Raw genomic sequence first — 57671 nt, 5'->3', positions numbered from 1 at the left:
CTTCTGCGTCGGCTTCCTCTCGAGCATCTTCGGTATCGGCGGCGGCGTCGTGCACGTGCCGCTCATGATCTACCTTTTGGGCTTCCCCGTGCATGTGGCGACGGCGACATCGCATTTCGTGCTCGCGTGCTCGTCGCTCTTCGGCGTCATCAGCCATTTCCTCCTCCACCACATCGTCTGGCTACCCGCCATCTGCATCTCGCTCGGCGCGGCCATCGGCGCGCAGCTCGGCGCGCGCATCTCGCAGAAGACGAAATCGAAAGTCATCCTCGTGCTGCTCTCCTGCGCGATGTTCGCGCTCGGCCTGCGGCTCATCGCGCTCGGCAGCACGCACTGAGAAAGGGCATCCCGGCCATCACGGCATGAAAAAAGCGCTTCCTGCATGTAGAAGCGCTTTTTTCATGTCAGCCGCAGCCGCTCGATGATGCGGCTGAGGCGCGCGGGATGTGTGACGACTTCGCGCACGAAGTCCTCGAGGTAGTCGCGGAAGATGCCCTCTCGTGTACAGAGTGCCTGCAGCCGCTCGATGTTCTCCTCTGCCCGGACGCCGTACTCGATGCGGTGCAGCACGCGCGCGAGCTCCGCGCGGGTTTCTTGCGTATAGAGGCTCTTGAGTGCTGCCACGGCGCCCGTCGAGCGGTCGGCGCGCACGAGCCAGACGCGCGTCGTGAGGTCGTGGCTCGTGTCGTCGAAGCCGCACGCGCGAAACGCCGCGCCGCGCGCTTCCTCCGTCTGCGCCCCCGGCGCGAAGGTGATCTCCTTGAAGAGCGCGTCGTTGAGCAGGCGCACGACCTCCGCCTTGGCGTAGAGGCGCTGCGCGCGGAAGGGGAACTCGCCCGCCTGCAGGCCCGCGAGGACATCGCAGCAGCGAACGTTGAGGAACGCGGTCGCGAGCCGCCCCACGTCTGTGAGCAGGCGGCTGAGCGCGAGCAGCGTGTCGTAGGGATCGAGCGCCTCCGTGAGCACATGCGGCGCGAGGATGATGTCATAGCTTCCCTTCGGCAGCGGCGGCGCCTGCACGCGCGTGTCCGCGCGGACGAGCGAGACGCGGCCCGCAAGCGACGCAGGCAAACCGAGCCCGTCGAAGCGCGTCACGGCCGTGACGCGCGCGGCGGGCAGACGTGCCAGGAGGCGCGGCAGGAGCGCGTGTGCCTCGATGGCAAGCACGCGCAGCGGCTGCGGGCCATGCGGCACGAAATAGAGGTCGTCAATCTCCTCCCGCACCGCTCCGGCCGTCTGTGTCCCATCCATCATGATTCTCTCCTCCCCGTGCTGCCGGAACGCTCGCAGCAGAAATACACAGCTTCCCCCGGCAGGCAATCTCCTGCCCTTGCCGCCATGCGCAGTGCCGCGCCTCGCTCGCTGCGCGCTCATGCGCCGCCCGCAAGCTGCCGCAGCGCCGCCGCGAAATGGCGCAGGTAGTCCGTGCGACGCGCCGCGATGGCCGCCTCCGTCTGCTGCCGCAGGAGATCCGCGCGCAGGCGCGCCCGCCGGCCGCTGTCCCGCGCGAGCTCGCAGGCCGTGCGCACATAGGCCGCGGCATCCGCCGCGATGAGCTCCGGATGGCCCGCCGCCGTGAGCAGCGAGCAGCCGACGCGCGCGCTGTGGTGGCTGCCCGCGAGCGTCAGCACGGGCACGCCGAGCGCAAGCGCCGTCGCCGTCATCGCGCCGCCCGGATAGGGGAACGTATCGAGCACGACATCCGCGCGCGCGAGCGCGGCGAGGTAGCCGTCCTCCCCCATGCGCACGGCGGCGCGCGCGAGCGGCAGGCCCTGTGCCGCAAGGCGTGCCCGCAGGGCGCGCACGCGCACCGGCGCGCGCAGCGTGTCCTGCAGCACGAGCCGCGCCGCGGGCAGTCGGCAGAGAATCTCGCGCCAGGTGGCGAGCACCGCGTCGGAAATCTTGAGGAAATTCCCGAACGCGGCAAACGTCACGCCGCCTGCCACTGCCTGACCAGCCGCTGCGCCCGCCTGAGTACCTCGCGCATCCTCCGTCCCTCTCGCCGCCTGCGCCTCTCTCGCCTGCGCGGCCAGCGCGCGCATCGCCGCCGTCGGCGTGAAGCACCAGGCGCGCGGCAGGCGGCAGAGCCGCTCCGTGAAGAGCCGCGCTGCGCCCGCGCCGTCCATCACGCCGTCCGTAAGCAACGCGTCGACAGCCGGAACGCCCGTCGTATCGAACCAGCCTACGGCTTCGAGCTGCACGGGCGCGAGCCGCCGCGCGAGGAGGGGGAGCGTGACCCCGCCCGCCGTATGACCGCCGAGGTCTACGAGCACATCGAGCCTGTCGGCGCGCACGATATCCGCCGCCGCGATGCCCTCCCCCGCGAACACGCGATAGGCGGCGGTGCGCGCGCGCACGGAGGCCGTCAGCGCGTCCTCCTCCGCCGCGAGGCTGTACGCATGCAGCGTGAACGCCCGGCGCGGCAGGTCAAAAAATACATCGTAGAACCGCGCGGCGGCGGAATCGAGGAAATCCGGCGCGAGAAATCCCACGCGCAGCGGCCGTGCAGTACCAGCCGCTCCCCCGCCACGCGAAAGAGGGCGCGGGGGCACTGCCCGCGCCCTCGCGCCCTCGTCCTCCCTTGCCTCATAGAGACGGCCGCAGGCGAAATGCTGCGCCGCGAGTGCCGCCGCCGAGATCCCCGGCAGGTAGTGCAGCGCAAAGAGGTAGGAGGAATAATGCGCGCGCTGGCTGCGCAGGAAGCGGTCAGCGCGCGCCGCCTCATAGTACGCCTGCGCGCAGCCAGCCGCGTCGCCGAGCAGCCGGAACGCCGCACCGAAAAGCTCGTGCACGCGCCAGAGCTCGCGCGCGCGAAACTCCGGCGAAGCTGTCTCCCGCAGCGCTCTGAGCGCGGCGAGCGCCGCCTCTGCCTCGCCGCGCGCGAGCTGTGCGCGGATGCCCCGCAGCGCTGCCCGTTCTCTCTCCGTCATGACGTTCCTCCCATCGCAGCGCCATAGCGCTGCCTACGCCCGCCGCAGCGTGAAGTACGCGATCTCCGGCGGGCAGCCGATGCGGCACGGGAACCAGCTGCCGTTGCCGCTGTGCACATAGCCCGTATGCCCACCTGTGTGCACGAGGCCGCGGGTGTACTTGAACAGCGGCAGCAGCGGCAAGCCGAGCACGCCGAACTGGCAGCCGTGCGTATGCCCCGTGAGCGTGAGCGCCGCACCGTGCGCCGCGCCGTCGTCGATGAACTCCGGATGATGCGCGAGCAGCACCGTCACCGCTCCCTGCGGCACAGCGGAAAACGCCTGTGCGGCGTACGCCCTGCGCTGCTCCCGGAACGCCTCGCCGTGCGCGAACGGATAGTCCACGCCCGCGAAATAGAGCGGCTGCTCCCCCGCCGTCACAGGCGCCGCCTCGTTGACGAGCAGATGGATCTCCGTCTCTTGCAGCGCCGCGCGGATGGCGGGCAGGTTGCGCCGATGCTCATGGTTGCCGTAGATATACCAGATGCCCTGCGGGAACCGCGCGGCATACTGCGCCGTGCGCGCGACGGCACGCCCGTTGAGCGCGTCGTCATCGAAAATATCGCCCGTCAGGACGAGCGCGTCCGGCGCGCCCGCCGCCGTGCGCTCGAGCAGCTGCCGATAATCCTCGAGCGAGAAGAACCAGCCGAGGTGGACATCGCTGAGCTGCGCGATGCGGAACCCCCGCAGCGCCGCAGGGAGCTCAGCGACGGGCAGGATGTGCTCCCGCACCACGGTCGCCGACTTTTCATAGAGGCCGCCGTAGAGCCCGCCCGCGAGCGCGAGCGCGGGATACGCCGCCGCGTGCCGCAGCAGCCGGCGCCGCCCCCAGTCCACGCGCACGGGACCGCGCAGCCCCGCGAGCCGCTGCCAGAGCACGCCGAGCGCCACGAGGAGGATGAGCAGCACCTCCGTGACGAAGATGACCACCGCCACCTGCAGCAGGACCCCCGGCAGCCCCGCCGGCTCCCGGAAAACGAGCGGACCGAGCACGAGGCCGAGCGCCGTGAACAGCACAGCTGCGAGAGAAAGCCGCTGCAACCGCCGCGCCCACCGCTCAGGGAACACCTGCCGCAAGGCCTGCCAGTGCAGCAGGAACACGACAGCCAGCAGGCCGCAAATCATAAGGATAAAGGGAAACGGCTTCATCTCACTCCTCCTCTTCCGCGCGCGGGCAACGGCGCCCGCGGCTCAGTCCTGCGCCGCCGCATCCCTGGCCAGAGCCATCGCCACCGTCCGCCGCACGAGCGCAGCATACGCCGCGCATCCCTCATCATTGGGATGAATGCCGTCTTTCGACAGCCACTCCGGATGATCCTTGACCTCATGGTACCAGTCGATGATCGTGACGTTCGGATGCGCGGCCGGCATCGCGGCGAGATAGTCATTGTTCGTCTGCTGCCAGGCAAGGTGCGGGGCGTAGACATTGACCCAGAAGATCCGGCGCTCGCTACCCAGATAAGCAAGCAGCGACTCCGTCTGCACCGTGTAGCGGTCTGCGCCCGCAATCGGACCGTTCGTCCCCAGCGCGAGGATCACGACATGGCCGAGCCGCCCGCCGGCAGCGAAGCGCTGCGCCGCCTCCAGACCGCCGCCGACATAGCGCGAGACCTCCGCATCGATGTAGCAATCCGGCAGCACCTGGCGCAGCGCAGGGCTCGCCCCCAGCATGACGGAATCGCCGATACAGGCGATGCCATGGAGGTCTGCCTCTCGCGGAGCGGCCTCCGCCGCTTCGTCCCCGCCCGCCCCCGCGGACGCTTTTTCATTTTCCTCCGCCTGCGCGGCGGCATTCGCCGCCAGCTGAGCCGACAACTCCGTCGCAGCCGTCTTCGTCGGCGCTGCGGAAACGAGCGCCATGCCGCCCGTACCCATGAGCAGGAAGCTGCAGAGCACCAGGCAGAGGAACAAGACATACTGCGTGAGCACCAGACGGCGCCCCAGGAACGGCACGCGCCGCTGCAGCAGCGCCGCCGCCATCGCATCCGACCAGACCGTCAGCAGCAGAATCAGCGCCAGCTCCCCGAGGGCGGCATACGGCAGCTCCGCCCAGCCGCGCTGAGCGAAAAGATAGATGACCGGATACTGCCAGAGATAGATGCCGTAGCTCCGCCGTCCGAACCAGCGGAGCAGCGGGTGCTCGAGAAGCCCCTCAAACGGCAGGACGCCCGCGCCGAGCTCGAGTATCATGACGAGGAAGACGAGGCTGAACACGAGCATGCCGCCCTCATAGAGGAAGGGTGCCTGCCCGTCAACAGACAGATAGCCCCAGAGAGTGACGGCGAAAAGCAGCGGAAAAGAAACCGCCGCGGCCGCCTCATACGCCATGCCGTGCCCGCCCGGCAGGCGCAAGCCCTGCTGCCGTCCCGCCTGCGCGAGCCCTGCCACCGCTCCGAGCAGCAGGGAGAATAGACGCATATCCGTCCCGTAATAAAGCCGCGTGACCGACATGCCCTCCGCATAGCCATACGGCAACAGGCCGGCGCTCACAAGCGCCAGCAGGCCGAAGAGCAACAGGGCCAGGTGCGTGCCGATAACGCGCCGCAGGAGAAGATAACCGCCGAAGAGCAGCGGCCAGAACAGGTAATACTGTAACTCTATGCCGAGGAACCAGAGATGCGTGAACGGCGATGCATTCGCGATGCGCGTGAAATAATCCGCATCCTGCGCGATCTGCCACCAGTTGTTGTAGCCGAGCAGGACAGACTGCACCTCCGGGCGCACGCCGTCCAACGCCGCGGGCGCGAGAAAATGGTACACGCCTGCCGTGGCGAGCAGAACGATGCAGAGCGACGGATAGATTCTCTTCACACGCCGCAGGAAATACCGCGTCAGGAGGAACCCGCCCGCGCGCTCCTCCTGCAGTCCCGTATAGGCGAGCAGATAGCCGGTCAGGACGAAGAACAGCACCACGCCGAGGTAGCCGCCCCGCACCGTATCCGGGAACATGTGGAACAGCGTCACGCCGAGGATCGCCAGCGTGCGCAAGGCATCCAGCCCGTCGATATGATAATGCCTCATGATTTTCCTCCCGAAGATGTCTCCTGTCCCCGTACGACGCGCAGACCGATATGCGGGCGCGGCGCGTTCTCGCGCGCCTCCGCCTCCTCCCGAGCCCGTGCGCGGTCGCGCCGCGCCACCTCGCCGATCCTGCCGATGCTCACGAGAATGCCCACAGAGAGCAAGGTGAAGATGAGCGAGCTGCCGCCATAGCTGATGAAAGGCAGCGGCACGCCGACGACGGGAAATACGCCGCCGACCATGAGCATATTGCAGATCGCCTGGCCGACAACGAGCACGACGATACCGAACGCGAGGAGCTGGCCGTAGCGGTCGCTCGCCTTGTCCGCGATGCGGGCACCGTAGACGGCGAGCGCCGTGTAGAGGAGAAACACGAAGAGCGCGCCGAGGTAGCCGTTCTCCTGGCAGAAAATCGCGAAGGCGAAATCCGTATGCGCCTCAGGCAGATAGTCATACTTGCTCACGCCCACGCCGAGGCCCATGCCGAGGAACTCACCCGAGCCGATGGTCGAGAGCGACTGCACGATCTGATAGCCGGCATTCTGCGCGTCCTGCCAGGGATCCCACATGATGCGGACGCGCTCGATGCGGTAGGTCTGCGACATGATGAAAAAAGCGGCACCTGCCGCAAGCGCCGCGAGCACCGCGAGCAGCCGCCGCAGCGGCAGCTGTGCGGCCACGAGATAGAGGATGATGGGCACGCCGATGATGACGCAGGCCGTCCCCATATCCGGCTCTTTCTCTACGAGCGCCGCCATGACGAGGATGCAGGCATACTGCAGATTGAAGGGACTCACGCGCGCCTTGTGGCGCACGCGCGCAGCCATCGACGCTGACGCGAGCATGATGGCGACGAGCTTCGCGCCCTCCGCCGGCTGCACCTGCATGAACGGCAGCGGCAGCCAGCGCCGCGCGCCGTTGACCTCCGGACCGATAAAAAACACGGCCACAAGCGCAAGCACTGTGAGCGCCAGCACCCAGGGCATCAATTTCCGCCAGATATGGTAGTCCGCGCGCGCGCCGATGAAGAACAGCACGAGACCCAGCGACATGGAGATGAGATGCCGCTTCAAGAAGAAATACGCGTCATCAAACCTCAGCTCCGCCGATACGAAGCTCGAACTGAAGACATTGACCGTGCCGAGGACGAGCAGCACGAGCGTGATACCGAAGACGGCCTCCATATCGCTGCTCCAGAACTTCTTCCGCACGAGCGGCGAGCGCGGCGCTGCCGCCGCTTCTCCCTTTTCCACCAAGTGTGCCGCCTCCCTCAGGGGAACACGACTTCGCAGCGATGGATTTTCTCGCCGAAGCCGCTGAATTTCCGTTCATACTCCGTCATGATGTTGTCGGGCCGGTTCTCCGCGTGGAGGTCGTACGAGACATCGCGCACCGTGAGCCCTGCCTCCTCGAACTGGCCGAGCGAGAACAGGAAGAGCGGATGGTTGTCCGTCTTGAAATGAAGCTCTCCGCCCTGCTTGAGCAGGCGGCGGTATTTCTCGAGGAAGCCGACATACGTCAGACGGCGCTTGTAATGCCGCTTCTTCGGCCATGGATCGCAGAAATTGATATAGAACCTGTCCACCTCACCGGGCGCGAAAATCTGCTCGATGCCGTTGATGTCGAAGACGAGCAGGCGCACGTTCGCGAGATTTTTCTCCGCGACCTTCTTCGCCGCCGCGTAGAGTACATCCTGCTGCGCCTCGATGCCGATGAAATTCACATCCGGCTCGCGTTCGGCGAGCTGGCTGATGAAATCGCCCTTGCCCGTGCCGAGCTCCACATGAAGCGGCGCCTGCCGGCCGAACACCTCCGCCCAGCGCCCCTGCTCCGCCTCGCTCGCGGGCGCATCCTTCGGGAATACGAACGCATCAAAATCGTGGATGGCCTCATCCACCCAGGGTTTCCTTCTTAAACGCACAAAAACTCTCCTTTATTTCTTTTCGAGATGGTATTTCTTGAGATAGCGGTACAGCGTCACGCGGCTCACATTGAGGAGGTTCGCGAGACGGCTCACGTTGCCGCCCGCGGCCTGCCACGCCTTGACGAAGACGTCCTTGTCCTCTTTCCACTTATTGTCCGGCTTCACATCGCCCATGAGGCTGATGTCATCGGGGCCGATGACCGGTGCCTTCGTGTTGAAGAAGGCGTACTCGAGCACGCTCTGGAGCTGCTTGATATTGCCTGGCCAGTCGTATTTCTCGAGAACGCCGATCGTCTCGTCCGCGAGCGTCTTCGGCTCCATCTGGTGCTGCTCCGCGAGCTCGCTCACGATGTGGCGCGCGAGCTCCGGGATATCCTCCCGGCGGCTGCGCAAGGACGGCACGCGGATGACGCTCTTCGAGATGATGTCGTAGAGCGCCTTGGAGAAAAGGCCGCGCTCCGTGAGGCGCTTGAGGTCGCTGTCGCAGGCGGCGATGATGCGCACATCGATCGTGCGCTCTACGTTCTTCTCGCCGATGCGGTGCGTCTTGCCCGCCTCGAGCGCGCGCGCGAGCTCCTCGGCGATCTGCTTCGGCATCTTCTCGATCTCGTCGAGGAAGAGCGTGCCGCCCGAGGCGAGCTCGAGCCGCCCCTGATGGCTCACATCCTGGTTCAGCACGATGCCGAAGAGCTCCTGCTCCAAGAGCTCCGGCGTCGCGTCGCCGCAGCGCAGCGAGATGAGCGGGCCTGCCGCGCGCGGGCTCGCCTGATGGATGCCGTGCGCCATGCGCTGCTTGCCCGTGCCGGCCTCGCCCTGGATGAGCACATGATGCTTGTTGCGGGCGACGCGCGCCGCCTTTTCGCGCACGCTCTGGAACGACGCGCCGCTGCCGACCATCGACTGCAGGCTGTATTTCGCCGTGTAGCCCGCCGCATGCGCGACGAGCGTCCGCAGATCCTCGATCGGCATCGAGACGACGACGACCGACTTCACCGCCTGCTCCTCGTCGCGCTCGAGCGGTACGACCGTCGTGATGTCCTCATACGTCTTCGCGGTCGTGATCCACGTGACCTCCTTGTTATAGGACGGCACGCCGCGGAAGCCCTTGTAGATCGGCGTATGCTCGTAGTTCAGGATCACGTCGTTGAGGTTGAGGCGGCGGCCCGTCTCATGCTCCTGCTTCGCGCCGATGCGCGTGAGCCGCTCCTTGCCGAGCTGGTTCGTATAGGCGACCTCGCCGCCAGGCAGCACATGGTAGACCGCGAACGGCGTCGCGTCGAGGATGGCCTCCTCCGCCTTGATGCGCACCGACTCCGTCAGATGCGCCTCGAGCGCCGTCTTCATCGTGAGCAGCAGGGAAATCACGGCATCCTGCGGCAGCTCGATCTGCTCCATCGAGACGAGCGTGATGAGGTACTGGCATTCCCCGTTGATCTTCACGGGCGCCGTGCAGGCATCGCCGAGCTGGCACTCCTTCACCCACATCTCCGGGCCGAACATCCAGAACGGTGTCTGATGCTCATAGGCCACGCTGATGCTCGACGTGCCGACCTCCTCGACGCCGACGCGCGCGCCCTCGATCTCGCCTGGCGTCATCTGGTAGAACGGCAGGCTGTAGCTCTTGAGCACGACGCAGTCCGCGTCGATGAGCAGGAGCGAGAGATTGTACTCCTGGAAGAACTCGCGGATCCCCTCGCTGAGCTTCATGAGATAGGCGATGGCGTCCTCATGCTTCGCCTGCAGGCGATGGAACTCCTCCGGTGAAAACCGCTTCTCGGTGCTCATCTTCTCCCGCGGCACGCCGAGCGCCCGGCTCTGCTGCCAGGACGCAGCGACCCAGGGATGAACATTCGGATCGAGGATGCCTTCCTCTGTGAATTTTTCGTAGTAGCTTTCCAGCTTCTCGCGGCTGCGATGTTCTCGAATCAAAGAACTCCGCTCCTTTCGTAAAATTTTTCCCAGGAATACAGCGCGGCGCGCCATAGAGCAGCAAACAAGCCCCCTGCGTGCTCCCACGCTGCATCATGATCTCTATCACTTATTCGTTATAGAAATTGTATCTTTGTATACTTGTACCCTTCATTTTAACAAGCATCCCAGAGAACTGCAACCATTCCCCTCGAAAAACCGCAAAATTCTTCTCCGCTTGACGCGCGTCATTTCCCACGACATGGCAAACTATGCTATAATAAGCTAGATTTACACGCCTGCCGCGCGGCCCCGTGCCCCGACAGGCGATGATACAAGGAAAGAGGTACCGCCATGTCAAAACAATATCGCAAGTTGCAAGAAAAACTCTATCAAAAGCAATCGGATCACAAGCCTGCTGAGAAAAAAATCGGCAAGGACTACGTGCTCATGGCTGTGACAATTTTCACGTTGTTCGTGACCATCGCAGAATGGATGCAATTCGACAACGTGAGCCGCGGTATGTACGCCCTGCTCTCCGCCTCGCTCATCCTCACTTACGCCCGCCGCCACGCGCAGCTCAGCGAGAAGGCCGCCGTCCTCATCGAACGCGGCAGCCTCGTCACGATGGTGCTCGCCGTCCTCCTCTTCCTCGCGACACTCTTCGTGCACTTCACCTCGTGAGACGCAGCACATCCCCCACAATATAAAATCCCTTTCCCGCCGCGCAGAGATGCGCCAGGAAAGGGATTTTCTAGATCCGCTGCTTACGTCAGCGGTTTTATTTTTGCTGTTTCTCAAACGCCGCGAGCTCTTCCCTCGAGAAGCTCTTGCGGATGGATTTCCAGCGGTCGTGCAGCCAGAACCATTCCTCGGGATACTTCCGGATATGCGCTTCGGTGAGCGCCGCGAGGCGCTGCGTCGTGCGCTGGATGTCGGCGCGCTTGTCCTTCGTATGGTCCGTATAGATAGGCGGCGCGACGATGAGCGTATGGCGGCCCGTCGCGTCGTCACGATGCATGAACGCAGGGAAAATGGGCGCGCGGCGGAACCGCCCCATGGCCGCCGCGCCTGTGAAATAGTTCGTCGGCTGGCCGAAAAACTCGACGAGCACGCCGTCGCGCTTCGCGGGATCCTGATCCATGATGAGTCCGATGAACCAGCCCTGCGCGAGCATATCGAACATCTCCCGCACGCCTTTCTTGTAAGTGATGTGCATGCCGATCTGCGTGCGCCGCTCGACGATGAAGCGATCCGCACCCGCCGAGCGCTGCTGCTGCGCGACGCCGACGAGCGGGATGCCCGCGAGCGCGAACGCGCCGCCCATGAGCTCCCAGTTGCCGCTGTGCGCCGTCGCGATGATGCCGCCCGTGCCCTCCGCCAGCGCCTTCTGCAAATACGGCAGGCCCTCGATGGCGACGTAGTCGCCGATGTGCCTCTCGATGACGGGGAAGCGCAGCACCTCCATGAGCATGGGGCCGAAGCGCACGGCGGATGCCTTCGCGATGCGCGCCGCCTCCGCCTCGCTGCAGCCGAGGCCGCGGCGGGCGTTCTCCGCGGCGAGACGCCGACGCTTTTTCGGTACGAACGGCCAGGCGAGCCGGCCAAGTCCCCAGCCGACCGCATCCGCGGCGCGGCGCGGCAGCAGGCAGGCGAGGAAACCGAGGGCTTTCAGAATATAATAGGAAAGCATGCGCTGCCTCCTATTCCTTCGCCGCCTGCAGCTTCGCGAGCTCCTTCGTGAGGCGCTTGACCTCCTTGCGCAGCTCGGGCAGATGCTTCATCGCCGCTTGCATGCGCAGCCATTCCGTATGGCTCTGCACCGGGAAGCCCGCGCAGAAGACGCCCTCCGGCATATCGCCGATGATACCGGAGCGCGCGGCGTAGACGGAGTTCGCACCGATATTGATATGGCCCACCGTGCCGACCTGGCCGCCGAACGTGACGTTGTGGCCGACCTGCGTCGAGCCGGAAATGCCCGTCTGCGCAACGATGAGACAGTTCGGCCCGATCTTGCAGTTGTGCCCGATGTGCACGAGATTGTCAATCTTCGTGCCGTGGCCGATGACCGTCGACCCCATCGCCGCGCGGTCGATGCCGTCATGGGCGCCGATCTCGACATCGTCCTCGAGCACGACGTTGCCGACCTGCGGCACCTTCGTATGCACGCCGTCCTTCGTCGTGAAGCCGAAGCCGTCGGAGCCGATGACGGCCGAGCTGTGGATGATGCATCGCTTGCCGACGCGGCAATGCTCGCGCACGGTCGCGTTGGAGTAGATGACCGTATCCTCATCGACCTCGCCGTACTGACCAACATAGACGCCGGGATAGAGCGTGACGCGATCGCCGATCACGGCGTGGTCATCCACGCAGGCGAACGGCAGGATCGTGACATCCTCGCCGAGCTTTACATCCTTGCCGATATGCGCTTCGCTGCTCACGCCTTTCGAGAAGACGAGCTTCGGCGTAAAGAGCGCGAGCAGCGAGGCAAAGGCCGCCCGCGGCTCTGCGACATAGAGCGCAGGGCGCGGGAAATCCTCGACGCCCTCCGGCAGCATGACAGCCGCCGCGCGCGTGGACTTTGCCTCCTCGATGTGCGGCTCGACGGCAAAGGTGAGGTCATGCTCGCCCGCGCCCTCGATATTCTCCAGACCAGAAATCACGATATTCTCATCTCCGACGACACGGCCGCCGACATAGTCTGCGATTTCCCTCAACGTCTTTTTCATGCACTCACCCTCTCATCCCGAAAAATCACTGCAGCTTGTTGATGGCATCATCCGTGACATCGATGCCGCCTTCGATGACGACCTTCTGCTGCGCCTGGTTGTCAACGACGGCATCGAGCTTCTTCTCCTTCGCGATATCCGCGAGGGCCGCGTCGAGCTTCTGCTTGAGCTGCACGCTGTACGACTGGTTGAGGCCAGCGACCTTACGGCGGGCATCTGCCTGAGCCTTCTGGAAATCCTCGTCGCTCATCGTGCCCTTTTTCTCCGCGAGATCTTTTTCCGCATCCTCCTGCGCCTGCTGGATCTTCGCGTTGCCCTCCTCGACGAGCGACTGAATCTGCGGCGCCTCCTTCATAATGCGGTCACCATCGATATAGCCGATCTTCGCCTTGCCGCAGCCGCTCATGACAAGCATGGCTGCAACCCCAATAAGGAGGAGCGCACGGGATTTCTTTGTAAGTTTCATGGATAAATCCTCTTCTTTCTTTTCATTAAGGAAACGCTGATTAGCTGATGAAATGAGCTATCCTGCACCGACGCAGGTACACTGCCACCTCAGGGCAGCACCGGACATGCGGGGAAACGGAACTCACCGCCGCGGAGCCATAGCTCCGCACCTGAGAAACTAAGTCTCCGATGACGTGCTGGCGTCGGATCCCGGAGGAATGTCCGCCAGTTCTGCCTTTACCTCGTCCGTCACATCCTCCGCCGAGACGCTGATGGTCTTGACGTATTTCTCAGGACGATCCGGCGCTGCCGCCGGACGGAAAGCCGCGGGCAGAAGGGAGGAGAGACTGCGTGCGGGATCGCAGGCGATGAGCGTGAAGTGGTGCAGAATCGCTACCTTTGCCGCCTTGCCCGCGATGTCACTCAGTATGCGTGACTCGAGCGCTGTGATGGCCTGCTCGTTTGCCGCGAGCGCTTGCTGGTCCGCCTGCGCCTGCTGCTGGCGCTGCGCGGAGTCCACCATGCGCTTTGAAATCATCTCCGCGTCACGCGCCTGTGCCTCTGATTGGGCTCTCGCCGCCTCCGCTTCGCGTCGCGCGCGCAGATCGCCGAGGCCAGCCTCCTGTCCAGCGCGTTCCTTCGCGACGGATTTTTCCGCATTGCTCTGGATTTCCTGCTGCCAAGCGCGATAGAGCGCGATCTGGCGAGCAGCGCGCTCCCCTTCGACATCCTGCAGCTGCGCCTCGAGCTGCGCCACCGTTTCATCCGTAAGCCCCATCGCTTGGCGATTGTCTAGTTTCAGCTTGAGATTGAGAATCTCGTTGAGATACTCCGTATTGATGGCATCGCGGCGCGCCTCGTAATCAGGCTCCGTCGCCTTTCTGTAGTCGGCAGCAGCCTTTTTCTGCGCGCGCTCGAGCGCGCTGCGGCGGCCGATGACATCCTGCGCACTCTTCTGCCAGACAGAGTCATCGAAAGGCTGCCGGTCTACCTCCGGCGACTGCACTGTGAGCGGCGCCGCAAGCCGGCCATCGAGCGACGACCTGATTTCCTCGCGCCGTTTGAGGAGTGCCTGCAGCTTGTCGTAGTCGGGATGCGCCGCCACGAGCTCCTGCAGACGCACGACGCCGACCTCTGCTACGGTCTGCTGCGGCTGCCTCGCCTCGCGGTGCAGGATAGTCCGCATGAGCACCGCACCGACGACAATCAGCAGGACAGCGATCAGCGCACCGACGATCAGCCGTCTGCGCCGCTTCCCTTGTCCCTTTGCCGCCCCTTCCGGATGCTCTGCCATAAAATACCCCCATTCAGAAAGCTACCGAGCGCATTGGATGGCTCGGTAGCTTTTCATTCATGTGGCCATGTGGCACGTATGTCTTATTTGGAAATCTTCTTGATGACATCCTGTGTGATATCCGTGCCGCCGTAGACGACCGCGTTCTTGTCGATGACAACGGTGAGACCCTTCGCATCAGCCACAGACTTCACGGACTCCTCGACGGATTTCTGAATCGGCTCGATGAGTTCCTGCTGCTTCTGCTGCAGGCGCTGCTGCGTCTGCTGATAGTAGTCGGATTTCTCCTGATCGCTCATGTTCTTGGACTTCTCCTCGAACTCTTTCTGCGCATCAGAAACGGCTTGCTGAAGCTCGGAGTTCGCACTCTGAAGCTGCGGATGCTGTGCCATGACCTGACGGTAATCCACTGTACCGACGTTGCCGTTGCCAGACGCGGAGGCAATGCCGCCGAACTGCGTGAGAGCTACGGCCACAACGGAACCGACGAAGACGAGCGCGATGAGCACGCTGATGATCTTGACCGTTTTCTTCTGTAAAGTAACCATTTCTTTCTTCCTTTCCCTATCTGGGTAAACAACACGCACAAACGCCGTTCAGGGAGACCTTGTGCACATCCCTTGCTTGTAATCAGCCGCCTGCGCGGCACCCTGCGAACCCGCATGCCAAGCGCCTCGCAAGGACCTGAAACATGTCTCATTATAGCAAAGTCTTATTTGTTCTTCAAGCGTTTCTTGCACGATGACGACAAAGGGGAACCGCGATTCAGAAATTGCCGATGAGCCGCAGCCAGCCGCCCGCGTCATCGAGTGCGTATTCGACGCTGAGAAAATCGTGCAGGCGATAGCGGAGCGCTCCCTCGCCGCGGGAATCCGCCTCGTGATACTCGTAGCGCAGGAGCCAATCCCGCGTGAGCTGCCAGACGGCATCCCAGACGAGGCGCTCATCCTTGAAATCATAGCGCATGCCCGCCTGCATCCCCTGTCCGAATGAATGATGCCATCCCATCTGCCAGCGCCAGGCGACATCCTGCGGCGTGACGTCGAGGAGGCCGTAGGCCTCGTCACGCGGCGTGAGCATCCGCCCGGCATGCAGGCGGACGAGCAGGTCATCCTTCGCGCTGTGATTCTCTCCCGCACTGCGCCCGATGTCGAGCCAGCCCGTGAGGCGCAGACGGTAACGCTGGGAATCAGAGCGACACATGACGGTCGCGCGCTCTCCCGGCGTGAATGCCACCACCGTCTTCATACGTTGATGGCGAAAATCCGGCTGCGCATCGAGCGCCGCCGCGAAGAGCGCTTCAAACGCCGCCCGATGACGCTCGGTAAAGGCCACCGGCACGCCGACGAGCATATCCACACGCTCGCGCATGAGCTCGCGATGCGTGAGCAGCAACATGTTCGGCAGCGTATCGGAGCGCATGGAAAGATCGACCGTGCGCACGACGGGAACGCGTGGATAGACGGTGAGCGTCACATGCGCTGCCGCGTCCGCTGCCACATCGAAATCCGCGCGGAACTCCGGCAAGTGCGCAGCGAGGAATTCATTGACCTCTCGCTTGAGCACGCCGTTCGTCCAATCCGTCGCTGCGACGGGCAGGCCGATGAGCGAGCGGTCGAATACCTGCTCGATGCCGGCAAGGTCGCGCCGGACCATCTGCTCGACCTCCGACGGCATGCCATCCACATGCGTCTCGACTGTCACGCTATCGATCGTGTCATCCCACGGGAGGAGCTCGACACGCACGAGCGCCTGCGCTGCCGGTATGACGCGGACGCTGCGCACCGTATAGCCGACGAGCACCTTATCGAAAACCTCGCTGATGAGCGCGGCTGCCTCGTCCGCTTGAGTGTTGCCAAGCGCTGCGGGCTTGCCGACGAGCAGCTGCTCCGAAATGGCCTCGATGCTCGCCTCCATGCGGCGCTCCACCGGCGGCGGCAGAGCGCCGGGCGCGCGCACGACTGCACGCACGGTGTCGATGCGCTGCGCCGCTTGCGCGACAGATTCCGGCAGCACCGCCTGCCACGCAGGCAGCGCTGGCAGCAGGAGCAGCGCTGCAGCAGCAATCGCAGTGGCTAAGATACGCAAACGCCTCTCCCCTCCTCGTCTGTCGGACGACTCTGCACGGACGCCCGGCAAGCAGCCGCCTGCGCCCCCAGGCATGAATACTTCCCTGTGCGCTGAAGCGTGCGGCTGCTATGAAAATGATCAGAACGTGCCGCCGACGCTGAAGTGAACACGGCCGCCGTCATCACCGCGGCCATAGTCGAGGCGGATGGGGCCGAGCGGCGTCGTCAGCGACATGCCGATGCCGACGCTGCCCTTGACCTCATCCGGCCAGAGCCCGTCGTCCCAGGCACCGCCCCAGTCGGTGAAGAGCGCGCCCTGCACCTTGCTCACGATGGGGAAGCGATACTCGAGCGTCGCGAGGAACATGCGCTCGCCGCGGAACTGGTCATCGCGGTAGCCGCGCAGACTGTCCTGGCCGCCGACCTTGTATCTCGCGAATTCAGAGAGATGACCGCTGCCCCAGCCGTACTGACCGCGCAGCGCCCAGACCTGCGCGTGCCCAGCCTTGAAGTAGCGCTGATCCTCGATATCCGCCTTGCGGTAGCTGAAATCGCCGCCGAAGCCGCCGAGCTCGCCCGTGATGCTCACGCGGCCGCCCGACGTTGGGAAATAAATATTGTCGCGCGTATCCGTCACATGCGAGAGCGTCAGGCTGCGCGTAAGGCCGAAATTGTAATCACGCCAGCCCTTGTACTCCTCGGTGCTGCGATCCTTGTAGAGGCCGGACTCCGTGTGCCTCTTATACTCATCCTTGCGATTGCGCAGCGTGATGTAATTCGTCGAATACTCGCTGACTGGCCTGCCGAAAGTGAGCTCGCCACCAGAATACTTGCGCATGTACGACTCGAGATAGTCTCCATCAGAATTGTAGTCATCATACTCATAGGTACGGTTGTAGACGCGGATCGTGCCGACCGTCTGCTTCTTGTCTATCCACGGGTGACGGTAGGAGACGCTGTAGCCGTGGGCATCCGTATCGTCGCCGCTCATCTCGTACGTGATGCTTACGGCGTCGCCCGTGCCGCGGAAGTTCGTATCACCAACAGAGACCATGCCGATGACGCCGTCCTGGCTCGAGTAGCCCGCGCCGACGCTGAACGTGCCCGTGCGCTTTTCCTTGACATTCCACTCGACAACCACCGCATTCGGATTGATGCCAGGCACAATCTTCGGATTGACTTCCTCGAAAAAGCCGAGGTTGTTCACGCGCTGCCAGCTGCGCTGTGTCTTCTTCGCATTGAACGGCTCGCCGACCTTCTGCCGCATCTCACGCAGGATGACATAATCCTTCGTCTTCTTGTTGCCCTTGACCTTGAAGCCCTCGATGGTGCCCTCGTTGATCTTGATGGTCAGATTACCTTCCTTATCGATGTTGAGGTCGGTGATCTTCGCGAGGATGTAGCCGTCCGCCCGATAGCGCTCCTGGATCTTCTGCACGTCGCGCCGCAGCTCGACGCTGTTCATGAGCTCGCCTACCTTGAGCGGGACGAGCGCGAGGAGGTCCTCCGTCTTCTCCACGGTATTGCCTGTGATCTTCAGACTTTTCAGCACTGGATTCTCGAGCAGGTGATAGGTGAGCACAACGCCCTCCGGTACCTCCTCGAAGGAGGGGAAGAGGTCATAATAGTATCCCGTGTCCAGCAAAGCCTCCATATCCTCATCGAGACCTGCCGCAGTATACTTGTCTCCTACATGGAGCTTGCCTGCCTTCGCCGCCGTCGCACGCGTCGCATCCGTCACGCCATCGAACTCGATGTCCACGATGGTCCGGCCCTCGTACTTCTTCTTGTACGCCTCGATGGCTTCCTCCGTCGGACGGAGTTTCGCCCAGCCATTGATGCGCTCATTCCTGGAGTCTGCCGCCTGTCCAGCCGTCTGTTCCAGCACGGAGGATGCATCTGCAGACGCGTTCTTTTCCTGCGTGGCTGCATTTTCCTCAGCGGCAGCGACGGCCTGCGCCGCGGCCGCTGTTCCAGTCCCGTTTCCCTCCTCTGCCGACGATATGCCCGGCAAGGATGCAAAGCCCGTTGCAAGCGCAATGGCGCACGCCAGTTTCCGATAATTCTCTTTCGTCAAAGGTCAAACCTCCCATTGTTGGTGTGGCATCGTGTCCTGTTCTCGTGGCATTGCCAATGCGAGACAATGCAGATGCGTGAAGACGGAGTGCCGAATTAATCAGTAGTTCCTTAAGGAAGCGCTGATTAAATGAAGTGCCCTGAATTTGCGTAGATGCGCTGTATCTCTCTAGGAGACAAACCGGAGGCGTAGCAGAGCTACGCTGAGGATTTGTCGACGACGAGAGGACAGTGCAGATGCGCAAAGGCAGGGTGCCGAATTAATCAGTGATTCTTTAATTATATCGGTTTCTCAAGAAGCCCGCAAGGCTTTCCCCGCAGACTGCATGAGTTTCTGCGTCTCAGGCGACGGCGGGCGGGCGGCCGGTGTCTCCCGCGGCTGTGCCGACACTGCAGGTACCGCTACCGCAGACGGCATCTGCGGCGGTGATGCAGTCTCCTGCACCGCTGCCCGCGCAGGCTCTCCCGCAGCCTGCATCTTCGCTGCCTGTCCCTGCATTTTCTGCAAGGCGGCGGGGGCAGGAGAGTCTGCTTGTTCCTGTCCTTGTACCGACGCCTGCGGCACGACGGCTGCTGCTGGTGACGGCGACGAGAGCGCCTGATCCTCCGGCGGCGCAACCGCCGGGCGCAGGAACAAGCCGAGCGACAACACAGCCAAGGCCGTCGCGAGCGGCAGTACGCGCCGCCCGCAGCGCCGCCAAAGCGGTGGCCGCTGCGTTTCCTTGGCCCGCGCGAGTTCCGCCTGCGCGAGCATGACCTTGAGGTCTCCTTTGATATCTGCCCCTTGCTCCAGAGATTCTCCCGCCTCGTCGAGCCAGTCGCGCGCTGCGCGAATGCGCTGCGCCTGCTGCTTCCGATCTTCTCCCACGGCTTCCTCCTTTCTCGCTGCGCGGGAAGCTCCGCTCAGCGGCCGCCTCGCGCATCTCACGTCTGATGATATACTCCCCTCGTACCGCCTCAATTGAACAACGCATATAAACGAAAAAACCGCGAATATCGCGGTTTTCCATCGATTATCACGCAATCGCATGCAATATGTACCATTTTTCGCCGTCTCAGGCGATTGCCCTCGCTCACCAATGCTGCATAAAGCGGGAAAGCATGCCGCGCACACGGCGGATGCCGCTTTTCTGCAGACGGTAGATATGGGACTTGCTCACAGAGAGCGCGTCCGCCACGGCGTCGACCGGCTGGCTCTCGAGATAGACGCCCGTGAGCACAGCCCTCTCCTTGTCCGGCAGGCGTTCCATCGCCGCGTGCAGGCGGCCCGCGAGCTCATGCGACTCCGCCTGCTCAGGTACTGAGAGCGCCGCGGCATCCGCGAGCGCCTCCTTGAGCGATGCCCCCATACTGTCCTCAGCAGCGCCTCCGTCCATACAGGCAATGTCAGCCTCATGCTCCCGCCGCAGGAAATCGCGCATCCTGCCGCGGATGCGGTGTACGGCAAAGAGACTGAACGCCACGCCGCGTGCCGGCTCATAGCGTTCTGCCGCCTCGATGAGGCCGACCGTCCCCTCCTGGATGATGTCCATGATTCCGTCGTAGCCTCGATACGGGAGCGCCTGCTTGAATACGAGCGGTTGGTAGGACTCGATGAGCCGTCGCCGCGCCTGCATATCGCCCCGCTCCTTGAAGGCGCGCCAAAGAGCTGCCTCTTCCTCCTGCGAGAGCACGGAAATCTTATTGAGTTCCTGCATGTAATCATCGAGACGCATGGCGTACCTCCTTTCCTGCAACACGACCTGGGGAATCACTGATTCATTTCCCCCTGCTTTTCCATATCTGCACTGTCCTCCCGCCGCCCTACAATCCTCGACGCAGCTCTGCTACGCCTCCGGTTTATCTCCTAGAGAGATACAGCGCATCCATGTAAATCCGGAGCACTTCATTTCATCAGCGGTTCCTTAGAACTTATACTGCGCCTCCACACCGAAAATATAGCGACCGCTCTCGCGGTCCAGCGTGAACCCCATGAAATCATTGACATCATACTGCATGCCGTATCGCTGCGTATCGCTCCCAACACCACGTACATAATGAACCTGCATATGGCTGGAGATACGCTTGCCCATCTCGACATTGTAGACATTCTCCTCATCCTTGCCGCTCTCGCCGCGCTGCTGCTGCTCGAGTGCTGAGCCGCTGCCGCGCGAGATACGGAACGTATCGAGCCAGAGCCAGCTGCGCATCTGCTCCTCGAGATCGGCAATCACGCTCATCGAAAGGCCGATGTTGAAGACATCCGCCACACCGATTTCCATATCACCATGCTGATAGGCATTGCGCAGCGTGAGCATGCGCAAAATCTCCGTCTCGCTGAACTCCGGCGAGGAAGTCAGCATGACCTTCATGTGGTTGTCGAGCGTCCCTTCGAGGCCGAGCGTGATTTTCGTCGCGCCGAGCATCGTATCAGCGCGGAAATAGATGCTCGGCAGGAATGTATCCACCTGATCGAACGTCGCCGTGCCCTCGCGGACCTTGAAGACATTCTTGATATAGTTCACTGTGCCGCCGCGCTTCACACGGAACTGACCGCTCGGGTGCGGATGGCGCGTCGTGCCGCCGAAGTGCGCGTCGCCCGTGATGTAGAGGTCGTAGAGCGCCGCACTGTAGAAATGGACATCGTCGCCGGCATGCACATCGACATCGAGCAGGAATTCCGGCAGCTCGCCCTCCGTATCCGGCAGCATCGGCACGGACACCTCGCACTTGTCGAATACGAGCCGTCCCGAGAGCTTCGGCAGTTTCCTGCCGTAGCTCTCTCCCTCCGTCAACCGGAATGACCCCGTGAGCGGCCCCTTGTAAAAGTCAGACACCGCCTCAAGATGGTCGAGCGAGAGGCTCGCCTCATATTCCGTCGGCGTAAGACCTGCCAGCGTGACCTTGCCAGATCCTGAGTAAGAACCACTGCCCATCTTACCAGAAAAATCAGACAGTGTCATGACATTCCCATGAAAAGTAAGCTTTCCTGTCATTTGTTCTATCGGTTTTTCCAGTGGTTTCAGCTTCATCGCGCCATCTGCCAGCGAGAGCTCTCCCTCAAAGAGCGGCTGCGCCGCCGTGCCCGTCACGAGCACACTGCCTTTCGTCGCGCCCATCGCCCAATCCACCTGGGAGGAGAGCACAGGTAATAGGGAAAGGTCGGCATCGTCGAGCGAGACGTTGAGACGGATCTGCTCGTAGTCCGCAAGCGCATCCTCCGCCCCCGCCGTGAGTGCCCGCAGCGGCACGATGCCGCTCGCGCTCGCGCGGTAGGTGTGCGGTGCCTGCTTGCCGACCGTCTTCGCCACCTGCATCTCATCGACATTCAGGATGCCATGAGAGAGGCGCAGCTGTGCCGTGAGATCGTCAAATGTCGAACCCTGGATGCCGCCATTCTTCGCCTGCACCGTCATGCGCGCGGAGGGGCTCGCGAGCGTGTCGCCGAACGTCATCTCAATGTTCGCTGTACCGAGCACGTCTGCCTGCACGCCTGCCGCTTTCGTGAACATGCCGAGCGGTATGTCGCTGCCCTGCACATGCGCAGCAATCGGTCCATCCAGGGAAACCGTGCCGTCTGCCGTGAAGGTGCCGGATGTTCCCTGTGCGCCCTGGCATTCCTCGATGGAGAGCACGCGGTCCGCGAGCTTCAGCGAGAGCACGAGATCATGTACCTCATAACCCGCGATCTCGCCCTTTGCTACCGTGCCTTCGAACTCCACCCGCGGATCATCCACTGTACCGCCCAGCACAGCCGAGGCATCGAGCGCACCGCGCAGGACATCGCTTTTTTTGTTGAGCAGGGCGGCAAGATTCTCCACATCGGCGTCCTCCACGATAACATTGCCGGCAAGCGCACGGCTCTGCGTATCAAACGAGAGGTCGAGATCGTAGCTGCCGCCTCCCTGCAGGAAGCCGAACCGGTCGAGCTTTACGACATGATCCGCATAGCGCGCATGGCCGTAGGCGCGCGCGATGGGCACGCCGTTGAATACGAGACCAGAGGCATCGAGTGTCCCATCGAAGACGGGAGCCTGGATGCTGCCCGTCACCGTGCCGTTGAACGTGCCGTGTCCCGAGACCTCATAAGGCAGCTTGTGCTCGATGCGCTTCATGTCGATGTCGCGAACCTCCGCTTTGAGGTCCAGGCTGCCATCCAACCCGATCGTGCCGTTCAGCACGGCATCCACGAGCGGCGAATAGATATGGAACACCTGCAGGCGCAGCACATCATCCTTGATGAAATAGTCGCCGTCCATGCCGGAGAGCAGCACGCCGCGGTAGCTGCCGCGATAGAAATGGATGTAGCCGACGGCCTCCGGATGATCGAGCGTTCCCGTGAAGTGAATCGTGTTGTCCACGTTGCCCGTGATCGGCTGACCAGGCGCGACGAGCGCCGCGATATCCTCCATGCGCGCTCCCATCGAATCGACGCGCAGGTCGAGGCGCTTCTCGCCGACGAGGCCGATGCTGCCCGTGACAAGCCACGTCTCCTTGCCGCCGTTCTCCATGAGGAAGTCTTCGATGGTGAGACCGTCGAGACTGCCATGCGCCTTGAGCGCGAGCGTGTCGAACGGCTGCTGGAACGCCTTGCCGTGCCTGGCGGAAAAGGAGAGATCGACCTGCGGGTCGCTGATGCTCCCCTGCACCGTTCCCTTGAAGTCCCCTAGGCCAGTGATCTCCGCCTGCGGCACAAGGTCGCGCAGCAGCGAGAGATCCACATGGCCGCCGTAGAAGGCGAGCGAGAGCGCCGTGCCATCCGTGACCGTTCCCTCAAGGCCGATGCTCGAGCCATTCGGCAGGCGCGCGCTCAGATAATCGAGCGTGAGGTCGCGCCCGCGCAGGGAGAAGGACGCGCCGAGGCGGTCGATGGGCAGGCTGCCGTAGGAGCCGCGGCTGACCGATGCACTGCCGTCAAAGGCAAGCTGCGTCATATCAGCCCCCTGACCGGAAACGCCCACATCCGCCGCGAGCGTCCCCGCAATATCCGGGAGCTGCGCATCGCCTAGATACGGCCTGAGGCAGGGCGCGAGTGCTGCGAGCGAAATCCCCTCCGCCTTGGCGTGCCCCGTAAACGACGCATCAGCCAGGGTGAGCTCTGCCTCCCCGGATATCTGGCCGCCGAACGCCTGCACGCGCGCGTCCTGAAGATAGAGCACACCACCGAGAAGTCGCAGATGCGCCGCGGCATTTTGAAAGGGAATCCCCTCCGCCGTACCGCGCGCGATGCGCACCTCGCCGTCGGCTGTGGGCTGCGCGAACGTACCGCCGATATGCGCGCTAACGGCGACCGGCCCCTCATAGGCAATGGGCAGCGCCGCACCGAGCACAGCTGCGGGATCGACCGACGGCGCCTCGAGCGCGAGGCTCATCGCGGGAGATGACGTATCGAAACGCACCTCCCCGTAGACGCGCGCCTGTTCCCCATTGACCTTCGCCGTGACATCGCCGCCGAGCGAGCGGTTCGTGAAATGCGTGAAGCCCTGAATCTCCCGCAGCTGCCTGCCCTGCACATCAACGGCACCCGACGCAAGCTCACCGTCACCGATGATAGAGAGCTGCCCCGCATGGCGGTAGAACGTCGCCGATGCCTGCTTCACTTCGCCGCCAACGAGCGTGACGCCATCTGGCAGCAATCCTTCCGGGACGAGATAAAAGTATGAGGCGAGATCGACATCACGCGCCTTCACGTTCACGATCTGCCGGTCGCTGTCAAGTGTCGCCGTGACCTCGGCCTGCGCGCCGTCCCGCGCAGCTTGCAGCTCGGCGCGGATCACAGGGAAAGACGCGAAATCCGCCTTGCCCTTTACCTCGTCAAGCACGAGCGCGCGCTCGCCCTGGCGGACGGTCACGCGTGCATCCTCCACAGCAATCTCGCCGCGAAATGCATTCTCCCCCGTGCGCCCCGTCTCGATGTCCTCGACGTTCCACGAACCATCCGCGCGCTGCGCGAGCTGAGCCGCCACACCGCGCAGCGTCACCTGGTCCACGGCCGCGGCGGGATTTTCAAACACAGCAAGCAGGCGGAAATGCACCCGCGCCTCCTCGGCACTCGCAATGCATTCCGCCTGCTTGTCATAAATGGCGACATCATGAAGGGAGAGCTCATGGAGGGAAGAAATCTCGATGCTGCCCACCGCGACCTCCGTGCCGAGCGCCGAAGCGGCGAGACGTCCCGCCTGCTCTCCCGCCGTCTGCATGAACGCGCTTGTCTGAACGTAATACCAAAGCCCCGCTCCCGCGAGCACGCAAAGAAAAAGGAGGCCACATACGCCGCGCACTATGTTTCTCCGCTTCATTGTGACATCCCCCTTCGCGTACGGCCGTAAGAAACGCTGCTGCACTCAGCACGCCGTCTTCACGCGACTCTCGCCCTCTCGGCATCCCTCAACGCATGCTTGGCTGTGCCTGCGGTTTCTCCGAAGCGCACAGCACATCCACGTAACTCCGGGGCACGTCATCCGACCAGTGCGTTCCTTACAGATTCCGACGCCCCGCCTGCAAGAGGCAGTCCGCGTCGCCTGAAAGCTATCTCAGCGTGCCAGCTCTGCCTCCACACTGCTGCTCTCCGCCTGCGTGTTTTCAGCGGTCTGCTGTGATGTCTTCCCTGCTTTGTCTTTTTTCTCCGCAGCGGCCGACTTGACGTCAGCGACTGGTTTCTTCTCCGCTGGTTTTTCTGCCTTGGCTGCCTTCTTCGCCTGCTTGGCCGCAGCCTTTTCCTGCGCTGCTTTTGCCTTCGCCTCTGCCTTCTTGGCATCCGCTTCCTTCGCGGCTGCGATCTTCACCACGTCCTTGACCTCGCGCAGGGATTTCTCCTCATCCTTCGTGAGCTTCTCGTGGAGCAGCGAAGCGTCGAGTGTCTTGCGCGGCGTATCACCTGCTTGCTGCGCGGCGACATAGCGCGGCACATCGATGTCGACGGGGATGCCCATCGCCTTATCGAGCGCTGCCTTGCTCGTATTGTAGTTATAGAGCGCCGTATAGTAGTTCGTGCGCGCGCTCGTGAGCTTTTCCTGCGCGTCCATGACAGAGAGGTTCGTATCGACACCGGCACTATAACGGACCTGTGCGATCTTATAATCCTCCTCTGCCTGCTCGACGGCCTTGGATGTCGTCTGGATGTTCTTCTCCGCCGCCTGCAGCGAGAGGAACTGCTCGCGTACGTTAAGCTGGATGGTTTCCTTCGTCGCTGCCGCGGACTCCTCTGCCGCGCGCAGGCCGGCTTTCGCCTGCTCGACGGACGCGCCTACCTGCCCGTTATCGAAGATATTCCAGCTCGCCGTGAGCCCTGCCGCCCACTGGCCCGTGATGTCCTCCTTGAATTCATCGCGTCCCGTGAGGCTGCGCGTGACAGCCGCCGTGACGCTCGGCAAATGGCCTGCCTTCGCGATGGAGAGGGCCTCCTTGCTCTGCTCTACCTGATAGTCGGCCGCGATGCCGTCCGGCCGATTGTCGAGCGCATAGACCGTGCAGCTGTCGAGGTTCAGATCAGGATATGCCGTATACTGGAGCTGGTCCTTGACGGAAAGCACCGTATCCGACGGCAGACCGATGATGTTGTTGAGCGATGCCATCGCGATATCATAGTTATTCTGCGCCGTCACGAGGCTCTGCTGCGCATTCGCGAGCTGGACCTCCGAGGCGAGCACATCGGATTTTGCGACCGTGCCCACACGGTACTGCGCATTGACGTTATTCAGATGTTCCTCGAGCGTATCGACAGCCTCCTGGTTGACATCGACGAGGTTGCGGCACTCGAGCAGCTGGTAGTACGCCTGCGTCGTCTGGAGCTTCACGGCCTGCTTCGTATTTTCGAGCGTGAGATCCGCCGCGTTGAGCGCATAGCTCGCGCGCTGCCGCGTATGCTTCAGGCTGCCGCTCGCGTCGAGATTGTAGCCCGCCCGCAGCGTATTGCCGTAGGCCGTGTCATAGTCCGCGTGCTCGTAATACTTGCCGCCTACGCGGTTCACCGTACCCTCCCAGGAGAGCGTCGGCCCCGCGCTGCGGCGCGCGGACGAGAGATTCCAGCGCGCCTGGTCTACCTGCGCGATGGACTGCTTGATACTGCGGTTGTTCTCGAGCGCCATCTGGATGCTGTCGTCGAGACCAAGTTCCACCGTATTCGCTGCAAGCGCCGTGCTGGCACTCATCGCCATAAGGCCTGCGAGCACGAGCGCCGTGAGTTTTTTATGGAAACGATTCGCTTTCTTCAAAGTGATTCCTCCTGTCAAATCCAGTTTCAGAACGTCTGCCGCAGGCCAAAATAACCTGCGCGTTTCTCACTGTCTGTCACATCATCGAACTGCCCGAGAAGAGCGGTGCCACCTCCGAGATCATACGCGGCGCGCAGCCGCAGCTTCACATCGTCCGGGTCATAGGCGTCCGCGGAAAAGGTGAACTTATCACCCGCATAGGCATCTAGGCCGAGGCCGACCTTGCCGGCGACCACGCCGCCGCGCGCGCCGAGACTGCCGCGGCGCCGCCCGACCTGCGCGTTGAAGAGGCTGTCATTGCCGATGTCATCGACGCCGAGATCGAGGAAGCGTGCGCCGTTTTCCACACGCAGATTCGCGTTCGCGCTCCAGTCGTGTTCCTTGCCGCTGTAGAGCACGTCGACGCGCGGCTCCATCGAGAGGCTGCCGACCTTGCTGAGTGCCTTGCTTGCGCGCGCACTCACGTCGCGCGCGTTCTTTATGGTCTCACGCAGGCTTTCCGCTGTCTCGGGATCGCCCGCGACGCCCTCGAGGTTCTGCGCCATCTTGTCGATGCGCGCACTCGTATCCTGGATATTCGTGAGCGTCTCGCGCAGGCTCGCCGTCGTCGCCGGGTCGCCCGCGAAGGCATCGAGGTTCGCCATCATGTGCTCGACATTCCCCATCGTGCGGTTCATCGAGGCCGTGAGCGTCACGAGATTCGCCGTGATCTCGTGGACATTCCCGCGGTTCTCCGCCGCCGTCTGCTCGAGGACGGCGATGAGTCCTGAAAGATGCTCCGTCGTATCACGCAGGTTCGCCATCATCTGCAGGATGGAGGTACGGAAGCCCTCATTGCCGACGATGCTGTTCATGCTCGCGAGCAATTCCTGCACCTGGCCCACCGCCTGGTTGATACCCGCGAACATCGAATCCATGCCCGCCTCGTCCTCGCCGATGAGATACGCGCCGTCGCTGATATAGTAGCCGCGGTCCTCCGCCGGCTGGATGTTGACGAACTTCTCGCCCATGACGCCCGGCGTGCCGATCGTCACATGCGATCCCTCCGGGATGCGGACGTCCGGGCGGACCCTCATCGCCACCGTCACGCCGCCGCCATCGTTCTCGATGGACTTCACCTCGCCGACAGGCACGCCGGAGAGACAGACCTGCGCCTGCTTCTCGAGGCCGACGACCTGATGGAAGCCGGCATAGACCGTATATCCCTTGCCGGAACGGAGGGAAAAGCCGCTGAGCCCGATGACGAGCGCTGCGAGCAGCAGCAGGCCCGCCAATGTGAACGCGCCGACCTTCGCCTCTGTCTTCATGGGCAAACCTCCTTTGTCGTGCGTAGCGTATGGAAGAACGCCTGCACCCTTGGATCCTTGAGTCTCTGGAAGCGCTCCGCCGTATCGACGGCGATGAGCTCTCCCTCGTATATCATGGCGATGCGGTCCGCGATGCGGCAGGCACTCGCCATATCATGCGTAACGACGACGCTCGTCACATGGAGCGCCCTCTGTGTATGGATGATGAGCTCGTCGATCTTCTCCGTCATGATGGGATCGAGACCGGAGCTCGGCTCGTCGTAGAAAATGATGGACGGCTCGATGGCGATGGCGCGCGCGAGACTCACGCGCTTCTTCATGCCACCCGAGAGCTCGCTCGGCATCAGGTCCTCCACGCCGTCGAGCCCGACGAGATGGAGCTTCTCGCGCACGATCTCCGCAATGCGCGCCTCGCTGAGATCCGTGTGCTCGCGCAGGCCGAACGCGACGTTGTCGCCGACCGTCATCGAGTCGAAGAGCGCTGAGTACTGGAACACCATCCCCATGTGCAGGCGGATGGGCTTGAGCTCCTGCTCCGTCATATGGCCGATCTCCTGATCGCCGATATAGATCTCGCCGCTCGTCGGCTTGATGAGGCCGATGAGCAGTCGGAGCAGCGTGCTCTTGCCGGAGCCTGACCCGCCGATGATGGCGAGCGTCTCGCCATCCGCGATCGTGAGGCTCACATGTTTCAGCGCCTCATAGCCGTCGAAGCTCTTGCTTACATCTATCAATCTTATCATAAAACCCTCGCTCGCGCTGTTAATATAGGATAAGAGTGAGCAGCGCGTTCAAGATGAAAATCACGATGATGGAGGCGACGACCGTGCGCGTCGTCGCGCGTCCAACGCCCTCCGCGCCGTCCGGCGCGTGCAGGCCGTAATAACAGCCGAGCACCGCGATGACATTGCCAAAGAAGACCGCCTTGACGAGGCCGCCTAGGAGGTCATAGGCATCGACATAGACATGGATGGCGTTCGTGAAGAGGAACGAGCTGACGCCTGAGTAATAGACCGCGACCACCCAGCCGCCGAACACGCCGATGAAATCACCGAATACCGTGAGCAGCGGCACGACCAGCATGCAGGCGAGCATGCGCGGCACGATGAGGTAGTCGACGGGACTCACCGCCATCACGCGCAGCGCGTCAATCTGCTCCGTGACCTTCATCGTCGAGATCTCCGCCGTGATGGCCGCGCCGACGCGGCCCGCGCAGACAACCCCCACGAGCACAGGCCCGAGCTCGCGCCCGATGGCGATTGCGATGACCGCGCCGATCGTCCCCTGTGCGCCGAACTTGATGAACTCATGCGCTGTCTGCAGCGTGAGCACGACGCCCGTAAAGAGCAACGTGAGGCACACGATGGAGAGCGAGTCCACACCGAGATGCGACATCTGCGCCAGGATGTGCCGCACGCGCGGCCGATGCCGCAGCTGCCGCATCGTCTCCGCGTAGAGCAGCACCACCGTGCCGAACGCCTCACAGCGCGCGATCACGAATGCGCCGAGCTGTTCGAGTAAATGAAGCATCGCGTTCCTCCTCTATGCCCGCGGAATCTCTCCACGGGAAAATCATACACTCCCTAGTTTAGCAAGCAAAGCGTAATTAGTAAAGATATGTTTACTAATTTTTTTCAGCGCCATGTTGTCGGAAGCGCCAAAGGACAGCTATAATAGAAACAGAACGATTGCAGAAAGCGCTGTTTCCTCAGCGTTTCTCCAAGGAGAGAGGGATCTCATGGCAAAACCATCCATCTACGCCGTCGCGCGCGGCCGTGCCTGCGGCCTCTTCACGAGCTGGCAGGAGTGTGAGAAACAAATCAAAGGCTACCCCGACGCGAGGTACAAGGGCTTCGCCGACGTCGCGGTGGCACTCGCCTGGCTGAACGGCGAAACGAACGCCGCCAAGGCTGAGCCGCAGGGCAGCGCCCGCCGCGCGCCCGCCGCGCCCCGTCCGCACGCGCCACGCGAGAGCTGCGCAGCAGAAGCTGCGACCGCGCCCGCCGACTACACGATCTACACGGACGGCAGCTGCCTCAAGAATCCCGGCGGCCCCGGCGGCTGGGCCATCGTCGCCTGCGACGAGCGCACCGGCACGCTCACGGAAAAGAGCGGCGGCCATCCCGAGACGACCAACAACCGCATGGAGCTCACCGCCGCCATCGAGGCGCTCGCCTTCGCGCCCGCCGGCACGCGCGTCGCGCTCTACACGGACAGCCAGTACCTCAAGAACGGCCTGACGAAATGGCTCGCGGGCTGGAAGCGGCGCGGCTGGAAGAAGGCCGACGGCACCCCCGTACTCAACCGCGACCTCTGGGAGCAGCTCGACGCGCTCACGCGCACGCACGCCATCAGCTACCACTGGGTCAAGGGCCACCGCGGCAACCCGCGCAACGAACGCTGCGACACGCTCGCGCGCAGCGAGGCGATGAGGTTCTGCCGCTGACGCGCCGCCATCCACAGACCCCCATGCCAAACACAACAGGGCTGCTGCACGTAAGCATGTTCCGCGTTACCTGGCAGGCGAGCATTTCTCGCGACCAGGTATGCAAGGAAATCGCTGCGTGCAGCAGCCCTGTTTTTATCCGACGAACGCGTACCAAACGGCCAAACGAATCGACCATGACAAGGCGCGTAGTTTCATGCGCCCGCGCGCTTTGCCTACGGCATGGCTCAGCCGAGCAGCGAGAGGAACCAGCCCGCGTTCTTGTTGTTCTGCGCGAGCATCGCCATCGCCGCCTGCATGAGCACGTTCTCCCGCGTATACGCAAGCATTTCCTTAGCCATATCGGCATCGAGCAGCGTCGATTTCGCATCGGTGAGGTTCTCGCTCTGCACCGTGAGGTTGCTGATGGTGTAGTCGAGCCGCGATGACATCGCGCCGACCGTCGTCTCCTGGTCGAGCGCGCGCTTGAGCGCCTTGTCGAGCACGTCCATCGCCGCGTTCGCTCCCTTCTGCGTCGTGACATCGAGCACGCTGCCGTCTCTGCCGCGCAGGCCGAGCGCGCGCGAGCTCATATCGCCGAGCGGGATATTGAGCGTATTGTTCGCGTCCGCGCCGATCTGCATCTTGAGCGAGCCGTCCGCACGCGCGTCCTTCGCCTGAATGGTCTCCGTGAACGCGTCGAGCGCGCTATTCACCGTCTTCTTCATCTGTCCCTGGCTGTCGCTGATGCCGATGGTGAAGCCTGAGATGCTCCCGGCTGTGCCCGCGTCCTTGGCCTTGACGGAGATCGCGCTTTCCCCATCGGCCGTCTTTACCGTCTGCCCCGCCGCGCCCGTGCCGATCTCCGCCGTATCGCTCATACCCGCAATATCGAATACATCGCCCGCGATGGCGTTCATCTGCTTGAAGATATCCTCAACCGTCGTATCCTTCGCCGCGTAGCTCGCGCTGTACGTCTTGCCGTCCTTGACGTAGGAGACGTTCACCATATCGCCCGCGAGAATATTGAGGCTCGAGCCGTCGCGGCGCGTGAGGTCGGTGAGCTTCGTCGTGAGCTTCATATCCTTGCCGAGCTGCTCGTTCGTGAACGCCTGCTGCGTCTTTTGCGAGAGACCCTGCCGCGAGCCGTCTAGGAGATATTTGCCGTTGTACGTCACGAGCGCGTTATCGTCGATCTGGTCGGCGTACTGGTCGAAGAGCTTCTGGATGGTCTGCCGGTCCGTCGTCGTCGCCGTGTCGTTCGCCGCCTCGATGGCCTTTTCCTTCAGCGTGCGCAGGATGTCGACCGTCGAGCTGATGCCGCCGTCCGCGACCTTCAGCAGGCTCTTTGACTGCTGCGCGTTGCGGTTCGCCTGATCGAGCCCGCGGATACGCACATCCATACGCTGACCGATGGCCCAGCCGGCAGGATCATCCGCGACATTCGCGATGCGCAGTCCCGTCGAGATATGGCGCAAGTGGTTCGCCATACTTGCCGAGTGCTTGTTTAAGGTATTGAGGATGCCGATGGACATCACATAATTGTTGATCGTCATAACAGCCTCCTTGCTCTATGGACGAAATTCCCTTCTTTTCTATACATCGTCAGGAACGAGGTGGAACTTAATCCCCCCTAGCGCTTCCCAAAAGAAAAACCGTGCCGGGCACGCAGCCCGACACGGTGGAAACCATTATCGCATCACATGTAATCAATGGACGTCTTTTTCCGCGCCTTCGGCACGATGCCGAGCTTCGCGGCGAGCCATTCCGTCGCCACGAAGAATACGGGGATGAGGAAGATGCCCATCGCCGTCGCGAAGAACATGCCGCCGACGACGGCGACGCCCATGCCGTTGCGCGCCGCAGCACCGGCGCCCGTCGCGATTGCGAGCGGGACGCAGCCGATGATGAACGCGAAGCTCGTCATGAGGATCGGGCGCAGGCGCAGGCCCGCGGCCTCGAGCGCGGCTTTCACCGGCTCCATGCCGCGATCCACGCGGACCTTGGCGAACTCGACGATGAGGATCGCGTTCTTCGCCGCGAGGCCGATGATCGCGATGATGCCGATCTGCATGTAGACGCTGTCCTGCAGGCCAGCGTTCATGTGGCCGAACATCGCCTCGAGGATGGAAAGCCCATACTCCGAGACGAGCGCGCCGAAGATGCCCGTCGGCACCGTGAGCAGGACGGCGAACGGTACGCTCCAGCTCTCATAGAGCGCTGCGAGGCAGAGGAAGACAAAGACGAGTGAAAGCACGAGCACCTTGATCGTCGAGCTCGATGCCTTCGCCTCCTCGCGGCTCTGACCGGACCACTCGATGCTGAAGCCCGTGCCCGCGTTCTGCTGCACGACCTCCTTGATGGCGTTCATCGCCTGTCCGGAGGAATAGCCGTTGCCCGCCTGGCCCGTGATCTGGATGGAGCGCGTGCCGTTGAAACGGGAGATTGTCGACGGGCCGGAGGTGAACTTCGGCTTCAAGAGCGTATCGAGCGGCACCATCGTGCCAGAGGCGGACTTGACGAAGATGAACTTCATCTGATCCGTCGAGCTGCGGTAGTCGTTGTCCGCCTGCAGCATGACCTTGTAGCTGCGGCCGAAGCGGTTGAAGTCGTTGACCTGGTAGCCGCCGTAGTTGACCTGCATGGCCGTGAAGACATCGGAGAGCTGGATGCCGAGGTTCTTGACCTTCTCGCGGTCGACCTCATACTGGACGACCGGCGAGCCGGCAGAATACGTCGAGCGCACGCCAGCGAGCTCCGGACGCTGGTTGGCTGCCGCAACGATCTTCTTCGTGATGTCGTTGAGCTCCGTCTCCGTGTGCCCCGTCATATCCTGCAGCTGGAGCGTCCAGCCGCCCGTCATGCCGAGGCCGGGGAGCGCCGGCGGATTCATTGCGATGACCGTGGCCTCCGGCGCGACCTTCGCGCCGATGCCGAACGTCGTGCGCACCGCCGCGTCGACCGAGGCCGCCGCGTCCTCGCGCTGCGACCAGTCCTTCATGCCGACGACGATCATGCCGGCGCTCGAGGACGCGCCGTCGGAGAGCGGCGAGAAGCCCGTGATGGCCATCGTACCGTCGAGGCCCTTGATATTTTCCATCATGGCCACGTTAAGCTTGTCAACGACCTCCTGCGTGCGGTTGGCCGAAGTGCCGTCCGGCATCTCGACCGCCGCGAACATGTAGCCCTGATCCTCGTTCGGCACGAACGTCGACGGCAGGTTCTTGTAGATGAGCCCCGCGACGCCCGTCACGATGAGCAGGAAGATGAACGCGAGGCGCGTATGGCGGATGAACTTCGCCACGATGCCGACATAGCCGAGCTTTGTACGCTCGAACCAGCGGTTGAAGCCCGCGAAGAAGCGGCCGAGCACGCCCCCTTCGTCCTCTTCTGTATGCTTTTTGAGCATCATCGCGCAGAGCGCCGGCGTCAGCGTCAGCGCCACGAAGGCCGAAAGGCAGACCGACACGGCGATCGTGAGCGCGAACTGCTTGTAGAGGACGCCCGTCATGCCGCCGAGGAACGCGACCGGCACAAAGACGGCGGAGAGCACGACGGCGATGGCGACGACAGGCCCCTGGACCTCGTCCATCGCGCGCTCCGTCGCATCGACCGGCGTCAGGCCCTCCTCCATGTGCTTCTCGACGTTCTCGATGACGACGATCGCGTCATCGACGACGAGGCCGATGGCGAGCACCATCGCGAAGAGCGTCAGCGTGTTGATGGTGAAATCGAGCACAATGAACGCGCCGAGCGTACCGACGAGCGAGACTGGCACGGCGAGCAGCGGAATGACCGTTGCGCGCCAGTTCTGCAGGAAAACGAAGATGACGAAGACGACGAGCAGCAGCGCCTCCACAAAGGTCATCAAGACCTCCTCGATGGATGTGCTGATATAGTCCGTCGAGTCGAAGATCGTCGACATCTCCATACCTGGCGGCAGCGTCTCCTTCGCCTCGTCAAAGACTTTGCGCACCTCGCTGATGGTCTGCATGGCGTTCGCGTCACTCGTGAGGTTAATGCCGAAACCGACGGACGGATAGCCGTTGAATTTCGAGATAATGCTCTCCGACTGCGCGCCCGCCTCGATTTTTGCGACATCCTTGAGGCGGACGAACTTGCCGTCGCCAGCCGACTTGATGATGACGTTGCCGAACTCCTCCGGCGTCGTCAGACGTCCCTCGATCTTGCCGGACATCTGCTTTTCCTGCCCGTTGTTGACCGGCATCGCGCCGACCGTACCGGCAGGCGCCTGGACGTTCTGCTCCTTGATGGCCGCCGAGACATCGGCGACCGTGAGGCCGAGCTCCGCGAGCTTGTCCGGGTTGAGCCAGACGCGCATCGCGTAGTCCGAGCCGAACACCTGGACATCGCCGACGCCGTTGATGCGCTTGAGCTTGTCCAGGAGATAGATCGTCGCGTAGTTCTTCATGAACGCGCGGTCATACGTACCATCCGGCGAATAGAACGCCATCATGTACGCCATATCATCCGTCGATTTTCTCGTCGTCACGCCGACCTGCTGAACCTCAGAGGGGAGCTGGCTCGTCGCCGAGGCGACGTTGTTCTGCACCTTGACCGAGTCCATATCGCCGTCCGTGCCGACGTCGAACGTGACCGACAGGCTGTAACTCCCCGTATCGTCAGAGCTCGAGGACATGTAGTCCATGCCCTGCGTGCCGTTGACCTGTTCCTCGACGATCTGCGCGACCGTCTGGTTGACGACCGCGGCGCTCGCGCCCGTATAGCTCGCAGACACCTGCACCGTCGGCGGCGAGATCTGCGGATACTGCGCGATCGGCAGCTGCGTCGCCGCAATCGCGCCGGCGATGACGATGATGAGCGAGACAACGATGGCGAAAATCGGGCGATGAATAAAGAATTTAGACAAATCGCCGCCTCCTTTAGCTTTCGCTGCCGCTGCTGGCGTCTGAAGAAGTCATCGTGTCATACGGCGTCGTATCCTCGTCGAGCGAGAAGCCCATATCCTCAGGCGTCACCATCGTCACCGCGAGATCCTTGCCCTCCGTTAGGCTCGAGAGTCCCTCGACGATGACGGTATCCTCTGCGGAGAGGCCGCTCTTGACGATGTAGTAGCTGCCGACCTGCTGACCGAGCTCGATCTTGCGCGCCTCGGACTTGCCGTCAGCGCCGACGACCATGACGAACGTCTTGTCGAGGAGCTGCTGCACCGCGCGCTGCGGCACGAGAATCGCGTTCGGCACCGTCTCGCCTGTGAGCTTCACGCGCGCGAACATGCCGGGGAGCAGCAGCCCGTCGGGATTGCCGAAGAGCGCCTTCACCGTCAGCGTGCCGGAATTCTGCGTGAGCGCGCGGTCCGCCTGCACGATGCGCCCGTCGAGCGGATACGTCGTGCCGTCGGAGAGCTTGATCGCGACCGTGATGCCATTGCCGCTGCCGCTCTGCATCTGCTGGATGTTGCGGAACTTCAGATACTCTGTCTCGGAGATGCTGAACGTCACGAACACGGGATCCGTCGTGCCGATCGTCACGAGGTTCGTATTGCCCGCCGTCGCGAACGTGCCGATGGCGACGTCATCGACGGAGACCTGACCGGACATCGGCGCGTAGACGACCGTATCGGAGAGATCCTGCTGCGCCTTCTGCAGCAGCGCCTGGTTGGCCGCCGCCGCCGCGCTGTACGCGTTGACATTCGCCTGCTGCGTCGTGACCTGCTGCTCGGAGATCGCGTCGGATGCCAGGAGCTCCTGGTCGCGGCCGAGATCCGTCTGCGCGTTCGCGAGCGTCGCCTGCGACTGCGCGAGCGTCGCCTGTGCCTGCAACACCGCTGACTCATACTGGCGGCTGTCGATGCGGTAGAGCGGCTGCCCCGCCTGCACGAAATCACCGCCGTGGAAATACTTCTCCACGACGCGGCCCGAGACCTTGGACTGCACCTTGACCTCGTCCTTGCCGGCGATCTGACCCGCATACTCGCTCACGACCGGCGTGTCCTGCTGCAGGACCTTCATGGCCTTGACCTGCGCAGCGCCGCCGGCCGCCTGCTGCTTCTGCCCGCCGCAGCCGGCGAGCAGTGCGGAAGCCGCAAGCGCCAGCGCGAGCATGAGCGCAATCGGTTTCTTTCTTTTCGCGAAATGCAAAAAAATAACCTCCCTCTTTTACTTCCCTGGAAGAGACATCTCATTCCTTCTTAAAATTAGTAAATATTTGTTTACTATTTATTGTCAATATAGTATAGTATATCTAGCGAAAAGTCAAGGCGGCGCGAGCGTATCCCGCCCCGCTTTCTGCAAATTTAATTGTATGAAAAGCTCATTCCCTCGATACGATATCGCGCCCGCGCTCTGTCATAAAAACAAACGCCACCGCACAGCCCGCCGCACCTCGACGCTCTCCGTTCCGCTGTGCCCACGAAATCCGTCAAAAGGAGACGACCGCATGTCAGAAACCGCCGCTGAGTCCATCTCGATGCACTTCATCGAGACGCTCGTGCTCATCCACCGCAACTTTTACCGCCATCTCGCCGTCCCCGTCCCCTTCAACCAATTCGCCGTCCTCATGACGCTGCGCGTCGACGGAGCGGAGTCTCTCACGGCCGTCGGCGCGCTCCTCAACATTTCCAAGCAGCAGATGACGAGCATCTGCGAGAAGCTCACGGCCTCCGGCCTCATCCAGCGCGAGACCGACCGACGCGACCGCCGACGCGTGCTCATCTCCCTCACGAGCGCAGGCGAACGCCTCATCGAGGATCAGAACGAGATCGTGCGCCAGAAATTCATCCGCAGCCTCAAGAACCTCCGTCCCGAGGAGCAGGACGCGCTCGCAAACGCCATCGACCTCCTCAACCGCTCCATCGAGAAGATGGCGACAGCGGACTGAGCCTCCTAACACTGTGGGCGCACGAAAATACCGGATGTCATGAGATGACATCCGGTATTTTCATATCAAGCGCCGCACATGAACATGCCCTGCACGATTCTATGCACACGCCATGTTTACTTCTCCAGCACGATGGTCTCGAGATCGTCCGGCACGCAGACGACGCCGTCGTAGTACTGCGCCGCCTCGGCCGTATAGTCGCGCTTGCGCGTCGCGATGGTCTTGTCCTCTGTGTGATAGAGCACGAGATGCTTCGCGCCGAGCGATGCCGCGAGCTCGCTCGCCTCTTTGACGGTGCTGTGATGCTTCTCGTAGGGCTTGTAGCGCTCGCGGTCAGCGTATTTGCAGAACGCCTCGGAGAGCAGCCAGTCAGCGTGCTCGGCATAGGCGCGGTCGTGCTCGTTAAAGGGCTCGTCACCGAGGCAGGTGAGCCGCATGCCGTCCGCGTAGTCGAGCGCGTAGCCGAACTGCTTTGCCTTCGTCGAGCAGATGTCGAACGCCGTGAGGCGCGCGAACGGCAGCATGATGGCCTCGCCGTCTTTGACCTCGCGCAGCTCGATGCCGTCGCCGATGCGCGCGAAGTCTTTTTTCTTGAGCGTCATGCGCGTCATCGTGAGCAACATGTCCCTGACGACATCATGACAATAAATCGTGAACGTACCTTCGTATTTCCCCTTATTCATGAGATCCGCTATTTTGCGGATCAGCCAGATGACGCCGAGCACATGGTCGGTATGGCCGTGCGTGACGAACATGTGGTGACAGCGACCATAGTCAAAGCCCGTGAGCTCGAGCTGGCGCAGGATGGTGTTGCCGCCGCCCGCGTCCGTGAGCAAGAGGCTGCCGTCCTCGTTCTCGATGAAAAAACAGGTGTTGTAGCAATGGGTGACCATCGCACTGCCCGTGCCGAGCATCGTGAGTTTCCGCATCGTATCGTCTCCTGTCACTTTTTCTGCCTGGCAAGCGCCATTCGCGCTGCCTGCTGCTCCGCTTCCTTCTTGCTCGAGCCCTCGCCCTCGCCGCAGGTCTTGCCGTTGATGACGACGGCGTAGCGATAGTGCTTCGCGTGATCCGGCCCCGTCGCCTCGAGGAGCTCGTAGGCGATGGTGCTGCCCGGCGTCTTCTGCACGAGCTCCTGGAGGAGCGTCTTGTAATCCTGCAGATTCTCGCCATGCCGCACCTGGTCGAACTCCGGCGCGAGCTGGCGCAGCGCGTAGTCGCGCGCCGTCTCCCAGCCCTGGTCGAGATAGATGGCGCCGAGCACAGCCTCGAAAGCGTCCTCGAGGTTCGTCGTGCGCGCGCGTCCGCCGCTCATTTCCTCACCATGCCCCAGAAGCAGGTATTCGCCGAGCCCGAGCCGCGCCGCGATCTTCGCGAGCGCAGCCGAGCAGACGATGCTCGCGCGCGTCTTGGTGAGCTCTCCCTCAGGAAGGCGCGGGAAGTGCGTATAAAGATATGTGCTGGAGGCAAGCTCCAGCACAGCATCTCCCAAGAATTCGAGGCGCTCGTTGTGTGCGACGCGCCCCTGCGCTTCATTGGCATATGAGGTATGAACGAGCGCCGTATGCAGGAGCCCGATGTCATGGAATGTCACGCCGAGCCGCTGAGCGAGCGCGAGAAGCTCGCCTTTTCTTGCTGCACTGCATCCGTTCATTTGATTCACTCCGCGTATTTCTTGAGCAGAAGGCAGGCGTTGTGACCGCCGAAGCCGAACGAGTTCGACATCGCCGCGCGGACCTTCTTCGCCTTTGCCTTGTTCGGCACATAGTCGAGGTCGAGGCCCTCGTCCGGCGTCTCGTAGTTGATTGTCGGCGGCAGCATGTCCTTCTCGACCGCGAGCGCCGTCGCGATGCACTCGACACCGCCGGCCGCGCCGAGCAGATGGCCCGTCATCGACTTGATGGAGGAGACGGAGACGTCCTTGGCCGCCGCGCCCCAGACCTGCTTGATGGCCTCGGTCTCGCCCTGATCGTTGAGGTGCGTCGACGTGCCGTGCGCGTTGACGTAGTCGACCTCACTGGCCTGCATGCCGGCGTCGTCGAGCGCGAGCTGCATGCACTTCGCCTGGAACTCCCCGTGCGGCGCCGGGCTCGTGATATGGTAGGCGTCAGAGTTTGCGCCGTAGCCTGCAACCTCAGCGTAGATGTGCGCGCCGCGTGCCTTGGCGTGCTCGAGGCTCTCGAGCACGACGATGCCGCAGCCCTCGCCCATGACGAAGCCGCTGCGTCCCTTGTCGAACGGGCGGGAGGCATGCTCCGGATCGTCGTTGTGATCCATGCAGAGCGCTTTCATCGCGCCGAAGCCTGCGACTGCCGCCTGGCTGATTGCAGCCTCCGTACCGCCCGCGAGCATGACGTCCGCGCCGCCGTGCTGGATGACACGGAACGCGTCGCCGATGCAGTTCGTGCCCGTCGCGCACGCCGTCACCACGCAGGAGGACGGGCCATGCAGCTTGTACTCGATTGATACCTGACCTGCCGCCATATTCGCAATCATCATCGGCACGAAGAACGGGCTGATGCGAGAGGGCCCCTTCGCGAAATATTTCTCATACTGAGAATGCATCGTCTCGATGCCGCCGATACCCGTGCCGACATACGTGCCGATGCGCTCGAGGTTCTCTTTCTCGAGGTCGAGACCCGCGTCCTTGATGGCCATGCCAGCCGTCGCGACAGCGAACTGCGTGTAGCGGTCCATGCGCTTCGACTCCTTCTTGTCGAGGTAATCCGTCGGGTCAAAGTCCTTGACCTCACCGGCGATCTGCGCGTGGAATCCCTCAGGATCGAAGCGCGTGATGCGTCCGATGCCGTTCTTTCCCTCCATCATGGCGTTCCAGAACGCTTCCTTGCCCGTACCGATCGGCGTGATGGCACCCATGCCTGTAATGACTACGCGTTTATTCAAATCGATTCTCCTCTCATACTACATGTGCAGCACCCGCGAGCGGATACTGCGCGCCGCCTCCTTGGCCGCCTGCGCGGCGCTCCCTCACTGGGCGGCGGCTGCTTCCCGTTTCAGTTGGGAAAAGATCTCATGAACGGAAAGGATCTTCTTGATGCGCGGCATGTATTCTCCTGTGAACACAAGCCCCGTCTCCACATCGCCCTGCTGCGCGCGCGTGAGCGCGCGGATGATGCAGAAATTATGCTTGCACGCCTTGAGGCAGGCGTCGCAAACTTTCGGAGGAACCGGACCCTCCATGACGCGCGCCGAAAACGGCGTGCGGACAGCGCGGCCGGGCAGACCGACCGGACTGTGAATGACAACAATATCCTCTGGCTTCGACTTGAGATAATACTCCTTGAGTGCGGGAGCCGCATTCGACTCGGCACTCGCTGCGAAGCGGGAACCCATCTGGACGCCGTTGGCGCCCATCTTTATGAAATCAACGATGTCCTGACCGGAGAGGACGCCGCCGGCCGCGATGACCGGAATCTTCACGGCAGCGCGGATGCCCGGGATGAGCTCGCGCACAGACGTGCTCGTACCGAGATGCCCGCCGGCTTCCTTCCCCTCTACGACGATGGCCGTCGCACCAAGACGCTCCGATATCTTTGCTAATTTCACGGACGAGACGATCGGGACGATCGGCGTACCCGATTCCTTGCCGTAGCCGAACATATCACGAGAAAATCCTGCACCGGCGACGATGAGGTCAATCCCTTCCTTGATGGCGGTCTTGACGACCCCGGCAAAATCGCGGGCGGCAACCATGATGTTGATGCCGATGATCCCGGAGGTCAGCGACCTTGCGAGCCGGATTTCATAGCGAAGTTCCTCATGGGACATGCCGGATGCGGCGATGAGCCCGATCCCGCCTTCGTTGGCAACTGCTGCAGCCAGCCGCGCTGTGGAAAGCCGGATGGCCATGCCTCCCTGTACGATGGGGACTTTTGCAATCTTCGTGCCAATCTTCAGCTCTGGAAGCTTCAAGGTTACTCCTCCAATCAATCCTACCTTTAGAAAATCCCGCGAAGAATCTTCACTTCACGGGATTTCAGAAAAGGTAAGACGAACAAACTTTATTTGCTGTTCTGGTCGATATAGGTGACAACGTCCTGCACCGTCTTGATCTTCTCAGCAGCCTCGTCCGGAATCTCAATATTGAATTCCTCTTCAAAAGCCATGATCAGCTCAACAATATCCAGGGAATCTGCACCAAGGTCATCGATGAACGTGGAATCGATCGAAACCTCATCGGCCTCAACGCCCAGCTGCTCGACGACGATATCGCGTACTTTCTCGAAAGTCTTGTCTGCATCTGCCATGTCTTTCACCTCCTTATCTTGGTGTACTATATAGTTATATCACATAACCATGCCGCCGTCTACCTTGACGACCTGGCCTGTAATATAGGAAGCTTGGTCAGAGACGAGGAACGCGACGGCGTTCGCCACGTCCTCCGGCTCGCCCATGCGGCGGAGCGGGATGGCGGCGAGCGTCGCTTCCTTCGCCTTCTCCGGCATCGCGGCCGTCATATCCGTCGCGATGAAGCCCGGTGCGACGGCGTTGACCGTGATGCCGCGCGCGGCGAACTCGCGCGCCGCCGACTTCGTGAAGCCGATGACGCCGGCCTTGGCCGCCGCGTAGTTCGTCTGGCCCGCGTTGCCCATGATGCCGACGACGCTCGCCATATTGACGATGCGGCCAGCACGCTTCTTCATCATGAGCTTCGAGACGGCCTTCGTCACATGGAAGATACCTTTGAGGTTCGTGTCGAGCACGGCGTCGAAGTCCTCTTCCTTCATGCGCATGAGCAGGCCGTCGCGCGTGATGCCCGCGTTGTTCACGAGGATGTCGATCGTGCCGAACTCCTCCGTGACGGCTGCGACCATCTGCTCGACCTGCGCGCTGTCGGAGACATCCGCCTGGAAGAGCGCGGCCTTGCCGCCGGCCGCCTCGATGGCCGCCTTCGTCTCCTCTGCCTTCGCGGTGTTGCCCGCGTAGTTGATGGCGACATGCGCGCCCTCGGCTGCGAGCCGCAGCGCGATGGCGCGGCCGATGCCGCGGGACGCGCCCGTGACAAGCGCGGTCTTTCCATCTAAAAGCATATTAGCGAACCTCCCTCAAATAGTCAAGGGTTTTTTCGAGCGTCTCGATGTTTTCGACGTTCATGCTCTTGAGGCTGCGGTCGATGCGCTTGTTGAAGCCGCAGAGCGTCTTGCCCGGCCCTGCCTCGACGAACGTGTCCGCGCCGAACGCCTGCATCGCCTTGACGCAGGCAATCCATTTGACGGGATGATCCGCCTGCGCGACGAGGTTCGCCTTGATCTCGTCTGCCTTCGTCTCGAGCTCGCCCGTGTAGTTCGAGACAACGGGGATCTTTGCGTCGCGGATCTCGACCTTGTCGAGCTCCGCCGCAAGCTTCACGGCTGCCGGCTGCATGAGCGTCGAGTGGAATGGCGCGGAGACCGGGAGGATGACGGCCTTTTTCGCACCGGCTGCCTTGAGCGTCTCGACAGCGGCTGCGACACCCTCCGTCGTACCCGCGATGACCGTCTGGCCCGGGCAGTTGAAATTGACGGCCTGCACGGCGCCAGCCGCGGCGGATGCCTTCGCGCAGGCATCCTCGATGACATCGTCGCCGAGGCCGATGATGGCCGCCATGCCGCCCTTGCCGACCGGCACGGCCTCCTGCATGTACGTGCCGCGCTTGTGCACGAGCAGGACAGCATCCTGAAAATCCATGACGCCCGCCGCGACGAGCGCGGAGTACTCACCGAGACTATGGCCGCCCGTGATGTCCGGCTCGATGCCATGCTCCTTGAGGATCTCATAGGCGATGACGCTCATCGTGAGGATGGCGGGCTGGGTATTGGCCGTAAGCTTGAGGTCCTCCGCCGGCCCCTCGAAGCACATCTTCTGGATGGAGTAGCCGAGCGCCTCGTCCGCCTCGCGGAAGAGCCTCTTCGCCACGTCGTACTTCTCACAAAAATCCTTTCCCATGCCGACGGTCTGTGCGCCCTGGCCCGGGAATACGAAAGCTAACTTGTTCACAGTTGCTGACCTCTCTTTCCAGTCACTTCAGGTTCTATGTCGCGGTTCTATCTATCAGCGCAAATCCTCACGGATCGCGTCGATCGTCGCGGGAAGTCCCGCCACGATATCTTCAATGATGGTCTTGACCGGCTTGATATCGTTGAGCATGCCGGAGATCTCGCCGATCATCACGGAGCCGTTCTCGACATCGCCTTCGTGCGTCGCGCGGTGCAGCGAGCCGACGCCGAGCTTCTCGAGCTCCTCGGCGGGCGCGCCCGCGGCCTCCAGCTCCTGGTACTTGCGCGTGAGCTTGTTGTGGAGCACGCGCGCCGGATGGCCGAGCGTGCGGCCCGTGACGACGGTCGAACGGTCCTTCGCCTTGAGGATGAGGTTCTTGTAATTCGGATGCGCGATGCACTCCTCACTCATGACGAAGCGCGAGCCCATCTGCACGGCCTTCGCGCCGAGCGCGAACGCCGCCGCGACGCCGCGCGCGTCCGCAATGCCGCCCGCCGCGATGACCGGCACATCGACGGCGTCGACGACCTGCGGCACGAGCGCCATCGTCGTGATCTCGCCGATATGTCCGCCAGACTCCGTGCCCTCAGCGATGACGGCGTCCGCGCCAGAGCGCACGAGGCGCTTCGCGAGCGCGACGGAGGCGACGACGGGGATGACCTTCGAGCCGATGGCCTTGAGCTCCGGCACGTACTCGCCGGGATTGCCGGCGCCCGTCGTGACGACCGGCACCTTCTCCTCGAGCACGACCTGCATGACCTCTTTGACATAGGGGCTCATGAGCATGACATTGACGCCGAACGGCTTCTTCGTCCAGCCCTTGCATTTCTGGATCTCCGCGCGCAGGAGCTCCGGCGGCATGTGGCCGGCACCGATGATGCCGAGGCCGCCGGCGTTCGAGACAGCCGAGGCGAGCTCCGCCGTGCCGATCCAGGCCATGCCGCCCTGGAAAATCGGGTATTCGATCTGTAGCAACTTGCAGATAACATTGTTTTCAAACATCAAAAATTAGTCCTCCTTCGCCCAGCGCAGGATGCAGGATGCCCATGTGAGCCCAGCGCCGAAGCCGGCGAGTGCGATGCGGTCGCCCCTGCGGAAGCGATGTGCGTGCGCCGCCTCCGACAGGGCCACAGGTATGGACGCCGCTGACATATTGCCGTAGTTCTCGATATTGATGATGACTTGCGCGAGCGGCAGGCCGAGCCTTTTCGCCGCCGCCTCGATGATGCGGATGTTCGCCTGGTGAGGGACGAGCCAATCGAGGGCATCCTTCGTGAGCCCCGCCCGGGCGAGGGAAGTTTCCACGGTCTTTCCCATGACTGTGACCGCGAACCGGAAGACCGCCTTGCCGTCCATGCGGATGAAGTTCTCCCGCGCGCGCAGGCGCTCCTCCGTGACGGGATGCAGGCTACCGCTCGCGGGAATCGTGAGCGCCTCGCCCTGGCTGCCGTCAGCGCCGAGATCGAACGCAAGCGCGCCAAGCCCCGCGGGCACGGGGCCGAAGACCGCCGCGCCCGCGCCATCGCCGAAGAGGATGCAGGTCCCTCGATCCTGCCAGTCCACGACCTTCGAGAGCTCCTCCGCGCCGACCACGAGGACATGGCGATAGATGCCAGCCTCGATGAACTGGCACGCGACAGCCGCTGCGTAGACAAAGCCCGAGCATGCGGCCGAAAGATCAAACGCAGCGGCATGTACGGCACCGAGGCGCCGCTGCAGCTCGCAGGCCGCCGCGGGGATCACGCGGTCCGGCGTGAGCGTCGCGAAGATGATGAGATCGATTGCAGCCGCCTCGATCCCGGCATCCGCGAGCGCCATGCGCGCGGCAGGCTCCGCGAGCGCCGTGACCGGCACATCCGCTGCCGCGATGCGGCGCGCATGGATGCCCGTGCGTGATGTGATCCATTCATCGCTCGTATCGACGCGCTGCGCGAGCTCCTCGTTCGTGAGGATGCGCGGCGGCAGGTAATGCCCCGTGCCGAGGATACCCGCGTTAATTCTTCTCTCCGTCATTCGTCAGTATCTCCTCCTTTGCCAGCGAATCGCGGATATGCGCGAGCACATCGCCCTTGACATAATCAACGGCTACACCGATCGCGCTGCAGATCGACTTGGCATTGGAAGAACCATGGCTGATGATGACGCAGCCGTTGACGCCGAGGAGCGGCGCCCCGCCGTACTCCGTCACATCGAGCCGCTTGCCGAGCTTCTTGAGCGTCGGCATCAGGAGGAGCGCACCGAGCTTCGCGAGCAAGCCGCCGTTCTTCACAGCCTCCTTGATGAGCTTCAGGATGGTCTTCGCCAAGCCCTCTGCAAATTTTAGCACAACATTGCCCACAAATCCATCACAAATTACGACATCAAAGTTCCCCTTCGGGACGTCGCGTCCCTCCGCGTTGCCCATGAAGCGGATCGTGTGCATGTTCTTCAGCAGCTGGTACGTCGCCTTCGCCTGCTCGTTGCCCTTTGTCTCCTCCTCGCCGATGTTGAGGAGGCCGACGCGCGGCTCCTTGACGCCGAATACATACTGCGCGTAGAGGGAGCCCATGAGGCCGCTCTGCACGAGGTGCACGGGCTTCGAGTCCACATTCGCGCCCGAATCCAGGAGGAGCGTCACGCCTTTCGGCGTCGGCATCGGCGTCGCGATTGTCGGCCGCCCGATGCCCTTGATGCGCCGCAGGATGAGCTGCGCCGCCGTCACCGCCGCGCCTGTCGAACCGGCGGAGAGCACGGCATCGCATTTCCCGTCCTTCACGAGACGCGTCGCGACGACGACCGACGCGTCCTTCTTCGTGCGCACGGCGTCGGCGGGATGCTCATCCATGCCGATGACCTGGCTTGCGTGCACGATGGAGATGCCGAGCTTCTCCCAGTCCGGCTCGCGCTCGAGCACCTTGCGGATCGCCGGCTCATCGCCGACGAGCACGATCTCACAGTCGTATTTCTTCGCGGCACGCACGGCGCCAAAGACAATCTCGAGCGGCGCGTAGTCGCCGCCCATAGCATCTACGGCAATCTTCACGGAGCATTCCTCCTTAGCTCTCCCCCAGCGAAACCAAGATGAATTTCGCGCGGAAGACCTCCTGCGTATCATTCCTCGTCTTTACCCAGACAAAATATTTATTGCCGCGCACGCGGACGATCTCCGCCTTCGCGATGAGCTTTTCCCCCACATGCACCGGCACCTTGTATTTCACATTCGCCACGCCCGTGACGGCAAGCGGCGAGTCGATGAGCGCGAGCGCGAGGGAATTGGCCTGCGAGAACATATAGTAACCCTTCGCAATCTGCGAGCGGGCGAACACCATGTCCTCCGTCACGCGCAGGAGCGAGATGCCCGAACGGCCGAGCTCGAGGTCTATGAGCTCGCCGACGACCTCACCGCTCGCGATGGACTTCACCTTGTTCTGCGCCGTCTCCGCCATGCGGCGGATACGGCCGCGCAGCTCAGGGATCCCGAGCTCGAGACGGTCGAGCCTTATGGTCTGGACGCTCACTTCGAGCGCCTTTGCGAGTTCCTCATCCGTGAGGAACGGCTTCTCCTTCACCGTCTGCATCAGGAGCTCTTGCCGTTCCTTCTTCTTCACGCGCGCCATCATCTCACCTCTTTCCGACAAAACGAACCGGAAACGCTACATGTATCATTACTTCCTTAGTACCTGCTTTTACTACCTGTCATAACGAGGAATATTATAACGGCTTTGCAAGGAAATTGCAAGCCCTCCTCGCACGCGGCCTCGCCAGGGCAAAAAAAATAAGCAGGACATGAAGTCCTGCTCTCTATCGGTCAAGGCGCTTACTCCGCTGCCTTCACAACCTCTTTGCCGTCATAGTAACCGCACTCCGGGCAAACGTGATGCGGCATCATCGGCTCATGGCACTGCGGGCACGAAACAAAGCCGGGCGCCGTCAGTTTCCAGTTCGCGCGACGCTGATCGCGGCGAGCCTTCGACATTTTACGCTTAGGTACTGCCATCTCGGATACACCTCCTTATATGCGTTCTATTCTTTCGCTTGGAATTGCTGCAATGCTGCCAGCCTCGGGTCGGGCACGAACCTGTCGCAGCCACAGTCTCCGTGGTTGAGGTTCGCACCGCATACGGGGCAGAGCCCTTTGCAATCGGGCTTGCAGATATTGCTGAGCGGCTGGGCCGCCAGAAGCGTGTCACGGACAAGCTCCTGAAGCTCAATCTCGTCTCCGTCAAAGAAATTCGCGTCGTCGCCCTCGGCAGGTGTCCCCTGCCGGAACATCTCCGAAAAGGCATGTTCCTGCGCCTCCAGGCATTCCTCGAGGCAGCGGTCACAGATGAAGCGCTTCCGCGCGCGAATGACGCCCTCGACACGGTAGCCCGTGCCTGTGTTCGTCACATGCCCCTCGACCTCGATGGGTCCTTCGAAAGCGTAATCAGCCGCTGTGGCATCAATGTCTGCCGCAGCGGTTGTAAACGAAAACGGAAGTTCCTTCCCGAGTCCGGCATTCAATTCAGCAATATGAATATGCATTAGCATCAACTCCATCCATTATAGCGATGACCATATCGTTTGTCAAGCCAGAAGCGATTTCGTCGCGCGCCGCGATGCGGCGGTCCTTCACGCACCGCCGAGCCGAAACGCGAGCGCGCGCCTCGCCTCGTCATAGACTTCCTTGAGCGGCACGTCCTGCGCCTCCGCCAGGCGGCGGCAGTCCTCATACTCCGGCGAGGTCGTCGCGACCTTTCCCTGCCAGGACGCGACCTTCACGCGCACCGTCCCGTAACGCGTCTCGACGCTCGCCGTGCGGCGGTCACAGGCGATGCGCTCCGCAAGGGGCGTCACGCGCAGGCCGATGCTCGTCGTCTCGCGGAAGATGATCTCCGTGCAGGCCGAGCGCTGCGCGGGGCGCACGAGCACGGTGAGCTGCTGCGCCGGACGATTTTTCTTCATATATATAGGCGTCACCCAGACGTCGAGCGCCCCTGCCGCGAACAGCCGGTCGAAGAGGTAGCCGTAGACCTCGGGACTCATATCGTCGATGTTCGTCGAGAGCAGCAGCGGCGTCTCCTCCGCGGCTGCGCCCTCACGCTCGCCGACATAGAGACGCAGCACATTGGGAAGCGGCAGATCGTGGCTGCCCGCGCCATAGCCGATCGCACGGACGGCAAAGTCCTCCGGAAGCGCCGCCGCATGCTGCGCAAACGCCCGCACGACTGCCGCGCCCGTCGGCGTCGTGAGCTCTTCCTCCGCACCAAACGCGTACGTCGGCCACCCCATCAGGAGTTCAGCGACCGCAGGCGCCGGTACGGGCATGATGCCATGCGCGCAGCGCACATAACCGCTGCCGACATTGAGCCGCGACGCGAGCACCTGCTCGATGCCGAGATAGTCGAGGCAGATGGCCGTGCCGACGATATCGACGATGGAGTCCACCGCGCCGACCTCGTGGAACGCCACCTCTGCCGCAGGCTTGCCATGAACCTTCCCCTCCGCCTCAGCGAGCAGGCGGAAAACAGCGCGTGCTTTTTCCTTCACGGCTTCGGAGAGCGGCGCTTCGGAGAGCAGCGCCTCGATATCCGCCAGCGTGCGATGAACATGTGCATGGGCCTGCGCTTCCTGCGCCTCTCCATGCGCTGTCTCAGACATCAGCCTCACGTCGACGTAAGCGGCACGGATGCCCTGCTTCGTGACAGGCGTGCAGGAGAGCTCGAACTCCCCCGCGAGCGGCAGCTTCGCGAGTTCCTGCTGCAGATAGCCCTCCGGCACTCCCGCCTGAAGAAATGCGCCGAGCAACATGTTGCCGCTGATACCGGAAAACGCATCGAGATAAATCGCTTTCATAGTTCCCCCTGACCGCACGAGCCGACGCTCACGAGAGCGCATTGATCTTGCTCGCGAGCACGCCCGCGCCGAAACCGTTGTCGATATTGACGACAGAGACGCCCGCCGCGCAACTCGAGAGCATCGAGAGCAGCGCCGTGACGCCGGAAAACGACGCGCCGTAGCCGACGCTCGTCGGCACGGCGATGACGGGCGCCTGCGCCATGCCGCCGACAACGCTCGCAAGCGCGCCCTCCATGCCCGCGATGGCGATGATGACGCGCGCGCGGCGGATGATCTCCTCCTGCGCGAGCAGGCGATGGATACCGGCAACACCGCAGTCGTAGAGCGTGCGCACGCGGTTGCCATAGAGCTCCGCCGTGAGCCGCGCCTCCGCCGCCACGGGGATATCACTCGTCCCCGCCGTGATGATGAGGATCTCATGTGACTCATCCTGCGGCGGCGCTATCAGAGGTGGTTCGCGACGCAGATAGATCGCGCGCGCCGCCTCGTCATAGCGCGCCTCCGGGAGCGCAGGATGGACGAACGCGTACTGCTCGCCGCTCGCGCGCGTCGCGAGGATGCTGCCATCGCTCGCAGCCGCGAGCGACTGCAGGATGGCGAGCAGCTGCTCCTTCGTCTTGCCCGCCGCATAGACCACCTCAGGGAACCCCTGCCGGAGCTCCCTGCTGTGATCCACGCGCGCGAAACCAAGATTTTCATAGGATGCCTTGGCGAGCGCCGCGACGGTCTCCTCCTCCGAGCGCTCCCCCGCGCGGTAGGCGGTGAGCAGGCGGCGGATGTCGCGCTCCGTCATCTCAGGCCTCTGCCTTTCCCGCGGCCACATGCTCCTCGGCAGGCGCCGCCTCCTCTGGCAACGCGTCCTCCGCCGCAGCAGCCGCCTCGGCCGCGCCGCGGTTCATCTGCTCCTTGGCCTGCTGCAGCGTGCCGCGCGCCTGGTCGATGCTCGACACCGACTGCTGCAGATAGTTCACAGACTGCTGCGCGAACTTCGCCGTATCCGCGACGTGGCCGATGAGCTGGTCGAATACCTGGTTCACATACGTATCCGCCGCGTCGCGCAGCTGCTTCGACTCCTCGCGCGTGCGCGCGAGCACCTCCGCGCGCTGCTGCTGCGCCTGCTCGACGAGCACGCGCGCCTTTTCCTCGGACTGCGCCTCGATCTCCCGCGCCTTCGCCTGAGCTTCTGTCACCACAGTCTCCTTGGCAACGAGCCCCGCCGCGTAGTCCTTCGCCTTCTGGATGATCTCGTCCGCTTCACGATGCGCCTGCTCGATGATCTCCGTTTCCTTCTCCATGATCTCCCGCGCGTGATTGAGCTCGAGCGGCAGATCCTGACGGAGCTCTTCCACGAGATGGATGAGGTCGTTTTCATCGATCATACTCTTGCCCGTGAGCGGCAGATGCGAGGAATTGACCACGAGATCCTCCACCTTGTTGAGCGTCTCCTCCACGCGAGAGGTCGCGTCGCGCCCCGAGGGACTCACGCGCGCTGCGGCATTCTTCTTGGCTAGTTTTTTGGATGACATCTTTTCTACCTCTTTTATATTTACGGAACCACGGATTCATTCGGCACGCTGCCTTTGCATCAGCGCTTCCTTATCTACTCTCTGCCGACCACCTGGCCCTGACAGCTCTCTCCACACACGCCGGCACGAGGCCATGCACATCGCCGCGGAACGCGGCGAGCTCCCGGATGCCCGAGGAGCTCACGAAGGAATACGCCGGGTTCGTCAGCAGGAACACCGTCTCTACCGACGCATCGAGGTGATGCAGCATATGCGCCTCGTTCTCCTCATACTCGAGGTCTTTGACCGAGCGCACGCCCCGCACGATGATATGCGCGCCGATGGAGCGCATATAGTCCGTGAGCAGCCCGGAAAAGGCATCCACGCGCACATTAGGGAGGTGCGCCGTCGCCTGCTCGAGGAACGCACGGCGCTCGTCGATGGTGAAATACGACTGCTTCCTGATGTTGTGGAACACACAGACGACCAGCTCGTCAAACATGCGGCTCGCCCGCTCGAAGATATCGACATGGCCGATCGTGACCGGGTCGAAACTGCCGGAACAAACCGCGATTCTCTCACTCACCTGCATCCACCTCCACGAAACTCCGCCGCTGGAAAAAGGACAGCTGCGTCGTCTTGCCGTAGCGCCGCCCGTCCACGCGGACGAGCGCGGCAAGCTCCGGCAGCGCGTCCTCATCCCCGCCGTGTTCCACGACGAGGATGCCGTTTTCCGCGAGCAGATGGCCACCGTCAAAGAAAGCCAGCGCCCGCTCGAAAAGCCCCTTGTGATAAGGCGGATCGCAGAACACGAGGTCGAACGTGCGCCCCGCCCGCTCGAGTCTCGCGAGCGCTGCGAACGCGTCGAGCGAGAGCACCTCCGCCGCCTGCTCGAAATGGCAGCGGCGGACGTTCTCCCGCAAAAGCGGCGCCGTCACCGCGTCGACGAGCACCGCCGCCGCCGCCCCGCGCGAAAGCGCCTCGAGGCCGAGGCTGCCCGTACCCGCAAAGACATCGAGCACCCGCCGCCCCGCGACGAGCGAACCGAGGATGCTGAAAAGCGACTCCTTCACCCGGTCCGAGGTCGGCCGCGTGACCGCCATTCCCCGCGGCGTCTTGAGGCGCGTCCCGCGGGCCCGCCCCGTGATGATTCTCATGGGGAGATTCCCACCTTCCCGGGCCCGCCGATATGCGGCGGGCCCTTGCGGAGCAGCGCATATCATACGCGCTCCGTAAAGATTTCAAACACTACTTATTCTATCATATTTTCCTGCGTTCGTGAACCATGATATACTATGAGATATGTAACAACATCCTCGCCGTTCAGCGGCGCGAACACACTAGAAAGGAACTGATCCCCTTGTCCAAACGAAAGCGCGGCCTGCTGCTGCTCGCCCTGCTGCTCGCCCTCGCGCTCGGCCTCTGGCACCTCGCCATCCACCCGCAGCCCACCCTCACGCCCGTCGCCTCTGAGCGCGCGCCGCAGGGACGCGTGCTCCTCGTGCCGCTCGACAGCCGCCCGCCCTGCCGCGCCCACGTCGCCGCGCTCGGCCGCATCGCGGGGCGCGACGTCGTGACGCCGCCCGGCGCGCTCATGGACTACTACTCCGCGCCCGGCGACACAGCGGGGCTTCGCGCCTGGCTCCAGGAGACCATCGCGCCCGGCGACACCGTGCTCCTTTCCATCGACCAGCTCCTCTACGGCGGCCTGCTCGCCGCGCGCGAGCACACGGCGACGGAGACGGCGCAGGACGCGCTCGTCGCCTATCTGCGCGCGCTCCACGCTGCGCAGCCGACGGCCCGCATCTATGCCTTCAGCATCCTGCCGCGCCTCACGCCGCAGGACACCATCGACGGCTACGAGGAACGGCGCGTGCTCATCGCCTACTCCCGCCTCGTCGGCAGAGAAGCCGCGGGCCTCGCCATCGATACGGCCGAGCGCGACCGCCTGCGCGCGAAGATCTCCGATGCAAGCCTCGCCGCCTACGAGGGCCATTTCGACGAGAACGCCCGCCTCAACGAAAAGCTCATCGCCCTCACCGAGGACGGCACCCTCGCCCGCCTCGTGCTCGGCCAGGACGACGGCGAGCCCTACGGCATCCCGAACATCGAGAAATACCGCCTGCAGCAGGCCATCGAGGCGAGCGGTGCGCGCGCGCGCGTCACGCTCACGCACGGCGCCGACGAAATCGCACAGACGCTCCTCGCCGCCTGCGTGAACGAGCAGCAGGGTTTCTCCCCACGCGTCTTCGTCGCCTACGCGGAGCCAGCGGCCGCTGCGCGCGTCATGCCCTACATGGCCGTCTCCGTGGACGCGACCGCGGACGAGAAGATCCGCCTCATCGGCGGCCGCCGCGTCGATACCCCCGAGGACGCCGACCTCGTCCTCTACCTGATCGCGAGCGACGCGGAAAAGGGCTCCCTCGATGCCCGCGCCGCGGCCTGCACAGCGCTCAGCGGGCTCGTCGAGCGCGAAAAACCGACGGCGCTCGTCGACCTCAGCAAGCATTTCGATGCGCGCGAGCCGCTGCTGCCGCTGCTCCTCGCGCGAGACTTCCCGCTCACGCGCCTCACCGCCTACGCGGGCTGGAACACGACGAGCAACGCCGTCGGCACGGCGCTCGCGGAGGCCTCCCTCGCCCTCGCCGCACAGCGGCCGGACACAAGCAAAGAACAGAGAGAAGCGGGCGCGATGGCGAATGAGACGTTCCTCCAAGGACGCATCCTCGAGGACTACTTCTACCTCAAGGAAGACATCGACCCCATCAACCGCGCGCTCAAAAAGGCTGGCTACACGAACACCGCCGATCTCGACCTCGAGCACAACCACCGCTGGGCAACCGCCATGCTGCAGCGGCGACTCGCCGCGCAAGTCGCTGTCTACAAGCAGACGCGCTCCCTTCGCGCCCCATTCCCCGTACCAGGCACGGATGAGATGCTCGCCATCTACGACCTGCGCGCGAGCGCCGGCTTCCCGTGGCCGCGCACCTTCGAGATCGACCTCACGGCGCAGCCCTTCTTCGCGCGCGTCGTGCCGTGATACGCCCCCACAAATCACATCCGTCTCCACGACATGATGGGAGATGCGTCACAGCGCGCACTGCACAGTGTATATCCCTGCCGTCCCGGCAGAACCAATATCCAATTCAGGGAGGAATCTCATGTCCGCCAGAGAAATCGATATGCTGCACGGCACTCTATGGAATAAAATCATCGTCTTCGCCATCCCGCTCGTGCTCACCGGCATCTTCGAGCAGCTCTTCAACGCCGCCGACACGCTGATCCTCGGCCGCTATGACAGCGCGGCCGCCATGGCCGCCGTCGGCAACAACACGCCGCTCGTCGGTCTCATCATCTACCTCTTCCTCGGTCTCTCGCTCGGTGCGAACGTCCTCATCGCGCAGGCGCTCGGCGCAGGCAGGCTGCGCGACGCCTCCCGCACCGTCCACGCCGCCATCCTGCTCGCCCTTTTCACCGGCCTCGCCGTCGCCGCGCTCTGCCTCGCCTTCGCCGTCATCATCGCGCTCCTCAACGGCATCTTCGCGCTGCTCACCATGCACGCGATCTTTTCCTATTTCACCAGCGATCCCGAGGTCATCCGTCTCGCGGAGACGCGCATCGAGTACGTCGTCGCCTTCAGCTTTCTCTGCGCCATCGGCGACACCCTCTCCGCCGCCCTGCGCGGCTACAGCAACAGCATCGGCCCCGCCGTCATCGCCTTCTTCGCCATCTGCGGCTCCCGCCTCGCCTGGGTCTTCCTCGTCTTCCCCTCCTACCGCACCTTCGCGAATCTCCTCCTCTGCTACCCCCTCTCCTGGATTCTCGCAGCCGTATTGCTTGGGATTTACTATCGGACGTTTATGCGGCATCTGCGGGGATAAATGACGAAGATGGAAACCAAGGCTGTGTAAAGAAAGACAAGGACCATATCATATGACTCAAACTTCCCACATGAAAAACATGAGCTTTTCCCATAACCATACGGCTCTCAGCAACAAGCATTATCAAGCCGCAGACTTTTGTAGTGCACTACGCATATATTCCGGTAGTCTGTTGACGAAATCCTGTGCAATTACTTGCAGCTGTTTATCGGTCGCATGGAACACCGTCTTGATACTAGCCAGCATCACCTCCTGCAAAATCATCATGGACTGCTGGAACGTTACGTCGGCTATTTCCTTCACCATCAGATAGAACAGTTCGCCGATGGCGCGCTCATCCTCATCCTTCCGCTTTGTCACAGATAGCATCATGTAACGCGTAAAGACAAACGCCACATGTGCGGTAAGCGCATCATAGGACAGCCCGTGATAGCTGCGCAGATGCAGATAGCTCTTGCATGTCTTGAAGAACACCTCGATGTCCCAGCGTCTCCCGTAAAGGCGGATGATTTCCTCCTCACTGAGGCTCATATCCGTGCTGATGATGGCAATCCAATCCTTCCGATTCTGACGATTACGCACGCAGACAATTCTCGCCTCAGCTGTTTCCTCACGGCCCTCCGCGTCCTTCGCTGAAATTTTCACAGGGACAGACAGGAGGTACCTGGAACGCCCGCGCCGCTTCTTACAAGCGGCAAAAATCTGCTTGACGGTCATACGTTTCCTCTCAAACTCATAGTGACGCTTGGAACTTCGCTTGATCATGGCGATGGTATGAAGCTTGAGCGCAAGGACATCGAGCAACTGCCGCGGGCTGGAAAACCAGCTGTCAAAGAGGACGTAGCGCGCGGAAGCCCCTGCGTCAAGCGCCTCCTTCAGCAAGTGGATCATGACAGTCGTTGCCTTCTCACATGCCATCTCTTGGCGTTTATGTGAGAGCGTCCGATGGTCAAAGGAACATCTCTTGCCGAGAATGTTCTCGTCCTTCGTCGAGGAGAGCAGCACGGAATTCACAGGGAGGAAGGAAGCGCCATCTGTCCAGCCAAGCGTCAAGAGGCGGAATCCCTTCTTGTATCGCATGGATACATGGTCGAATACACGAGCCGCAAGCTCTGTGCGCTTGTAACCGGCACGCTCGTAAAGAGAATCATCGATGACGAAGCACTCCCTCCGATTCTCGGAAGTCAGTGGCTTCAGGAACTGCTCGATAATCCTCACAGCCAGTCGTGTCGTGAAATGCAGCCAGTTCACATGAGGATTGGAAAGAAAACGGTAATACGTGTTCTTGGAAAAGCATCCCCGCAGTTCCTGCATGCGTTGCTGCATGTAGAAGCTGGAAGAGCGGAAGGCATTGCCGAGGATGTAGGCGAAAAGGAACTCGACGGAAATGCCTTTCGTCTTGACGCAGCCACAGGCACGGAATAAGCGGATGACCTGAAAATCTGAAAGAAAGCGAGAGATAGAATTGGCAACCTGGTTTTCAACTGGATGATTTTATGATAGAATAGACATAGCGTAAAGCTCCTTTTCGGATGGTTTATTGCTATATCTATTTTCGACAAGGATAGGCTTTACGCCTTTTTATTTCCCCGAAATCCTTTTGCTGTTCTCATATGAACAGTGTTGGTGATGTGGGAAGTTTGAGATGCTTATGTATATTATAGCCAATACGACCCGCTGAATTTGGCGGGTCGTTCAACAGATAGTAGGAGGTTATTATGAAGAAATTTTGTTTTTTGTTTTTGATAATCTGTGGCTTGATGGTTTTCTGCCTTCAGGATTGTCAAGCGCGGCAGAAATTAAATCTTGCTGATCTGGAAAATAAATATAACGCCGTGATTGGTGTTTACGCCGTTGACATGGAGAATGGAAAAAAAATTTGCTACAAACCTGATACGCGTTTTTCCTACTGCTCGACACTCAAAGTTTTTACGGCCGCAGAATTGCTAAGACAAAAAAATACCTCCGATTTGAATGAAATTCGTAAGTTTTCGGCGGAAGATATTTTGTCCTACGCGCCAATCACCAAAGACCATGTTGCTGATGGCATGACGCTGGCGGAAATTTGTTCGGCATCGCTCAGGTGGAGTGACAACACGGCGGCAAATTTAATTTTGCAGGAGATCGGCGGCGTGGAAAATTTCAAGGTGGCACTTAAAAATATTGGCGACAAAACTACCAAACCTGCGCGAAATGAACCTGAACTTAATCTTTTCAATCCAAAAGATAATCGTGATACTAGCACACCGAGACAGATGGTAAAAAATTTGCAAGTCTATATATTCGGCGATATTTTGAGCGACGACAAGAAAAAACTGCTGATTGATTGGATGAGCGACAATTCCATAACCGACACGCTTATCAAGGCAGAAACTCCGCAAGGTTGGAAAGTTATCGACAAGAGCGGTTCAGGCGATTATGGGGCGCGGAATGATATTGCCGTGATTTATCCGCCCAATCGCAAACCCATTGTCATGGCGATAATGTCGCGCCGCACGGAAAAAAATGCAAAATCTGACGACGCTATGATTGCGGAGGCGGCAAAACGAATTTTTGATAATTTAGTATTTTAAAGGGGCTTGATAGCATCGGTATTGCCGATGGGCAGAGAGGGCCATCACGCAAAAATATTTCGCCAAACATTTATATCTCATTCAAGTTTTTTCCAGTCCGTATTTGTCGTACCCAAAAAAGAGACTACCGATCACAATTGGGTAGTCTCTTATATTTTCAGATCTCCATTTTTTAGCATGCTGGCAATAACATCGCGGGCAGCTCGCACTTCATTGTAGCGCCAATCAGGCTTCCCATTGTCCTTACGATGCAGATACTTATCCAGCTTAAAATCCTTGTTATGACCAAATACATTGAAGATGAACGATTTCTTTTTGACGAAGAAATCGTTTTTTTCTTCTGTGCTCATCTCTTCGAAGTACGATGCAGCCTTCCTCTTGTAGTCTGTCTCCATCTCTACCTCTTGAATGATTCCAAGATCCAGCTCTGTTTGAGTTGCGCGAGCCCTGTGCGCCATGGCCTATACCCCGTTTGATGGACACTATAAACGAATGGTAAAATAAGACCATGAGGTGATGAGATAGTGTCCACGAAACAAAAGACCTATAGCAATGAATTTAAGGAAGAAGCAGTCAAGCGTGTAATGAGTGGCATTCCTGCCAGTCAAGTAGCTCGTGAGCTGGATATAAATGTAAATTCGCTTTATACCTGGAAGCAGCGGTACATGAAGCATCC

The 57671-nt window shown here is 62.0% G+C and carries 52 protein-coding genes (1 of these 52 running past the window's edge); 8 read left to right on the top strand and 44 right to left on the bottom strand.

Annotation, left to right across the window (positions count from 1 at the left end; genetic code table 11):
- On the top strand, nt 1–337 hold the 3' portion of the coding sequence (locus F599_RS0107185) for a sulfite exporter TauE/SafE family protein (RefSeq protein WP_019542850.1). The gene continues 461 nt to the left of window position 1, outside the view; the window shows 337 of its 798 coding nt (coding positions 462–798); its start codon lies beyond the left edge, outside the window; it ends in the stop codon at nt 335–337.
- Nucleotides 338–399: 62 nt separating this feature from the next.
- Here the strand turns inward: F599_RS0107185 and F599_RS0107180 are convergent, their stop codons facing one another.
- From F599_RS0107180 to F599_RS0107150, 7 genes are all read right to left on the bottom strand, one after another.
- On the bottom strand, nt 400–1254 hold the full coding sequence (locus tag F599_RS0107180) for a class I SAM-dependent methyltransferase (RefSeq protein ID WP_156021956.1): 855 nt from the start codon (nt 1252–1254) through the stop codon (nt 400–402).
- 116 nt (nt 1255–1370) lie between these two features.
- A complete protein-coding gene (locus F599_RS13815) occupies nt 1371–2930 on the bottom strand; it encodes an O-linked N-acetylglucosamine transferase family protein (protein WP_019542848.1) in 1560 nt (519 codons plus the stop codon).
- 33 nt (nt 2931–2963) lie between these two features.
- Complete coding sequence (locus F599_RS0107170) at nt 2964–4118, bottom strand: metallophosphoesterase (RefSeq protein WP_019542847.1); 1155 nt, start codon at nt 4116–4118, stop codon at nt 2964–2966.
- Nucleotides 4119–4160: 42 nt separating this feature from the next.
- Nucleotides 4161–5990 (bottom strand): acyltransferase family protein, encoded by a 1830-nt coding sequence (locus tag F599_RS0107165; RefSeq protein WP_019542846.1) that lies wholly within the window; start codon nt 5988–5990, stop codon nt 4161–4163.
- Nucleotides 5987–7243 carry an FtsW/RodA/SpoVE family cell cycle protein gene (locus tag F599_RS13810; RefSeq protein WP_244869341.1) on the bottom strand — a complete coding sequence of 419 codons (1257 nt, stop codon included), beginning with the start codon at nt 7241–7243 and terminating at the stop codon, nt 5987–5989. The genes F599_RS0107165 and F599_RS13810 overlap by 4 nt, the downstream gene beginning before the upstream one ends.
- A 17-nt stretch (nt 7244–7260) precedes the next feature.
- Entirely contained in the window at nt 7261–7911 is a 651-nt protein-coding gene (trmB, locus tag F599_RS0107155; protein ID WP_026327878.1) for a tRNA (guanosine(46)-N7)-methyltransferase TrmB, read from the bottom strand.
- A gap of 12 nt (nt 7912–7923) precedes the next feature.
- Complete coding sequence (locus F599_RS0107150) at nt 7924–9843, bottom strand: sigma 54-interacting transcriptional regulator (protein WP_019542843.1); 1920 nt, start codon at nt 9841–9843, stop codon at nt 7924–7926.
- A gap of 333 nt (nt 9844–10176) precedes the next feature.
- Between F599_RS0107150 and F599_RS0107145 the strand changes: the two genes are divergently transcribed.
- Nucleotides 10177–10506: a hypothetical protein gene (locus F599_RS0107145; protein WP_019542842.1), complete on the top strand. Its 330-nt coding sequence runs from the start codon at nt 10177–10179 to the stop codon at nt 10504–10506.
- 97 nt (nt 10507–10603) lie between these two features.
- On the opposite strand, the gene F599_RS0107140 is transcribed toward F599_RS0107145, so the two are convergent.
- From F599_RS0107140 to F599_RS0107075, 14 genes are all read right to left on the bottom strand, one after another.
- A complete protein-coding gene (locus F599_RS0107140; protein WP_019542841.1) occupies nt 10604–11515 on the bottom strand; it encodes a lysophospholipid acyltransferase family protein in 912 nt (303 codons plus the stop codon).
- A gap of 10 nt (nt 11516–11525) precedes the next feature.
- Nucleotides 11526–12551, bottom strand: coding sequence for a UDP-3-O-(3-hydroxymyristoyl)glucosamine N-acyltransferase (lpxD, locus tag F599_RS0107135; protein WP_019542840.1), 1026 nt, complete (start codon nt 12549–12551; stop codon nt 11526–11528).
- A gap of 25 nt (nt 12552–12576) precedes the next feature.
- On the bottom strand, nt 12577–13017 hold the full coding sequence (locus F599_RS0107130; protein WP_019542839.1) for an OmpH/Skp family outer membrane protein: 441 nt from the start codon (nt 13015–13017) through the stop codon (nt 12577–12579).
- Nucleotides 13018–13176: 159 nt separating this feature from the next.
- A complete protein-coding gene (locus tag F599_RS0107125) occupies nt 13177–14292 on the bottom strand; it encodes a hypothetical protein (protein ID WP_019542838.1) in 1116 nt (371 codons plus the stop codon).
- Nucleotides 14293–14375: 83 nt separating this feature from the next.
- On the bottom strand, nt 14376–14840 hold the full coding sequence (locus F599_RS0107120; RefSeq protein WP_019542837.1) for an OmpH/Skp family outer membrane protein: 465 nt from the start codon (nt 14838–14840) through the stop codon (nt 14376–14378).
- A 217-nt stretch (nt 14841–15057) separates the two neighbouring features.
- Nucleotides 15058–16380, bottom strand: a complete 1323-nt coding sequence (locus F599_RS0107115) for a hypothetical protein (RefSeq protein WP_019542836.1) — start codon at nt 16378–16380, stop codon at nt 15058–15060.
- A gap of 120 nt (nt 16381–16500) precedes the next feature.
- Nucleotides 16501–18438 carry a BamA/OMP85 family outer membrane protein gene (locus F599_RS0107110; protein WP_019542835.1) on the bottom strand — a complete coding sequence of 646 codons (1938 nt, stop codon included), beginning with the start codon at nt 18436–18438 and terminating at the stop codon, nt 16501–16503.
- Between the two features lie 291 nt (nt 18439–18729).
- A complete protein-coding gene (locus tag F599_RS14790) occupies nt 18730–19305 on the bottom strand; it encodes a hypothetical protein (protein ID WP_019542834.1) in 576 nt (191 codons plus the stop codon).
- Between the two features lie 205 nt (nt 19306–19510).
- Entirely contained in the window at nt 19511–20152 is a 642-nt protein-coding gene (locus tag F599_RS0107100) for a sigma-70 family RNA polymerase sigma factor (protein ID WP_019542833.1), read from the bottom strand.
- Between the two features lie 189 nt (nt 20153–20341).
- Nucleotides 20342–24715: a translocation/assembly module TamB domain-containing protein gene (locus tag F599_RS0107095; RefSeq protein WP_019542832.1), complete on the bottom strand. Its 4374-nt coding sequence runs from the start codon at nt 24713–24715 to the stop codon at nt 20342–20344.
- A gap of 234 nt (nt 24716–24949) precedes the next feature.
- The gene (locus F599_RS13800) at nt 24950–26629 is read right to left on the bottom strand and encodes a TolC family protein (protein ID WP_019542831.1); all 1680 of its coding nucleotides are present in this window, start codon (nt 26627–26629) and stop codon (nt 24950–24952) included.
- A gap of 26 nt (nt 26630–26655) precedes the next feature.
- Nucleotides 26656–27936 carry an MlaD family protein gene (locus F599_RS0107085; protein WP_019542830.1) on the bottom strand — a complete coding sequence of 427 codons (1281 nt, stop codon included), beginning with the start codon at nt 27934–27936 and terminating at the stop codon, nt 26656–26658.
- Nucleotides 27933–28679: an ABC transporter ATP-binding protein gene (locus F599_RS0107080; RefSeq protein ID WP_026327877.1), complete on the bottom strand. Its 747-nt coding sequence runs from the start codon at nt 28677–28679 to the stop codon at nt 27933–27935. Before F599_RS0107080 ends, F599_RS0107085 begins: the two co-directional genes overlap by 4 nt.
- A gap of 19 nt (nt 28680–28698) precedes the next feature.
- Nucleotides 28699–29466 carry an MlaE family ABC transporter permease gene (locus F599_RS0107075; RefSeq protein ID WP_019542828.1) on the bottom strand — a complete coding sequence of 256 codons (768 nt, stop codon included), beginning with the start codon at nt 29464–29466 and terminating at the stop codon, nt 28699–28701.
- A gap of 208 nt (nt 29467–29674) precedes the next feature.
- On the opposite strand from F599_RS0107075, the gene rnhA reads away from it, so the two are divergent.
- Nucleotides 29675–30382 (top strand): ribonuclease HI, encoded by a 708-nt coding sequence (gene rnhA, locus F599_RS0107070; RefSeq protein WP_019542827.1) that lies wholly within the window; start codon nt 29675–29677, stop codon nt 30380–30382.
- 227 nt (nt 30383–30609) lie between these two features.
- On the opposite strand, the gene F599_RS0107065 is transcribed toward rnhA, so the two are convergent.
- The 3 genes from F599_RS0107065 to F599_RS0107055 all read right to left on the bottom strand — a co-directional run bounded on the left by F599_RS0107065 (nt 30610) and on the right by F599_RS0107055 (nt 36483).
- Nucleotides 30610–31917 carry a flagellin N-terminal helical domain-containing protein gene (locus F599_RS0107065; RefSeq protein ID WP_019542826.1) on the bottom strand — a complete coding sequence of 436 codons (1308 nt, stop codon included), beginning with the start codon at nt 31915–31917 and terminating at the stop codon, nt 30610–30612.
- A gap of 143 nt (nt 31918–32060) precedes the next feature.
- Nucleotides 32061–35252, bottom strand: a complete 3192-nt coding sequence (locus tag F599_RS0107060) for an efflux RND transporter permease subunit (protein WP_019542825.1) — start codon at nt 35250–35252, stop codon at nt 32061–32063.
- Nucleotides 35253–35265: 13 nt separating this feature from the next.
- A complete protein-coding gene (locus F599_RS0107055) occupies nt 35266–36483 on the bottom strand; it encodes an efflux RND transporter periplasmic adaptor subunit (RefSeq protein ID WP_019542824.1) in 1218 nt (405 codons plus the stop codon).
- A 298-nt stretch (nt 36484–36781) separates the two neighbouring features.
- Here F599_RS0107055 and F599_RS0107050 point away from each other — a divergent pair, with 298 nt between their 5' ends.
- Nucleotides 36782–37222 (top strand): MarR family winged helix-turn-helix transcriptional regulator, encoded by a 441-nt coding sequence (locus tag F599_RS0107050; RefSeq protein ID WP_019542823.1) that lies wholly within the window; start codon nt 36782–36784, stop codon nt 37220–37222.
- A 116-nt stretch (nt 37223–37338) separates the two neighbouring features.
- On the opposite strand, the gene F599_RS0107045 is transcribed toward F599_RS0107050, so the two are convergent.
- The 18 genes from F599_RS0107045 to rsmD form a co-directional block, all read right to left on the bottom strand.
- Nucleotides 37339–38151, bottom strand: coding sequence for an MBL fold metallo-hydrolase (locus F599_RS0107045; RefSeq protein WP_019542822.1), 813 nt, complete (start codon nt 38149–38151; stop codon nt 37339–37341).
- A 14-nt stretch (nt 38152–38165) separates the two neighbouring features.
- Nucleotides 38166–38876 carry a ribonuclease III gene (gene rnc / locus F599_RS0107040; protein ID WP_019542821.1) on the bottom strand — a complete coding sequence of 237 codons (711 nt, stop codon included), beginning with the start codon at nt 38874–38876 and terminating at the stop codon, nt 38166–38168.
- 5 nt (nt 38877–38881) lie between these two features.
- The gene (gene fabF / locus F599_RS0107035) at nt 38882–40126 is read right to left on the bottom strand and encodes a beta-ketoacyl-ACP synthase II (RefSeq protein WP_026327876.1); all 1245 of its coding nucleotides are present in this window, start codon (nt 40124–40126) and stop codon (nt 38882–38884) included.
- 84 nt (nt 40127–40210) lie between these two features.
- Nucleotides 40211–41155 carry an NAD(P)H-dependent flavin oxidoreductase gene (locus tag F599_RS0107030; protein ID WP_019542819.1) on the bottom strand — a complete coding sequence of 315 codons (945 nt, stop codon included), beginning with the start codon at nt 41153–41155 and terminating at the stop codon, nt 40211–40213.
- An 89-nt stretch (nt 41156–41244) separates the two neighbouring features.
- Nucleotides 41245–41490: an acyl carrier protein gene (locus F599_RS0107025; protein ID WP_019542818.1), complete on the bottom strand. Its 246-nt coding sequence runs from the start codon at nt 41488–41490 to the stop codon at nt 41245–41247.
- Between the two features lie 39 nt (nt 41491–41529).
- Nucleotides 41530–42273, bottom strand: coding sequence for a 3-oxoacyl-[acyl-carrier-protein] reductase (fabG, locus tag F599_RS0107020; RefSeq protein ID WP_019542817.1), 744 nt, complete (start codon nt 42271–42273; stop codon nt 41530–41532).
- Between the two features lies 1 nt (nt 42274).
- Nucleotides 42275–43219 (bottom strand): ACP S-malonyltransferase, encoded by a 945-nt coding sequence (gene fabD, locus F599_RS0107015; RefSeq protein ID WP_019542816.1) that lies wholly within the window; start codon nt 43217–43219, stop codon nt 42275–42277.
- Between the two features lie 54 nt (nt 43220–43273).
- Nucleotides 43274–44221, bottom strand: coding sequence for an enoyl-[acyl-carrier-protein] reductase FabK (gene fabK / locus F599_RS0107010; RefSeq protein ID WP_019542815.1), 948 nt, complete (start codon nt 44219–44221; stop codon nt 43274–43276).
- A gap of 6 nt (nt 44222–44227) precedes the next feature.
- Entirely contained in the window at nt 44228–45232 is a 1005-nt protein-coding gene (locus tag F599_RS0107005) for a beta-ketoacyl-ACP synthase III (RefSeq protein ID WP_019542814.1), read from the bottom strand.
- Nucleotides 45213–46241: a phosphate acyltransferase PlsX gene (plsX, locus tag F599_RS0107000; RefSeq protein WP_026327875.1), complete on the bottom strand. Its 1029-nt coding sequence runs from the start codon at nt 46239–46241 to the stop codon at nt 45213–45215. Before plsX ends, F599_RS0107005 begins: the two co-directional genes overlap by 20 nt.
- 13 nt (nt 46242–46254) lie before the next feature.
- Nucleotides 46255–46815: a transcription factor FapR gene (gene fapR, locus F599_RS0106995; protein ID WP_019542812.1), complete on the bottom strand. Its 561-nt coding sequence runs from the start codon at nt 46813–46815 to the stop codon at nt 46255–46257.
- Nucleotides 46816–47015: 200 nt separating this feature from the next.
- Nucleotides 47016–47195 (bottom strand): 50S ribosomal protein L32, encoded by a 180-nt coding sequence (gene rpmF, locus F599_RS0106990; RefSeq protein WP_026327874.1) that lies wholly within the window; start codon nt 47193–47195, stop codon nt 47016–47018.
- A gap of 26 nt (nt 47196–47221) precedes the next feature.
- Entirely contained in the window at nt 47222–47722 is a 501-nt protein-coding gene (locus F599_RS0106985; protein ID WP_019542810.1) for a YceD family protein, read from the bottom strand.
- An 87-nt stretch (nt 47723–47809) separates the two neighbouring features.
- Nucleotides 47810–49033, bottom strand: a complete 1224-nt coding sequence (gene larC, locus F599_RS0106980; protein WP_019542809.1) for a nickel pincer cofactor biosynthesis protein LarC — start codon at nt 49031–49033, stop codon at nt 47810–47812.
- A gap of 28 nt (nt 49034–49061) precedes the next feature.
- On the bottom strand, nt 49062–49829 hold the full coding sequence (larB, locus tag F599_RS0106975; protein ID WP_020700530.1) for a nickel pincer cofactor biosynthesis protein LarB: 768 nt from the start codon (nt 49827–49829) through the stop codon (nt 49062–49064).
- 1 nt (nt 49830) lies between these two features.
- Complete coding sequence (locus tag F599_RS13795; protein WP_019542807.1) at nt 49831–50562, bottom strand: hypothetical protein; 732 nt, start codon at nt 50560–50562, stop codon at nt 49831–49833.
- 70 nt (nt 50563–50632) lie between these two features.
- Nucleotides 50633–51133 carry a pantetheine-phosphate adenylyltransferase gene (gene coaD, locus F599_RS0106965; RefSeq protein WP_019542806.1) on the bottom strand — a complete coding sequence of 167 codons (501 nt, stop codon included), beginning with the start codon at nt 51131–51133 and terminating at the stop codon, nt 50633–50635.
- Nucleotides 51120–51698 carry a 16S rRNA (guanine(966)-N(2))-methyltransferase RsmD gene (rsmD, locus tag F599_RS0106960; RefSeq protein ID WP_019542805.1) on the bottom strand — a complete coding sequence of 193 codons (579 nt, stop codon included), beginning with the start codon at nt 51696–51698 and terminating at the stop codon, nt 51120–51122. The genes coaD and rsmD overlap by 14 nt, the downstream gene beginning before the upstream one ends.
- A gap of 203 nt (nt 51699–51901) precedes the next feature.
- Here rsmD and F599_RS0106955 point away from each other — a divergent pair, with 203 nt between their 5' ends.
- The gene (locus F599_RS0106955; RefSeq protein WP_019542804.1) at nt 51902–53581 is read left to right on the top strand and encodes a DUF4127 family protein; all 1680 of its coding nucleotides are present in this window, start codon (nt 51902–51904) and stop codon (nt 53579–53581) included.
- 121 nt (nt 53582–53702) lie between these two features.
- Nucleotides 53703–54422, top strand: a complete 720-nt coding sequence (locus tag F599_RS13790) for an MATE family efflux transporter (protein WP_019542803.1) — start codon at nt 53703–53705, stop codon at nt 54420–54422.
- A 123-nt stretch (nt 54423–54545) separates the two neighbouring features.
- Here the strand turns inward: F599_RS13790 and F599_RS0106945 are convergent, their stop codons facing one another.
- Entirely contained in the window at nt 54546–55883 is a 1338-nt protein-coding gene (locus F599_RS0106945) for an IS4 family transposase (protein ID WP_156021955.1), read from the bottom strand.
- 257 nt (nt 55884–56140) lie between these two features.
- On the opposite strand from F599_RS0106945, the gene blaACI reads away from it, so the two are divergent.
- Nucleotides 56141–56995 (top strand): ACI family class A beta-lactamase, encoded by an 855-nt coding sequence (gene blaACI / locus F599_RS0106935; RefSeq protein ID WP_019542800.1) that lies wholly within the window; start codon nt 56141–56143, stop codon nt 56993–56995.
- 149 nt (nt 56996–57144) lie between these two features.
- Here blaACI and F599_RS0106930 read toward each other — a convergent pair whose 3' ends face one another.
- Nucleotides 57145–57390 (bottom strand): hypothetical protein, encoded by a 246-nt coding sequence (locus tag F599_RS0106930; protein ID WP_211209072.1) that lies wholly within the window; start codon nt 57388–57390, stop codon nt 57145–57147.
- 129 nt (nt 57391–57519) lie between these two features.
- Here F599_RS0106930 and F599_RS16260 point away from each other — a divergent pair.
- Nucleotides 57520–57671: transposase (locus F599_RS16260; RefSeq protein WP_169337814.1), on the top strand; the 152-nt coding region annotated here is incomplete at its 3' end.

Source organism: Selenomonas bovis DSM 23594, from assembly GCF_000381005.1.
GTDB classification, from domain to species: domain Bacteria; phylum Bacillota; class Negativicutes; order Selenomonadales; family Selenomonadaceae; genus Selenomonas_C; species Selenomonas_C bovis.
This window is presented reverse-complemented; position numbering and strand designations above follow the sequence as displayed.

What these genes read in the sequence shown, in the direction of transcription:
- F599_RS0107080 (WP_026327877.1), bottom strand. Translation starts at nt 28,679, where the DNA reads ATGATAAGATTGATAGATGTAAGCAAGAGCTTCGACGGCTATGAGGCG.
- rpmF (WP_026327874.1), bottom strand. Translation starts at nt 47,195, where the DNA reads ATGGCAGTACCTAAGCGTAAAATGTCGAAGGCTCGCCGCGATCAGCGT.
- F599_RS0107130 (WP_019542839.1), bottom strand. Translation starts at nt 13,017, where the DNA reads ATGAAACTTACAAAGAAATCCCGTGCGCTCCTCCTTATTGGGGTTGCA.
- F599_RS0107125 (WP_019542838.1), bottom strand. Translation starts at nt 14,292, where the DNA reads ATGGCAGAGCATCCGGAAGGGGCGGCAAAGGGACAAGGGAAGCGGCGC.
- F599_RS13795 (WP_019542807.1), bottom strand. Translation starts at nt 50,562, where the DNA reads ATGTCATCCAAAAAACTAGCCAAGAAGAATGCCGCAGCGCGCGTGAGT.
- rnhA (WP_019542827.1), top strand. Translation starts at nt 29,675, where the DNA reads ATGGCAAAACCATCCATCTACGCCGTCGCGCGCGGCCGTGCCTGCGGC.
- larB (WP_020700530.1), bottom strand. Translation starts at nt 49,829, where the DNA reads ATGACGGAGCGCGACATCCGCCGCCTGCTCACCGCCTACCGCGCGGGG.
- fapR (WP_019542812.1), bottom strand. Translation starts at nt 46,815, where the DNA reads ATGGCGCGCGTGAAGAAGAAGGAACGGCAAGAGCTCCTGATGCAGACG.
- F599_RS0107120 (WP_019542837.1), bottom strand. Translation starts at nt 14,840, where the DNA reads ATGGTTACTTTACAGAAGAAAACGGTCAAGATCATCAGCGTGCTCATC.
- F599_RS0107050 (WP_019542823.1), top strand. Translation starts at nt 36,782, where the DNA reads ATGTCAGAAACCGCCGCTGAGTCCATCTCGATGCACTTCATCGAGACG.
- blaACI (WP_019542800.1), top strand. Translation starts at nt 56,141, where the DNA reads ATGAAGAAATTTTGTTTTTTGTTTTTGATAATCTGTGGCTTGATGGTT.
- F599_RS0106985 (WP_019542810.1), bottom strand. Translation starts at nt 47,722, where the DNA reads ATGCATATTCATATTGCTGAATTGAATGCCGGACTCGGGAAGGAACTT.
- F599_RS0107025 (WP_019542818.1), bottom strand. Translation starts at nt 41,490, where the DNA reads ATGGCAGATGCAGACAAGACTTTCGAGAAAGTACGCGATATCGTCGTC.
- coaD (WP_019542806.1), bottom strand. Translation starts at nt 51,133, where the DNA reads ATGCAGGTGAGTGAGAGAATCGCGGTTTGTTCCGGCAGTTTCGACCCG.
- F599_RS0107140 (WP_019542841.1), bottom strand. Translation starts at nt 11,515, where the DNA reads ATGCTTTCCTATTATATTCTGAAAGCCCTCGGTTTCCTCGCCTGCCTG.
- F599_RS0107075 (WP_019542828.1), bottom strand. Translation starts at nt 29,466, where the DNA reads ATGCTTCATTTACTCGAACAGCTCGGCGCATTCGTGATCGCGCGCTGT.
- rsmD (WP_019542805.1), bottom strand. Translation starts at nt 51,698, where the DNA reads ATGAGAATCATCACGGGGCGGGCCCGCGGGACGCGCCTCAAGACGCCG.
- F599_RS13790 (WP_019542803.1), top strand. Translation starts at nt 53,703, where the DNA reads ATGTCCGCCAGAGAAATCGATATGCTGCACGGCACTCTATGGAATAAA.
- fabK (WP_019542815.1), bottom strand. Translation starts at nt 44,221, where the DNA reads ATGTTTGAAAACAATGTTATCTGCAAGTTGCTACAGATCGAATACCCG.
- F599_RS0107145 (WP_019542842.1), top strand. Translation starts at nt 10,177, where the DNA reads ATGTCAAAACAATATCGCAAGTTGCAAGAAAAACTCTATCAAAAGCAA.
- rnc (WP_019542821.1), bottom strand. Translation starts at nt 38,876, where the DNA reads ATGAACGGATGCAGTGCAGCAAGAAAAGGCGAGCTTCTCGCGCTCGCT.
- lpxD (WP_019542840.1), bottom strand. Translation starts at nt 12,551, where the DNA reads ATGAAAAAGACGTTGAGGGAAATCGCAGACTATGTCGGCGGCCGTGTC.
- F599_RS13815 (WP_019542848.1), bottom strand. Translation starts at nt 2,930, where the DNA reads ATGACGGAGAGAGAACGGGCAGCGCTGCGGGGCATCCGCGCACAGCTC.
- F599_RS0107180 (WP_156021956.1), bottom strand. Translation starts at nt 1,254, where the DNA reads ATGATGGATGGGACACAGACGGCCGGAGCGGTGCGGGAGGAGATTGAC.
- F599_RS0107100 (WP_019542833.1), bottom strand. Translation starts at nt 20,152, where the DNA reads ATGCGTCTCGATGATTACATGCAGGAACTCAATAAGATTTCCGTGCTC.
- F599_RS0106930 (WP_211209072.1), bottom strand. Translation starts at nt 57,390, where the DNA reads ATGGAGACAGACTACAAGAGGAAGGCTGCATCGTACTTCGAAGAGATG.
- F599_RS0107045 (WP_019542822.1), bottom strand. Translation starts at nt 38,151, where the DNA reads ATGCGGAAACTCACGATGCTCGGCACGGGCAGTGCGATGGTCACCCAT.
- F599_RS0107170 (WP_019542847.1), bottom strand. Translation starts at nt 4,118, where the DNA reads ATGAAGCCGTTTCCCTTTATCCTTATGATTTGCGGCCTGCTGGCTGTC.
- F599_RS0107005 (WP_019542814.1), bottom strand. Translation starts at nt 45,232, where the DNA reads ATGACGGAGAGAAGAATTAACGCGGGTATCCTCGGCACGGGGCATTAC.
- F599_RS0107085 (WP_019542830.1), bottom strand. Translation starts at nt 27,936, where the DNA reads ATGAAGACAGAGGCGAAGGTCGGCGCGTTCACATTGGCGGGCCTGCTG.
- F599_RS0107065 (WP_019542826.1), bottom strand. Translation starts at nt 31,917, where the DNA reads ATGACGATCAACAATTATGTGATGTCCATCGGCATCCTCAATACCTTA.
- F599_RS0107095 (WP_019542832.1), bottom strand. Translation starts at nt 24,715, where the DNA reads ATGAAGCGGAGAAACATAGTGCGCGGCGTATGTGGCCTCCTTTTTCTT.
- larC (WP_019542809.1), bottom strand. Translation starts at nt 49,033, where the DNA reads ATGAAAGCGATTTATCTCGATGCGTTTTCCGGTATCAGCGGCAACATG.
- F599_RS0107165 (WP_019542846.1), bottom strand. Translation starts at nt 5,990, where the DNA reads ATGAGGCATTATCATATCGACGGGCTGGATGCCTTGCGCACGCTGGCG.
- fabG (WP_019542817.1), bottom strand. Translation starts at nt 42,273, where the DNA reads ATGCTTTTAGATGGAAAGACCGCGCTTGTCACGGGCGCGTCCCGCGGC.